Origin of the sequence: Thioalkalivibrio sp. K90mix (assembly GCF_000025545.1) — a bacterium.
In the GTDB taxonomy this organism is placed as follows: domain Bacteria; phylum Pseudomonadota; class Gammaproteobacteria; order Ectothiorhodospirales; family Ectothiorhodospiraceae; genus Thioalkalivibrio.
The window spans coordinates 52215-107152 of record NC_013930.1 but is presented as its reverse complement, the minus strand read 5'-3'; the positions used below and the strand labels follow the sequence as shown (position 1 = coordinate 107152).

64 protein-coding genes, 1 pseudogene and 1 CRISPR repeat array (2 of these 66 cut by a window edge) are annotated in these 54938 nt (G+C 63.4%); of the genes and pseudogenes, 53 read left to right on the top strand and 12 right to left on the bottom strand.

The features are described 5' to 3' along the window. From TK90_RS13825 to TK90_RS13775, 11 genes are all read left to right on the top strand, one after another. On the top strand, window positions 1–375 hold the 3' end of the coding sequence (locus tag TK90_RS13825; protein ID WP_013006603.1) for a S8 family serine peptidase. Its footprint begins 1908 nt before the window's first position; only the last 375 of its 2283 coding nucleotides appear in the window; its start codon lies off the left edge, out of view; it ends in the stop codon at window positions 373–375. 154 nt (window positions 376–529) lie between these two features. Continuing rightward, window positions 530–739: a hypothetical protein gene (locus tag TK90_RS13820; protein ID WP_013006602.1), complete on the top strand. Its 210-nt coding sequence runs from the start codon at window positions 530–532 to the stop codon at window positions 737–739. Between the two features lie 135 nt (window positions 740–874). Beyond that, window positions 875–1252 carry a hypothetical protein gene (locus TK90_RS13815; RefSeq protein WP_013006601.1) on the top strand — a complete coding sequence of 126 codons (378 nt, stop codon included), beginning with the start codon at window positions 875–877 and terminating at the stop codon, window positions 1250–1252. Next, window positions 1245–1697, top strand: a complete 453-nt coding sequence (locus tag TK90_RS13810; RefSeq protein ID WP_013006600.1) for a CFI-box-CTERM domain-containing protein — start codon at window positions 1245–1247, stop codon at window positions 1695–1697. The genes TK90_RS13815 and TK90_RS13810 overlap by 8 nt, the downstream gene beginning before the upstream one ends. Continuing rightward, window positions 1697–1975, top strand: a complete 279-nt coding sequence (locus TK90_RS13805; protein ID WP_013006599.1) for a DUF4326 domain-containing protein — start codon at window positions 1697–1699, stop codon at window positions 1973–1975. The genes TK90_RS13810 and TK90_RS13805 overlap by 1 nt, the downstream gene beginning before the upstream one ends. Continuing rightward, complete coding sequence (locus TK90_RS13800; protein WP_013006598.1) at window positions 1968–2495, top strand: PD-(D/E)XK nuclease family protein; 528 nt, start codon at window positions 1968–1970, stop codon at window positions 2493–2495. Before TK90_RS13805 ends, TK90_RS13800 begins: the two co-directional genes overlap by 8 nt. Before the next feature lie 87 nt (window positions 2496–2582). Continuing rightward, the gene (locus TK90_RS13795) at window positions 2583–3494 is read left to right on the top strand and encodes a DNA adenine methylase (protein ID WP_013006597.1); all 912 of its coding nucleotides are present in this window, start codon (window positions 2583–2585) and stop codon (window positions 3492–3494) included. A 110-nt stretch (window positions 3495–3604) separates the two neighbouring features. After that, on the top strand, window positions 3605–4996 hold the full coding sequence (locus TK90_RS13790; RefSeq protein ID WP_013006596.1) for a DNA cytosine methyltransferase: 1392 nt from the start codon (window positions 3605–3607) through the stop codon (window positions 4994–4996). A gap of 66 nt (window positions 4997–5062) precedes the next feature. Beyond that, the gene (locus tag TK90_RS13785) at window positions 5063–5479 is read left to right on the top strand and encodes a helix-turn-helix transcriptional regulator (RefSeq protein WP_018940614.1); all 417 of its coding nucleotides are present in this window, start codon (window positions 5063–5065) and stop codon (window positions 5477–5479) included. A gap of 148 nt (window positions 5480–5627) precedes the next feature. After that, window positions 5628–5945, top strand: coding sequence for a type II toxin-antitoxin system PrlF family antitoxin (locus TK90_RS13780; protein WP_013006594.1), 318 nt, complete (start codon window positions 5628–5630; stop codon window positions 5943–5945). Next, window positions 5945–6409, top strand: coding sequence for a type II toxin-antitoxin system YhaV family toxin (locus tag TK90_RS13775; RefSeq protein WP_013006593.1), 465 nt, complete (start codon window positions 5945–5947; stop codon window positions 6407–6409). Before TK90_RS13780 ends, TK90_RS13775 begins: the two co-directional genes overlap by 1 nt. A 67-nt stretch (window positions 6410–6476) precedes the next feature. Here the strand turns inward: TK90_RS13775 and TK90_RS13770 are convergent, their stop codons facing one another. Next, window positions 6477–7076 carry a helix-turn-helix domain-containing protein gene (locus TK90_RS13770; protein ID WP_013006592.1) on the bottom strand — a complete coding sequence of 200 codons (600 nt, stop codon included), beginning with the start codon at window positions 7074–7076 and terminating at the stop codon, window positions 6477–6479. A gap of 129 nt (window positions 7077–7205) precedes the next feature. On the opposite strand from TK90_RS13770, the gene TK90_RS13765 reads away from it, so the two are divergent. The 4 genes from TK90_RS13765 (at window position 7206) to TK90_RS15420 (ending at window position 9206) form a co-directional block, all read left to right on the top strand. After that, window positions 7206–7637, top strand: a complete 432-nt coding sequence (locus TK90_RS13765) for a GIY-YIG nuclease family protein (RefSeq protein WP_018940615.1) — start codon at window positions 7206–7208, stop codon at window positions 7635–7637. A 36-nt stretch (window positions 7638–7673) separates the two neighbouring features. Beyond that, the gene (locus tag TK90_RS13760) at window positions 7674–8111 is read left to right on the top strand and encodes a hypothetical protein (RefSeq protein WP_013006591.1); all 438 of its coding nucleotides are present in this window, start codon (window positions 7674–7676) and stop codon (window positions 8109–8111) included. Then, a complete protein-coding gene (locus TK90_RS13755) occupies window positions 8108–8539 on the top strand; it encodes a hypothetical protein (protein WP_013006590.1) in 432 nt (143 codons plus the stop codon). Before TK90_RS13760 ends, TK90_RS13755 begins: the two co-directional genes overlap by 4 nt. 169 nt (window positions 8540–8708) lie before the next feature. Next, window positions 8709–9206, top strand: coding sequence for a hypothetical protein (locus TK90_RS15420; protein WP_018940616.1), 498 nt, complete (start codon window positions 8709–8711; stop codon window positions 9204–9206). A 734-nt stretch (window positions 9207–9940) separates the two neighbouring features. Here the strand turns inward: TK90_RS15420 and TK90_RS13740 are convergent. Continuing rightward, entirely contained in the window at window positions 9941–11116 is a 1176-nt protein-coding gene (locus TK90_RS13740) for an RNA-guided endonuclease TnpB family protein (RefSeq protein WP_013006587.1), read from the bottom strand. Between the two features lie 56 nt (window positions 11117–11172). After that, window positions 11173–11496 carry a hypothetical protein gene (locus tag TK90_RS13735; RefSeq protein WP_013006586.1) on the bottom strand — a complete coding sequence of 108 codons (324 nt, stop codon included), beginning with the start codon at window positions 11494–11496 and terminating at the stop codon, window positions 11173–11175. A gap of 187 nt (window positions 11497–11683) precedes the next feature. Between TK90_RS13735 and TK90_RS13730 the strand changes: the two genes are divergently transcribed. The 19 genes from TK90_RS13730 to TK90_RS13640 all read left to right on the top strand — a co-directional run bounded on the left by TK90_RS13730 (window position 11684) and on the right by TK90_RS13640 (window position 29059). Further along, on the top strand, window positions 11684–12046 hold the full coding sequence (locus tag TK90_RS13730) for a hypothetical protein (protein WP_013006585.1): 363 nt from the start codon (window positions 11684–11686) through the stop codon (window positions 12044–12046). 75 nt (window positions 12047–12121) lie between these two features. Continuing rightward, complete coding sequence (locus tag TK90_RS13725; RefSeq protein ID WP_244406404.1) at window positions 12122–12529, top strand: hypothetical protein; 408 nt, start codon at window positions 12122–12124, stop codon at window positions 12527–12529. Between the two features lie 118 nt (window positions 12530–12647). Further along, the gene (locus TK90_RS13720) at window positions 12648–12947 is read left to right on the top strand and encodes a hypothetical protein (RefSeq protein WP_013006583.1); all 300 of its coding nucleotides are present in this window, start codon (window positions 12648–12650) and stop codon (window positions 12945–12947) included. Window positions 12948–13127: 180 nt separating this feature from the next. Beyond that, window positions 13128–13391, top strand: coding sequence for a hypothetical protein (locus TK90_RS13715; protein ID WP_013006582.1), 264 nt, complete (start codon window positions 13128–13130; stop codon window positions 13389–13391). Window positions 13392–13528: 137 nt separating this feature from the next. After that, the gene (locus tag TK90_RS15465) at window positions 13529–18658 is read left to right on the top strand and encodes a DEAD/DEAH box helicase family protein (RefSeq protein WP_018940617.1); all 5130 of its coding nucleotides are present in this window, start codon (window positions 13529–13531) and stop codon (window positions 18656–18658) included. Between the two features lie 113 nt (window positions 18659–18771). Beyond that, a complete protein-coding gene (locus TK90_RS13705; RefSeq protein WP_013006580.1) occupies window positions 18772–19164 on the top strand; it encodes a hypothetical protein in 393 nt (130 codons plus the stop codon). Between the two features lie 238 nt (window positions 19165–19402). Continuing rightward, window positions 19403–20557, top strand: a complete 1155-nt coding sequence (locus TK90_RS13700) for a WD40 repeat domain-containing protein (protein ID WP_013006579.1) — start codon at window positions 19403–19405, stop codon at window positions 20555–20557. Between the two features lie 168 nt (window positions 20558–20725). After that, a complete protein-coding gene (locus TK90_RS13695) occupies window positions 20726–21058 on the top strand; it encodes a hypothetical protein (protein WP_013006578.1) in 333 nt (110 codons plus the stop codon). A 4-nt stretch (window positions 21059–21062) separates the two neighbouring features. Then, on the top strand, window positions 21063–21764 hold the full coding sequence (locus tag TK90_RS13690; RefSeq protein ID WP_013006577.1) for a hypothetical protein: 702 nt from the start codon (window positions 21063–21065) through the stop codon (window positions 21762–21764). Window positions 21765–21800: 36 nt separating this feature from the next. Beyond that, a complete protein-coding gene (locus tag TK90_RS13685) occupies window positions 21801–22511 on the top strand; it encodes a hypothetical protein (protein WP_013006576.1) in 711 nt (236 codons plus the stop codon). Between the two features lie 88 nt (window positions 22512–22599). After that, window positions 22600–23700, top strand: coding sequence for a phosphoadenosine phosphosulfate reductase family protein (locus tag TK90_RS13680; protein WP_026288201.1), 1101 nt, complete (start codon window positions 22600–22602; stop codon window positions 23698–23700). 123 nt (window positions 23701–23823) lie between these two features. Then, window positions 23824–24186 (top strand): hypothetical protein, encoded by a 363-nt coding sequence (locus TK90_RS13675; RefSeq protein ID WP_013006574.1) that lies wholly within the window; start codon window positions 23824–23826, stop codon window positions 24184–24186. Window positions 24187–24294: 108 nt separating this feature from the next. Then, window positions 24295–24837, top strand: coding sequence for a hypothetical protein (locus TK90_RS13670; protein ID WP_013006573.1), 543 nt, complete (start codon window positions 24295–24297; stop codon window positions 24835–24837). 4 nt (window positions 24838–24841) lie between these two features. After that, on the top strand, window positions 24842–25069 hold the full coding sequence (locus tag TK90_RS13665) for a hypothetical protein (RefSeq protein ID WP_018940619.1): 228 nt from the start codon (window positions 24842–24844) through the stop codon (window positions 25067–25069). A 104-nt stretch (window positions 25070–25173) separates the two neighbouring features. After that, window positions 25174–25974 (top strand): hypothetical protein, encoded by an 801-nt coding sequence (locus TK90_RS13660; RefSeq protein WP_013006571.1) that lies wholly within the window; start codon window positions 25174–25176, stop codon window positions 25972–25974. Between the two features lie 544 nt (window positions 25975–26518). Continuing rightward, window positions 26519–27421 (top strand): hypothetical protein, encoded by a 903-nt coding sequence (locus TK90_RS13650; protein WP_013006569.1) that lies wholly within the window; start codon window positions 26519–26521, stop codon window positions 27419–27421. Between the two features lie 79 nt (window positions 27422–27500). Next, on the top strand, window positions 27501–27953 hold the full coding sequence (dut, locus tag TK90_RS13645) for a dUTP diphosphatase (RefSeq protein WP_013006568.1): 453 nt from the start codon (window positions 27501–27503) through the stop codon (window positions 27951–27953). 20 nt (window positions 27954–27973) lie between these two features. Then, the gene (locus tag TK90_RS15190) at window positions 27974–28237 is read left to right on the top strand and encodes a hypothetical protein (protein WP_018940621.1); all 264 of its coding nucleotides are present in this window, start codon (window positions 27974–27976) and stop codon (window positions 28235–28237) included. Window positions 28238–28420: 183 nt separating this feature from the next. After that, window positions 28421–29059, top strand: a complete 639-nt coding sequence (locus TK90_RS13640) for a hypothetical protein (RefSeq protein WP_013006567.1) — start codon at window positions 28421–28423, stop codon at window positions 29057–29059. A gap of 551 nt (window positions 29060–29610) precedes the next feature. On the opposite strand, the gene TK90_RS13635 is transcribed toward TK90_RS13640, so the two are convergent. Further along, window positions 29611–30327 (bottom strand): RES family NAD+ phosphorylase, encoded by a 717-nt coding sequence (locus tag TK90_RS13635; protein WP_013006566.1) that lies wholly within the window; start codon window positions 30325–30327, stop codon window positions 29611–29613. Continuing rightward, entirely contained in the window at window positions 30327–30716 is a 390-nt protein-coding gene (locus TK90_RS13630) for an MbcA/ParS/Xre antitoxin family protein (RefSeq protein ID WP_013006565.1), read from the bottom strand. The genes TK90_RS13635 and TK90_RS13630 overlap by 1 nt, the downstream gene beginning before the upstream one ends. A 224-nt stretch (window positions 30717–30940) precedes the next feature. On the opposite strand from TK90_RS13630, the gene TK90_RS13625 reads away from it, so the two are divergent. The 10 genes from TK90_RS13625 to TK90_RS13585 all read left to right on the top strand — a co-directional run bounded on the left by TK90_RS13625 (window position 30941) and on the right by TK90_RS13585 (window position 39260). Further along, a complete protein-coding gene (locus tag TK90_RS13625) occupies window positions 30941–33352 on the top strand; it encodes a phosphoadenosine phosphosulfate reductase family protein (protein WP_013006564.1) in 2412 nt (803 codons plus the stop codon). A gap of 87 nt (window positions 33353–33439) precedes the next feature. Further along, window positions 33440–33925, top strand: a complete 486-nt coding sequence (locus tag TK90_RS13620; protein ID WP_013006563.1) for a hypothetical protein — start codon at window positions 33440–33442, stop codon at window positions 33923–33925. Between the two features lie 135 nt (window positions 33926–34060). Beyond that, complete coding sequence (locus TK90_RS13615) at window positions 34061–34372, top strand: hypothetical protein (RefSeq protein WP_013006562.1); 312 nt, start codon at window positions 34061–34063, stop codon at window positions 34370–34372. Window positions 34373–34385: 13 nt separating this feature from the next. Continuing rightward, window positions 34386–34880, top strand: coding sequence for a hypothetical protein (locus tag TK90_RS13610; protein WP_013006561.1), 495 nt, complete (start codon window positions 34386–34388; stop codon window positions 34878–34880). 85 nt (window positions 34881–34965) lie between these two features. After that, window positions 34966–35697 (top strand): hypothetical protein, encoded by a 732-nt coding sequence (locus TK90_RS13605; RefSeq protein WP_013006560.1) that lies wholly within the window; start codon window positions 34966–34968, stop codon window positions 35695–35697. Beyond that, window positions 35684–35938, top strand: coding sequence for a hypothetical protein (locus TK90_RS13600; protein WP_013006559.1), 255 nt, complete (start codon window positions 35684–35686; stop codon window positions 35936–35938). The genes TK90_RS13605 and TK90_RS13600 overlap by 14 nt, the downstream gene beginning before the upstream one ends. Window positions 35939–36028: 90 nt before the next feature. Further along, on the top strand, window positions 36029–36511 hold the full coding sequence (locus tag TK90_RS13595) for a hypothetical protein (RefSeq protein ID WP_013006558.1): 483 nt from the start codon (window positions 36029–36031) through the stop codon (window positions 36509–36511). 84 nt (window positions 36512–36595) lie between these two features. Beyond that, the gene (locus tag TK90_RS13590; protein WP_013006557.1) at window positions 36596–38710 is read left to right on the top strand and encodes an ATP-dependent helicase; all 2115 of its coding nucleotides are present in this window, start codon (window positions 36596–36598) and stop codon (window positions 38708–38710) included. Between the two features lie 88 nt (window positions 38711–38798). After that, the gene (locus TK90_RS15295) at window positions 38799–38951 is read left to right on the top strand and encodes a hypothetical protein (RefSeq protein WP_156820945.1); all 153 of its coding nucleotides are present in this window, start codon (window positions 38799–38801) and stop codon (window positions 38949–38951) included. A 63-nt stretch (window positions 38952–39014) separates the two neighbouring features. Beyond that, window positions 39015–39260, top strand: coding sequence for a hypothetical protein (locus tag TK90_RS13585; protein ID WP_013006556.1), 246 nt, complete (start codon window positions 39015–39017; stop codon window positions 39258–39260). Window positions 39261–39705: 445 nt separating this feature from the next. Further along, window positions 39706–40250: a CRISPR direct-repeat array (repeat unit 36 nt; unit sequence GTTCCAACCACGCCCCCACAGGGACGTGCTTTCCAC). A gap of 190 nt (window positions 40251–40440) precedes the next feature. Here the strand turns inward: TK90_RS13585 and csf3 are convergent. Genes csf3 through TK90_RS13565 form a run of 4 tightly spaced genes read right to left on the bottom strand, consistent with a single transcriptional unit; the run spans window position 40441 to window position 43627 of the window. Further along, on the bottom strand, window positions 40441–41097 hold the full coding sequence (gene csf3 / locus TK90_RS13580; protein ID WP_013006554.1) for a type IV CRISPR-associated protein Csf3: 657 nt from the start codon (window positions 41095–41097) through the stop codon (window positions 40441–40443). Then, the gene (gene csf2, locus TK90_RS13575; protein WP_013006553.1) at window positions 41097–42146 is read right to left on the bottom strand and encodes a type IV CRISPR-associated protein Csf2; all 1050 of its coding nucleotides are present in this window, start codon (window positions 42144–42146) and stop codon (window positions 41097–41099) included. The genes csf3 and csf2 overlap by 1 nt, the downstream gene beginning before the upstream one ends. Window positions 42147–42170: 24 nt before the next feature. Next, complete coding sequence (csf1, locus tag TK90_RS13570; RefSeq protein ID WP_013006552.1) at window positions 42171–42929, bottom strand: type IV CRISPR-associated protein Csf1; 759 nt, start codon at window positions 42927–42929, stop codon at window positions 42171–42173. Next, entirely contained in the window at window positions 42926–43627 is a 702-nt protein-coding gene (locus TK90_RS13565; RefSeq protein ID WP_013006551.1) for a hypothetical protein, read from the bottom strand. Before TK90_RS13565 ends, csf1 begins: the two co-directional genes overlap by 4 nt. A 90-nt stretch (window positions 43628–43717) precedes the next feature. Here TK90_RS13565 and TK90_RS13560 point away from each other — a divergent pair, with 90 nt between their 5' ends. After that, complete coding sequence (locus TK90_RS13560; protein ID WP_013006550.1) at window positions 43718–46018, top strand: helicase C-terminal domain-containing protein; 2301 nt, start codon at window positions 43718–43720, stop codon at window positions 46016–46018. A 34-nt stretch (window positions 46019–46052) separates the two neighbouring features. On the opposite strand, the pseudogene TK90_RS15515 reads toward TK90_RS13560, so the two are convergent. Then, window positions 46053–46196, bottom strand: a pseudogene (locus TK90_RS15515) (RNA-guided endonuclease TnpB family protein); the annotation flags it as partial. Between the two features lie 210 nt (window positions 46197–46406). Between TK90_RS15515 and TK90_RS13555 the strand changes: the two are divergent. Genes TK90_RS13555 through TK90_RS13540 form a run of 4 tightly spaced genes read left to right on the top strand, consistent with a single transcriptional unit; the run spans window position 46407 to window position 49366 of the window. Next, entirely contained in the window at window positions 46407–46712 is a 306-nt protein-coding gene (locus tag TK90_RS13555; RefSeq protein ID WP_018940625.1) for a hypothetical protein, read from the top strand. Window positions 46713–46714: 2 nt separating this feature from the next. Beyond that, complete coding sequence (locus tag TK90_RS13550; protein ID WP_013006547.1) at window positions 46715–46924, top strand: hypothetical protein; 210 nt, start codon at window positions 46715–46717, stop codon at window positions 46922–46924. A gap of 56 nt (window positions 46925–46980) precedes the next feature. Continuing rightward, the gene (locus TK90_RS13545) at window positions 46981–48939 is read left to right on the top strand and encodes a BRCT domain-containing protein (protein ID WP_013006546.1); all 1959 of its coding nucleotides are present in this window, start codon (window positions 46981–46983) and stop codon (window positions 48937–48939) included. A gap of 7 nt (window positions 48940–48946) precedes the next feature. After that, window positions 48947–49366 (top strand): hypothetical protein, encoded by a 420-nt coding sequence (locus TK90_RS13540; RefSeq protein WP_244406403.1) that lies wholly within the window; start codon window positions 48947–48949, stop codon window positions 49364–49366. A gap of 32 nt (window positions 49367–49398) precedes the next feature. Here TK90_RS13540 and TK90_RS13535 read toward each other — a convergent pair whose 3' ends face one another. Then, on the bottom strand, window positions 49399–49710 hold the full coding sequence (locus TK90_RS13535) for a hypothetical protein (protein WP_013006544.1): 312 nt from the start codon (window positions 49708–49710) through the stop codon (window positions 49399–49401). Window positions 49711–49741: 31 nt separating this feature from the next. Next, window positions 49742–49972, bottom strand: coding sequence for a hypothetical protein (locus TK90_RS13530; protein WP_013006543.1), 231 nt, complete (start codon window positions 49970–49972; stop codon window positions 49742–49744). 868 nt (window positions 49973–50840) lie between these two features. On the opposite strand from TK90_RS13530, the gene TK90_RS13525 reads away from it, so the two are divergent. The 4 genes from TK90_RS13525 to TK90_RS13510 form a co-directional block, all read left to right on the top strand. After that, window positions 50841–51143, top strand: a complete 303-nt coding sequence (locus TK90_RS13525) for a hypothetical protein (protein WP_013006542.1) — start codon at window positions 50841–50843, stop codon at window positions 51141–51143. 299 nt (window positions 51144–51442) lie between these two features. Further along, window positions 51443–52564: an RNA-guided endonuclease TnpB family protein gene (locus TK90_RS13520; protein ID WP_013006540.1), complete on the top strand. Its 1122-nt coding sequence runs from the start codon at window positions 51443–51445 to the stop codon at window positions 52562–52564. Window positions 52565–52679: 115 nt separating this feature from the next. After that, complete coding sequence (locus TK90_RS13515) at window positions 52680–53024, top strand: hypothetical protein (RefSeq protein WP_013006539.1); 345 nt, start codon at window positions 52680–52682, stop codon at window positions 53022–53024. Between the two features lie 244 nt (window positions 53025–53268). Then, window positions 53269–54938 carry the 5' portion of an EAL domain-containing protein gene (locus tag TK90_RS13510; protein WP_371190826.1) on the top strand. It continues 601 nt past the right edge of the window, so 1670 of the gene's 2271 nt are visible here — the first part of the coding sequence; it begins with the start codon at window positions 53269–53271; the stop codon falls past the right edge of the window.

The window sequence follows — 54938 nt, the reverse complement described above, 5'->3', positions numbered from 1 at the left end:
ATCCGCAACTCGAACAGCCTGGTCAGCCAGGTGGACGGACTGCAAACCTCTTCTGGCTCGGCGGGTTTCGTGGCCCGAGCGACGGATCAGGTTCGCGTCGGTGGCGTGATGGCGCAGCCGCTGCGGGTCGAGTCGGGCACGGCGGAACTATCGATCCCGGTGGGACGTGATCTGGGAGGCAACGTGGCGTTGGCCGAGGAATCGGTGGACCTGTCCCCGAGTGGCCGTCAGACTGACTACGAGTTGTTCTTCGATATTGAAGGGCAGGGCGATCACTCGACCCGCTTCAACGTCATGTATAGCACCGAGCCGGGGCATGTGGCCTCGAACCCCTCGGAGTGGGGCGCGATGGTCACGCACCAGCGCCAGTTCTGACACGGCCTACGGACATACCCTCCACGCCCGCCCGGTTCGCCGGGCGGGTTTTTTCCGGGGCACCGTGCATGAATGGACAGATCGGCTGTCTGCGCTAGGCTTTAGTTGAACCCGCATTGGATCCGCCACCTACGGCGGGCCGGAAAGGATTTCCATGGCAGACCAGCCGATCCCCAAGCCCCGCGACGGCCGCATGATGATCGGCGCTGCCCTGCTGGCGGGCGGTCTGTATGCGATCTGCGACGGGGCGACCCTGGCCGCCATTCTCGATTCTCTGGGCGATAATTGGACCGAGGAGCGGCTTCAGGAGATCACCGAGGAGATGGCGGCGGGGCTGTTGGAGGCGGGGTATAAGGCCGCTTAGAGGGCAGAGCGCCGCGCCCTAACCAAGAATTCGACAGGCCCGACCTTTACGATATTCTGACCCTGCAACACGACGATCCGCCCGCGTCTTTTCGGGCGGCGGATGCCCGGCCCGGAGCCGGAGGAGAGTCACCACATGCACAATCGCACGCTGAATTTTGCCCGCCAGGAGGGCTTCTCAACCACCACTTTAGGCGTCCTTAACCTTTCCGTATCGGACGAAAAACTGGGGGATGACGATATTCTCCGTCGCCTGATTGTCGCTATCACGGCCTGGGTGTCGGGTACGCCCGAAGGACGGGCTCTTTGGGAGTCTTCTTGTGAAGATCTCAATGTTGGCGACCTGGTACACCTCTCCGGATCCGAGATCGAAAGCCTCCAGCCTTTTCTCGCTCAGCAGGGCGTGTCATTTATCGATGCAGACGTCTACGATTCCGATGGCTCTTTCGGCTTCGATACGGTTTTGGTCGACATTGATGCGATCGTTGAAAGGAAGGGAATTCCTCGTGAGTAACCCCCAAATCAAGCGCCCCCGCGACGGTCGCATCGTCACCGCCAGCGAGATCCATTCGGTGACCTTCTGCCCCGAGTCCTATCGCCTCAAGCGCGCTGGGGCTCGCCTGGCGTCCCATGCAAAACACGATGCTCACCGCGGGACCGTCAAGCACGAAACCGTCAACCGCAAGGTGGCGGTGGCTCATTCGCGCGGCACCGGGAGCCGCTGTTACGTGGCAACCCATCTCTATGGGCTTCACGACCATCGCACCGAAGCGCTGCGGCAGTGGCGTGACCGTGTTCTTCTGACGCGGCTTTCCGGGCGTGTTTTCGTCCGCCTGTACTACGCCTTCTCGCCCGTCTTTGTCGCGCTGGCCCGCCGCATTCCAGCGCTCGACCGCTTCGCGCGGCGAGTCGTAGATCGCGTGGTCTCCCGCGTTCAGTGCAAACAAGGGGGTGCGTGATGCCGCGTGTACTCAACAAACACCGCGACTCCCGTTCGCCGGGGTCGGTGTATATCGGTCGTCCGAGCCGCTGGGGCAACCCGTTCGTGGTCGGTCGGGACGGCACCCGCGAGGAAGTGGTCGCGCGGTACCGCGAATGGCTTCTGGCACGGCCGGAAAAGATGGAGGCCGCCCGCCGCGAGCTTCGCGGGCGGGACCTGGTGTGCTTCTGCGCGCCCAAGGCCTGTCACGGGGACGTGCTGATCGAGATCGCCAACCCGGAGGTGCCGGATGAATGAAGGGATGATGGATCTGCTGGGGGTCGGCGTCGGCCTGGCCGTGGCGCTGTGGCTGCTGCGCGCCCTGTGGCGATGGCTGCGCGCGCCCCGGAACCTGCCCGTGATCGGCGGCGAGGCGTTGCTGTATCAGGACGAGGAGGGCGCTCCGTTCCTTTTGAACGAGGCGTGGGGTGTGGGCGCGCGCCCGGACCACATCGTCCGCGAGGGCCGCGACGTGATCGTGGTGGAGAACAAGGGGCGTGACAAGGGTCCATACGCGAGTGACTGGGCACAGGCCCGCTTCGGCGCCCTGGCCGCACGCGGGGCCGGGTTCCCGGTCAACAAGGTGCGTTGGGTCAACGGCAAGCGGCGCGTCACCCGGACGATCCCGAAGGATGACGCTGCCCTGTTCGAGACGATCCGCCCGCAGTATGAGCAGGTGGTGGCGCTGCGCAATGGTGAGCCGGTTCACTTCCGGCCCGAGGCGCGCAAGTGCCGATCCTGCTACCTGCGGGACTCCTGCAATCGCCGCGCCGCCTGAGCGGCCCCGAAAAACGGGGCGTGCCCTGCGCCCCGTAATCCCCTAGAATACGCCCGTTATTTCTGGATGCTTCCAAGGATGGAGTTGATGGCATCAAATCCCGCCTGTTTTCTCGAAACCGCCAGCCCTGCCGCGTGCCGGGCAAGCGACCCGCCCTCGAACCCACTGATGCGCTACTACGGCGCGAAGTGGCGTCTGGCGCCCTGGGTGCTCGAGCATTTCCCCCCGCACCGGATATACGTCGAGCCATTCGGCGGAGCGGCCGGGGTTTTACTCCAGAAGTCGCAGGCCGAGCTGGATGTCTATAACGACCTCGACGATGAGGTGGTGAACGTCTTTCGCGTGCTTCGGGATCCGGAGGAGGGTGATGCGTTGCGCCGGGCGTGCCACCTGACGCCGTACTCGCGCGCCGAGTTCGAGTGTTCATTCGAGACCGTGGACGATCCGGTGGAGCGGGCGCGTCGGACGCTGTTTCGGGCGTGGTCGTCGCATGGGTCCACCGGAGCCACCCGCACTGGGCGCTCCGGGTTTCGAGGCGACTCGGGTCATCCAGGGACCAACCCGGCGCACCAGTGGGCGCGGCTGGCCGAGGTGCTCCCGGCGTTCATCGAGCGCATGAAGGGCGTGCTGGTGGAGAACCGGGACGGGCTGGATGTGATGCGCCTGTACGACGCCCCGGACACGCTGCACTACCTCGACCCGCCATACCTTCCCGGCACCCTGCATTACGACGGGGGCCGCTACTACCGGCACAACCTGTCCGAGCCCGACCACGAGCGCCTGCTGGAGGTCGCCCGGTCCATGGAGGGTCGAGTGGTCATCAGCGGGTATCCGAACCCCCTGTATGACGCGCTTCTGAGTGACTGGACCCGTGTCACGCGCTCCGTCGCCGCCGCCGGGGCCTCGGGCTCTGATGCCCGTACCGAGTGCCTGTGGCTCAACCCGGCGGTCATCCGCTCCGGCCGCCAGCCCTCTCTCTTTGGCGCCAACCATCCGTGAAGAAATCGACAGATCGACGGGGTTCGGTAGCCTGTAGTGGATCGAAGGCGAACCGCTCGCGCCCACCCCGAGCGGCGGACCCGCGGCCCGAAGCTGCGAGGAGAAGCATCATGGCGAACACCACTGTGATCTACACCAAACTCAGCGAACAGCGCGGCCAGAAGCGGCTCTGGCTGGAAGGCCAGCGGTTGGCCCGCATGGGTATCGCTCCCGGCCAGAAGTACGCGCTGTCGGAGATGGACGGGGACTCGAAGGGGGTGACTCTCACCTTTACTGACGAAGGGCCCCGCAAGGTTTCCCGGCGCAAGCGCGGTGAGCGTGAGTACCCGGTCATCGACGTTGCCAACGACGACATCGCCCGTATCCTCGGCGACTCCGAGCGTGTCCGAGTCGTGGTTCGGGAAGGCCGTATCGATGTCACCCTGCATCACCACGAGGCGGCGACCCGACAGCGCCTGCGCACGCTGGGCGCGCGTATGGAGCAGGGGCTTCCGATCCGGATCGGCTCGCTGGCCCATGGTGGCGGCGTGCTCGATCACGCGATCCATGAAGGCCTCGAGGATGCCGGTGTCCCGGCGCACCTGACCTTCGCCAACGAGTACGACGGCGGCTACCTCGATGCCTCCCTCTCGAACAACCCGATCTGGTCGGCGGACAGCATTGCCATCGAGGGCCCGATGCAGGACATCGAGTGGCGCAAGCTGCCCGCGATCGATCTGCTGGTGGCGGGGCTCCCGTGCACCGGCGCCTCGAAGTCTGGGCGCTCCAAGAACCACCTGAGCGCCGCCGAGGAGCACGAAACCGCCGGGGCGCTGTTCGTGGCCTTCCTCGCCGCCATCCAGACTCTCACGCCTTCCATGATCGTGCTGGAGAACGTGCCCGAGTACGGGAAGACGGTGAGCATGACCGTCATCCGCTCGGTGCTCGCCAGCCTCGATTACGCACTCCATGAAACCGTCATCGATGGCTGGGAAATGGGGTCGCTGGAGAAGCGCAAGCGGTTCTGTCTGGTCGCCACCAACGAGGACCTGCCGTTCGACTTTGCCGGGCTGCGCCCGATCCGCCAGCGGGAAGCGCAGGTCGCAGACATTCTGGATCCGATCGCGCTGGATGATCCGATGTGGAAATCCTACGACTATCTGGCGGCCAAGGAGGTGAAGGACAAGGCGGCCGGAAAGGGCTTCCGGACGCAGGTTCAGGATGGCTCGCAGGATGGCTATGGGACGCTCGGCCGCGGTTACGCGAAGGTTCGATCCACTGAACTGCGGATCCAGCACCCGACCGATCCGGCCCTGAGTCGCATCCTCACGCCGGCCGAACACGCCCGGGGCAAGACCATCCCGGAATCGCTGGTCGCCGGCCTGAGTGCCACCCGCGCTCACGAGATCCTCGGGCAGTCCGTGGTTCACACTGCCTTCGCGGCCGTGGGCCGGCATCTGGGGCAGGCGCTGCGGTCGATGGCCCGCCAGCCTGAGCGTCCGGTTCTGGCGCAGGCGGCGTAACGATATCCTCCGGGTGGGCCTTGGGTGGCACACCCGGCAATTTTTCACGTGAGCAAGGGGCTCCGTATGAACAGCACCGACGATTTCTTTGAGCAGGGCGACCGCGATTCAGGGTCGAGCCAATCGATTCCGCTTCCGGAGCGACTTCGGAACGAGCTTGCAAAGCGGAATTGGCGACAATCCGATCTGGCGAGGGCCTGCGGGATGGGCCGGGATGCCATCTCGACCTACATGAAGGGGCGGTCTCATCCCTCCCCCGAAAACGCAAAGAAAATGGCGCGGGTGCTCGGCTGTTCGGTATCGGATCTGCTCCCCGGGTTCGTGGGTGGTGTGAACGATACTGGTAGGGATGGGGCCGCACCTGCCCTTGAGATCCGCCAGTCGAGTTCGGACCCGAGCCGGATGTGGGTGCAGGTCAACCAAGCGGTCACCCCCGCGCAGGCCATGGCAATCATGGAGATTCTCCAGAACAAGGGCGGGTGAGCGGCCTCGGCACGGCGGCGCCAGGGGCTCCCCGCGCCACTATGTGTGAAGGGTCGCACGACAGCAGGACGTCGGGATTGACGCGCATTGACGCGGTAAGGAATTTTCCTTACGATGAAGGTGCAGGTATCGACAACAGGAGCCGGCCATGACCAGTATCCACGAGGAAGCGACACTCACCTCCAAGGGGCAGATCACCTTGCCCAAGTCTATCCGGCAAGTTCTGGGCGTTGCGGCTCAAGGCAAAGTCGCCTTTGATCTACGGGGTGGCGAAGTGATCGTCACCCGTGCTGAGGGCGAGCACCATGACCCGGCGATTGGCGCTTTCCTGGATCTTCTGGAGGCGGACATCCGCAAAGGCCGAAACGTCGGCTCTCTTCCGGCGGGGCTCGCCGATGCCATGCTCGCTCACGCGAATCATGCCGAAGATGTTGATGAGGGCATCGAGGGAGAAGTGTCGCTTTGATGCAGCGCCACGGATGGGCGTTGCTGTTCCATGAGTGCATGGTAGGGCAGCTTCAAAAGCTGTACGAGGCGGTTCAACGGGCGGAGCGTAATGACCCGGAGGGCTTCGATCGCAACGCCAACGTCAAGCTGTTTCGGGCGCTCAGCCAGTTGATTCTTGAGACGATACCGGCCAACCCCGCACGAGACGAATATCGCCAGGGAAACACCCTGGGTACTGCTTATCGTCACTGGCGCCGCGCCAAGGTCGGACGCCGATTCCGCCTATTCTTTCGCTACGACTCCAGATCAAGAACCATCGTGTTCGCGTGGCTCAATGACGAGAAGACGCTCCGATCCGCAGGGAGCAAATCCGACCCCTACGCCATGTTCGGGAAGATGCTCGAACGGGGGAATCCGCCAGATGACTGGGGGCAGCTCGTTGCCACGAGCCAGCCTGATTGGCGCGTGCGTAGCGAGGATTGATTGGCATATCCATCCACGCTCACCAACGAGGCACGAGAAGCCGTTGGCTTTAGCCGTGGGGCGAGCGTCAAACCATTCTGGCGTGGTACACACCCACAATCTTGGCCATTGACCACTGAGGCGTCCGGGGCTCCCAGAGCCATCCACCGCCACAGACGTGGGCTGTGCAAACCGCATCCGATGTATCGGCCACGAGCGCGCGCACCCGGGCCTCACCGGACTCCTTGGAGTAGAGCAGCACATCCGTGCCCGGTACCGGCGGCTTGATTCGGTCCAGCAGAAGTACCTCTCCATCGCGATACCTTGGATCGAGTTCCACCCCCGCCACCTTCAGTGCCCAGTATTCGGGCGCGATGGGGCCACCCGTGTCCAGGTGCCCCGTCGGTTCGGTCGCGACGCCTGCGGTGCTCCCGTAGACCGCGGCTTGGCCGTGGGCCTGAGTGTGCTCCCCTGAAACGGAAATCCCCATAAGCCATTGGGTGGATACACCAAGTGCGCCTGCGACACGACACAGGTTCTCGATGGTGATATGCCCGTCCTGAACCCACCCAGTCACAGAGGCGGGGGATACCCCGACGGCCTGGGCGAGCCATCGCTTGCTTCGGCCGACCTGCGCGAGTCTCTGCTGTATCTGTACCCCGAGTGCCTTCTTGATTTCGGTTTCCACGCGTTTTCTCGATCTGGAATGGAGGTGGATCTTACGGTACGCGGCGGCTTGGGCTTGTCAAAAAATATTCCGCGCGCTGCTCTTTGGGATAAAGGACCCTCCTGTCGCCATCGTTGCGCGAGATGGGGGTTGCTGTTTCCATTCGGCCGCGCGAGTGATTGGAAGAACTCGACAACTGATCCAGCCCTGCGGGAGTATCGGGATCTGGTCAAGATTGGATACACGGAGGGCGAGGTGGCGGATCGCATTGCCAACGCCGAGAACGACCCGGCCTTCCTGGAAGGGCCGGTTGAAGTCGTGGAGTCCTTTGCCTGCTACAACCTCGACCCCCGGAAGTTCGAAGGGCTGGTGCACGGCTTTCTTGCGGATCGGCGCCTGGCGATCGCCTTGCAGAGCCGAAAGGGCAAAGTCTTTCACCCGCGCGAATGGTTCGCGGTAGCCCCTGAATCCGCCATCCAGGTCGTCGAGGCGATCGTGAATGGCACCATCACGAAATACCGCCTCGACAAGATTTCGGGGCGGGTGGTACTGAAATCAGGCGAAGGGCCCGACACACAATAGATCCCTCTATCCCAACTCCAAGGATCCGGTTAATCTATGCAATACGATAGGCAAGGCATTGACACGATCAAGTCGATCTTGTGGTCATTCGTTCGTCTGGCCGACAGAGGCTATCACCTCACAGCTATTGGCGAAGTCATGGACTTTTTTGAGTATTCGGACCCCGACGATTCCGAGATTGACATAGAGGCTCAGATTAACATTTCCGGTCGCATCTCTCGCTCCATCAGAATCGAGGCCGAGATTTATATTAACCCGGAAGACGGGATCGTCTTCTTAGCGCGCTCCGCTAAGGATACCGGCGACGAAATTCGACATGAGGAATCCCAATTCTTCACGATTGCGGACTTGTATGAATTGGTTGATTTAACCCCTTCCGATATTGAGGAATGGGTAATTATCGTCAACCGAATCCTTGGTTTAGGAAATCCCAGGTTGGATACTTCGGAAGAGGTCTGTCACAGAAACTCATGATCACCATCCAAAACCAAGGCCAGGCCCTCGTTTCCACCAACTATTGGGACAGCGAGCCCGCCCAGTCGGGTTTCTGCTACCTGTCCTGGAACGCCGGTGCCGGGCGCCTGCTGGTCCCCGACAGCCAGAAGCCGATCATCCGCGAGATGAAGGGCGCCAAGATGGTGATCGTTTCCCGCGGCCCATGGGAGCCGTTCGAGGGCGGCGAGGCGAAGGATGCGCTTGAGTTGTTATGGGAGGACGACTCGGAGGCGCCGTTCTCTTTGCACATCGCCATCGAGCAGTCCGACCGCCAGCTCCCGGAGAATAACCAGGGTGGCGGTTTCGTCATCACCGCCTGGACGCGTGGCGGGCTGAAGGGGCGGTGGCCCGGTCGGTATCGGGAGGTGGAGGCCATCCCGCATCTCCAGCCCTGGAAGGCCCACTAATTCGATCAAGGAGGCGGGTATCAAGATCACTGACAAGAAAACCCCGTTTCTGGGCGTCAGCCGCGTCGATAACGGCTATGTCGTGTTTTCGTGGGACGGCGAAGGGGGGCGCCACCTCAACGGTCGGATCAATGGGGTGGGGCCCGAGTCGTTGCGCCAGGCGCTTCGTATGCGAAACGATCTCTATGCGGCGCACCCCTTCGCATCAAAAGCGATGGTTATTATGCAGCCCAACATGGACGATGCACGCGCTCGAACGAACACGGGGCATGCGCGCATTTCAGAGATCCATCACCGGGGGCGCTGGCTGTTCCGTGTTCAACACCTGGATGTTGGTACCGGGCGTCGAATGGCGCGGGCGTTCTCCTATAACACGACAGCCCGCCCGGTCAGTCGGGAAGAGGCCTTGCGGGAGGCGCTACGGTTTCGCGAGGACAATGCGGAGGCCGTCGCTCCGATCATTTTGGAGTACAACGCCCGGGTCCAGGAGGCCTTCGAGGAGTTGGCCGAATTGGAGGTCGCCGACCTCACGCCCCGATTGCACACCCTTCAGGGATTCTCTTTGAAGCGCTGGATGGAGTCTCGGGAAGCCGCCTGGGCGGTATCAGGAGGCGGATGCGTTCCCGTTTTCTCAACCGTGCATGAACCCGTTCCCCCCACGTTGTGAGCCTTCGATACCACGATCCGCGCGCCTTCCTCGGGCTCCCTCGATCGCGTAGCGACGGACTGGAGGGCTTTCTTCCCGGTGACCCGATTGCACTGTATTCCGACGGGACCGTTTCCCCGGACCTTACCCAGGTCGCCGCGGCGCTTATTGTCGCGGAGGGGCGTGTCCGCCAGTCCTTCTATTCGACCCGTACGATCCAAGTCGGCGCGCTAGCCGGTTCCGAAGAGGGGTCCGCGCCCAGCGGAGCGCTCCTCAGTTCGCTTGAGGCCGAGTTGCTTGGTATCTGGATGGCGACCGAGTTCGCGGTCCGTGCAAAAGGGGGCGTCGTGATTCACGGGGATCACCGGCCCCTCTTGAGCGCTCTCTCGGGTCTCAGTGGACTATCCGGTGTTCGCGGCACGGGGCGGGGCGCTAAGATTCCGAAACGCTTGAAGGGGGATCCGATGCTGTCGCAGGTTGTGGTCAACCTGCGCGAGCTTTCCGGGCGAGTCGGCCTTCAGCATGGCAACGACCGGCACGAGCCGGATATTCGGATCGCTCACGACCACTCCCGTGCGGCGATTCGAGGGCGGCCTCAAGGGAGTCCATTTGAGGCGGTCGTTCTCAATCGCCGGTAACGGACTTCGCCCTACGCTCGTCAACGGTCGTGATGCGAAGGGCTGCTATCCATGAACGAGTCGGTGACTGCTCCCCGCCCTAAGCGCTGACGCGCCACGGGCGAGGCTTCCCACTTCTTAGGCGGCAACCGGCGGCATGCCGGATTTACGCGAGCCTCCATGGGCAGAGACGGACAGCCCTTCCGCCTTCAAATGGATCAAGCCCTGGTGCTTGATGTTCAGTGCCGCATTGATGTCCCGGTCGTGCTGTGTGTGGCAGGCGGGGCATTCCCACGACCGGACGCTCAACGGCATGGCGTCCATCTTGTGATGACAGACATGGCAGGTCTTGGAGCTGGCAAACCACGGGTCGATCCGGACCAGACGTTTACCCTGCTCCCTGGCCTTGTAGTCCAATTTGGTGGTCAAGGCATGCCAGGACGCATCGCCGATGTGCTTGGCGAGGCGGGTGTTCTTCATCATGTTGCGGACCTTCAGCGTCTCGACGATCACCGCTTGGTTGTCGTCAACGATCTGTCGAGAGAGCTTGTGCTGGAAGTCGTTGCGGGCGTTGGCCAGCCGTTCGTGAGCCTTGGCCACGAGCAGCCGGGCTTTCGCCCGATTGGCGCTGCCCTTCTGGCAGCGAGAGAGCGCCTTCTGCTTACGCCGCAGATTGGCTGCGGCCTGGGTGAGAAAGCGCGGGTTGGAGGTCTTATGGCCGGTGGAGTCAATGGCCAGATGCGACAACCCCATGTCGAGGCCGATGACACCGGCGGCGTCGACATCCTTCAGCGGTTCCGGGGCGACCTGTTCGGTTTCGAAGAGCAGCGAGGCGTAGTGCTTCCCGGTGACCGTCCGGGTCAGGGTGATGCTTTTCAGCTTGCCTTCCACCTTGCGATGCACCCGGGCCTTGATCGGACCGAGCTTGGGTACCCTGATCCAGTTCTCGCCAGCCTGGATACCCACACAGTGGTAACTCGACTGCTTGCCACGCTTGCTCTTGAAGCGCGGATAGCCGGCTTTTTGCTTGGGGTCGAAAAAGCGCTGGAAGGCTTGGTCGAGATTGATGCACGACTGCTGGAGAGCCATGGAATCCGCTTCTTTCAGCCAGCCATACTTGCGTGACTTCTTGGCCACCGGAAGCAGCTTTTTGATGTCGTGCTTTGCACTCAACGACTGGCCGTGGCGCTGGTAGCGATGGGACATGATGCGAAGGCCGGTGTTGTAGCAAAAACGCACCGCGCCGAACTGGCGGTTCAGAAACGCCGCCTGCTCGGTCGTGGGATAAATGCGTATCTTGGTGGCCTTCAGCATGGGAAGTCATTGTCGCATGGATGTATGTACAGCCTATGCTGCCAGGCCCAATACCGCTAACCCAGCAGTGCTATCGCACTGCCCGCTTGTATCCCCGCCCGAGTGGGCGAGGGTTTACGCGGACTTTTGCTAAACGCGTCGCTTCCGCCCCGCAGCATTCCGCTGTCCGAAGTGCCGTTGTAGGGCCGAATCTCGTGCTCGTACTCGCTCAGGCTGTCTTTTTCTTCATCCAGCATGCTATGGGGTTTCTTTTTCATCGAGAGGCCACCCGGTCCATCGATGACACCGAAAAGCACCAGCACCCAATAAATCACGGGGGCCAAAAACATCAGGCCGAATCCACCCACCACGATCACTTGTTGTAGTTTCTCAAGCTCCATCCGCTTCTCCTTCGTTTTTCTGCTTGGCCTACAGTGTACCCGTACCCCTTGAGCGGTCGAGTTGATGCCCCGACCCGAGAACTCGACAGCATGGCGCATTCCGATAGTCTTGTGGTGAATCAAGACGAACCGCCCGCGTCACTTCGGGCGGCGGATGCCCGGCCCGGAGCCGGATTAGAGGTGAGACATGGAACAGCGCATTTTGTATTTCGCTCGACAGGAAGGTATGGAGATAACCACGACCGCCGAATTGGCTATAGAGACCAGGCATTCGGATGAATCCGATGAGGCTTTGCTTCAGCGCCTTATCCGTGGATTGACCCGGTGGGCCATCGAGACCGATGAGGGGCGCAAAGAGTGGGCGATGTCGGTGGAAGATTTTAATGTGGGTGATCTTGCCAATGCTGCCGGGTCCGAGCAGGTCGAGCGGTTTTTGTCGCAAGAGGGTATTTCGATCGTCCGTGTCGATACCGCGGATTGTTCCTCTCGGTTCGACTTCGACACGGTGCTGGTCGATGCTGATGCCATGTCTGAAGAAAACGCGGCGTAACTCGGGATCAAAGAACCCATAGACTGCAAGGCGGCCCTTTTGAACCATCTCACCCAGTACCAGATCCCGGTTCCGGTGGAACGCTTGACGCGCGAAAGCCTGGTGGATTTGCTGACGCGCACCGAGAAGCGGATCAACACGGATGCCGTGATGGCGATTGAGCGCCTTTTCCACCTCATCCCGGAAGGCGAACTCCCCGGGTACGGTCTTTTTCTGGGTCCGCTGGTGGGTTCACTCGTGGATTTCGACTGGATCGCCCCCGGTGCAAGGGTTCTGATTCCACGGGGCGCGTCGATTCGGTCTACCAACGGGCGGCCTTCAAAGGCGCGGCGCAACCACATTGTCACGGTCCATCGCGCCTATGCGGGCTTCATCCATGAGCCCGACATTCGGCCGGCGCATATCGTCTGGGCCGGGGGTGGTGGGTATTGGCGTGAGGCGGATCTGGACGACATTTTTGCGTTGGGTGGCGGGCCGGAGTGAATCGCCCAGCGCATGATTCCCCGGCAACTCGCGCTAACCGATAGCGAAAACTCGACAGGCCTCGTGTCCTCGTTACTCTCCACTTCGAGGGCCTTTCTTAATCGGTAGGAGTGTTGCGATGTACGACTGGAAACCATTTGGGAGCGATCCGCTTTGCGGGGTCTATTGGGTCTGCGGCACGTATCCGGAGGCTGATGGTGATGTGGATCGTTACGGACAGCCGATTGAGTGGCTAACGGGCGAGTCCAAGCCTTACGTGGCGCTGGTGGAGATCGATTTCGATCCGGCCCCGGGTGGCTGCTTTGATGTGGCCCCGGTCAATGAGTATGCCTGTGGGCGTTGGGACGAGTCCTATGGGATTACCCACTACATGGCGTTCGAACCCCCGGCGGCGCACGGCATCAATAGCGAGGCTTGATCCTCGAATAGTCGCCTGCCCCTCGGGCGTCATCGCATGACGCCCGGACTTCAAATCCACCCGGCAAGAAATCGACAGGGCGGGCTTTTTCGTTAGTCTGGCCTTGTTGAATCACAGCGAACCGCCCGCGCATTTCCGGGCGGCGGATACCCGGCCCGAAGCCGGTTTGGAGGTTGAATCATGCCGAGCATTCCCGGTGAGTACAGTTCTGCCGAGGCGAAAAAGATCGTCGCTTCGGTGCTTTTCGATCATGGACTGGCGTATGACCGCCTTCGCGCTCGGACCGTGAGCTTCGAGGGGTTGGGGTATGGCCGTGCAGTGTTCGTGAAACCGGTTGGCCTTCGTCTACCCAATCCGGCACTCAAGGCCGCCAAGAATGATCTCCCCAAGGGGGTATGCCTGGATACCCCGCAGATCGTTCCGCCCTCGGGCGTCATCGACTGACGCCCCGCCGCAAAACCCGCCCTTCAAGAAATCGACAGGGCGGGTTTTTCCCGTAGATTGGTCCGTGTTCAAGCAGCGATCCACCCGCGCTTTTCCGGGTGGCGGATGCCCGGCCCGCAGCCGGTTTGGAGAACGCCATGCAAGGCAAGATTCAGGAAAATCTCGATGCCCTCGAACTGCTCGCGGACCTGCAAGCGGCCCCGCGGGATCTGACCGACGCCGAGCGCGGCACGCTCAAGGCCTACCACGGCTGGGGTGCGTTGGCGGCGGTGTTCGACGACGAGAAGGGCGAGCATGCCGACACCCGGCAAAAACTGCTGGGGCTGGTCACGCCCGACGAGTACGCTTCCATGCGTGCTTCGGTGCTGGATGCCTACTTCACCCCCGAATCGCTGGTCCGGCTCATGTGGTCCGGTCTCGCCCGCCTGGGCTTTGCCGGCGGGCGTGTCCTCGAGCCCACGGTGGGGTCGGGTGCGTTCATCGAGCACGTACCGGATGCCCTGCGCGATCACATCACGGTCACCGGTATCGAGATTGATGCGGTCTCCGCGCGCCTGGCGAAGGCGCTGTATCCGGGGCATTACATCGTGGAGAAGCCGTTCGAGGCCGTGTCCCTTCAGGACGAGGCGTTTGATGCCGCCATCGGCAATCCGCCCTACGACGCGCGCACGGTGTTCGACCGCACGGCGAAAAAGCTCAAGGGTTCCATCCACACCTTCACCATGGCGAAGGCCATGAAAAAGGTCCGGGCCGGCGGCGTCGGGGCGTTCGTGGTGTCCCGCTACGCCCTGGATGGCTTCGATGATGCGCGCGATTGGCTGCTGGACCACACCCGCCTGCTGGCCGCCTACCGCCTGCCGGTGGAGGTCTTCAAGGACGCCGGGGCCGAGGTGATCACCGATGTGGTGTTCCTCCAGCGCGTGGACGAGGCCAACGGCATTCACGCCAACATGGATGATTGGCTGCATCGTGAAGACTTCATGGCCGATGGCGAGCGCGTGTCCATCAACCGGCACTTCGACACCTTCCCGGATCATATTCTGGGGGCGGCCAGCATCGAGCGGGATCGCTTCTACAAGCCAGCCCTGAATGTGACCGATACCGCGCCCGGTTGGGCGGATGCGCTGGATGTCGCGATGGCGCGGGATCTGGGGCCGGTCGTGACCGATGCCCTGGTGCTCGACGCGCATGATCCGGCCATCGAGCCGGAGTCGAAGTGGTACGCCCAGGTGTTCGGTTTTGCCCTGGATCGCAATACCGGCGAGGCCGTGCAGCGCCTTCCGGATCATGGCGATACCGAACGCTGGTGCTGGGCCCCGCGCCTGAAGGGCGCCAAGCTCGATCGCCTGAAAGGCATGCTCGATCTGCGCGACCGGCTCCGTGACCTGCTGGATGCCGAGGGGCGCGATGCGCCGGTGTCGGAACTGAACGATCAGCGGGCCGGGCTGCGCGATGCCTACCGGGCCTTCTCCCAGCGCTACAAGGCGATCCACGACCGCACCAATGCCGGTGTCATGGGCGAGGATCCGGATTACGCGCTGCTGCAAGGGCTGGAGCTGGATTACGACCCCGGCATGACCCCGGCGGCGGCCGCCAAGGCGGATGATGAGCCGCGCGAGCCCTCCTGGTCGGAATCGGATGTACTGCACCGGCGCACGGTGTTTCCGGAACCGGCGAACGCGCGCCCGAAGACCCCCGAGGCGGCCTTGCTGGACTCCCTGAAGGCGACCGGCGGGGTGGACATGGAGCGCATGATTCGCCGCAGCGGACTCGACAGCAAGACGCTGGTGGACGCGCTCACCGGGCAGATCTTCCCGACCCATCCGCTGGTCGGCCTCTGGGTTTCGCGCAAGCAATACCTTTCCGGGAACGTGCGCGAAAAGCTGGAGACCGCGCGCCAGTATGCCGAGCAGCATCCGCAATTCCAGGCGAACGTGGATGCGCTGGAGTCCGTGCTGCCGGAACCGGTGGCCGCGGCCGATATCGTGGTGCCGGTGGGCGCGGCCTGGCTGCCGGGCGATGTGCTGGCGGATTTCGCGCGCTCCCTGGTGGAGGTCGAGTACCGCAGCCTGCCCGAATACGTGGCCGGTCTGTGGCATTTCGCGGATCCCTCCCGGATCAACCGGGCGAAGAACCAGAAGGAGTGGGGCGCGTCGGACGACTGGCCCTTTACCCGCATCTTCGAGCGCATCTGCAACAACCGTTCCCTGACCGTGTACACCACACTGATCGACGGGTCGCGGGTGCAGGACATGGATGCGACCCGCCAGGTCGAGGAACGGGCGCGCGCGATCCGGGAGGCCTGGGAGGACTGGTTGATGGCGGATGCCGACCGCCGGGAACGCCTGGAAGGGATCTACAACGAGCGCTTCAACTGCTACGTTACCCCGCAGTATGACGGCGGTTTTCTGCTGAACGAGGACGGCACGCTGCCGGGGTCCTCCGGGGCGTTCGTTTACGACCGCCACCAGATCGACGCGGCCTGGCGAATCGCGCAGGACGGCACCGCCCTGATCGATCATGTGGTGGGGGCGGGCAAGACCCTGACCGCCATTACCGGGGCCATGCTGGCGAAGCGCATGGGGCGCGTGAACAAGCCGTGTTTCGTGGTGCCATCGCACCTGGTTGGGCAGTGGGCCGACGAGTTCCGCAAGGCGTTCCCGGATGCCCGCGTGCTCGCGGCCTCCGAGGATGAGTTCGCCGGGTCCAAGCGCTCCCGGCTGTTTGCCCGGATCGCAATGAACGAATGGGATGCCGTGATTGTTCCGCACTCGTCGTTCCAGTTTATCGACATGCCCCCGCATACCAAATCGACGATCCTGGACGAGATTCAGGAAAGCCTCGAGGACGGCATCCGGAAGGCGAAAGAATCCAACGACTGCCGGCAGACCGTGCGTTCGATGGAGCGCGCGAAAAAGCGCATCGAGAACAAGATCGAAAAGCTGGTCGAGCGTCGCCCGAAGGATCGCACGGTGACCCTGGATGACATGGGCATCGATTCGGTCCTGGTGGATGAGTACCACAAGGCCTTCAAGAACCTGTTCTACATGACCGAGCATCATGGCGTGGGCGGCCTCGGAAAGCCGGATGGCTCCATGGCGGCGTTCGATCTGCTGCTGAAGGCGCGCTGGATTCAGGAAAAGCCGGGCCCGGGCGGTCTCGTACTGCTGACCGGGACCCCGATCTCGAACTCTGTGGCCGAGATGTGCACGGTCCTGCGCTTCCTGGCGCTGGATGTGTTGCAGGAAATGGGCATCGAGCATTTCGACGCCTGGGCCTCGCTGTTCGCCACCCCGACCGCTTCCTACGAGCTGACGTCCACCGGTGGTTATCAGCTCAAGACCCGGTTCCGTGCGTTCAACAATCTGCCGGAGTTGATGCGGCTGTATTCCCAGTTTGCGGATGTGGTGCACAAGCCGGACCTTCAGGCGATCTATGCCGAAAAGGGGCTGGAATGGCCGACCCCGCCGCAGCGCGAGGGTGGTCCGATCATGGTGCACGCCGAGCGCAGCCCGACCCAGGCGGCGTTGATGGCGGAGATTGTGAAGCGTGCGGATACCATGTCCTCCGTCGATCCGAAAGTGGATAACGCGCTGAAGATCTTCAGCGATGCGGGCAAGATCGCGCTGGATGCCCGGATGTTCACCCCCGACGCGCCCGACTTTGCCGGGTCGAAGGTCAACGAGTGCTGCCGCAACGTCTGCCGGGAATACCTGCGCTGGAACGCGTACCGGGGCACCCAGTTGATCTTTGCCGACTCGGGGACCCCGAAGGGTTCGGGGGATGAAGGCCACGACCTTTACAACGACCTCAAGGCCAAGCTGATTGACCTCGGGATGCCCGCGCGGGAGATCGCCTTCATCCATGATGCGCCGACGCCGCGCAAAAAGAAGGAGCTGTTTCGCAAGGTTCGCCGCGGCGATGTCCGTGTGCTGATCGGGTCCACGTTCCGCATGGGCGAGGGCATGAACGTACAAGAACGCCTGGTCGCCAAGCATGACCTGGATGCGCCGTTCCGGCCCTCCGACGTGGAGCAGCGTGACGGCCGCATTGATCGGCGCGGGAACCACCTGCTGGAGACCGTACCCGGCTTCGAGGTGGCGCTGTACCGCTATGGCACGATGCTGACTCTGGACGCGATGCGTTGGGCGATCCTCGAGCAGAAGGCGCACTTCATCAACCAGATCCGCAAGGGTACGGTCAACGACCGCACGGTGACGGATGCCGATTCCGATGCGGTGGAGAGCGGTTTTGCGGCGATGAAGGCCGAGTTGTCGGGTAACCCCCGCGTCCTGGAGCATTTCGAGCTTCAGGAGGAATACAAGCGCATGGAAAGCCTGCTGCGCGGCGACCGCCGGGCGCGGTTCGAGGCCGAGGGCGTACTGTCGCGCAAGGATGCCCGCGAACGGGATATCCAGCGCTGGGCGGCCGACTGCGATGCGGACCTGGCGGATCTTTCCGGGTATGCGGAGCTGACGCTGTCGGTTCGGGGGGAATCCCAGTCCGTGCAGGATCGTGAGGCCTTCGCGGATCTGTTGACGCGGGCGATCAACCAGGCGATGAAGGCCCCCAAGCATGCGCTCCGCAAGGGGGCGGCTGTCGGGGCGCTCAATGGACTGGAACTCAAGCTGACGATGGGGAGCGGCGTTCGCACCCGTCTGGATCTCGTCGGGCGTTTTCTCGGGGCGGAGACCACCTACGGCCAAGGCGAGAAAATCAACATCAATGGCCTGAGCCGTCGTCTGTCCGGGATGGTCGAAAAACTCCAGGACGAGGGCCGCGGGCGGATCGACCGGATGTGGTCGCAGTTCCATCAGGACATCGAGGGCGCGCAGCAGGTATTGGACCGGGAGCCGCCGGTCACCCGCGAGGCGCTTTCGGATCTGGGGGCTCGGATTCTGGAGATCGAACAAGAGCTGGCCGAGAAGAAGACCGAGGACGAGACGTCCGAAGACGCAGCGGAGGTCGAGGCCCCGCCGGAGCCGACCTTTTCCGAATGGCTGGCCGAGCACGGGCCGATCATTACCCCGGCGGCCCTGGCCGAAAGCGGGGGCGCCGGGTCGGTACCGGAGACCCCCGAGGTCGAGGCGGAGGATATGCCCCCGGTCGAGGATGAACCGGCCATGGCGTTTGCGCTGGCGGAGGATGACGCCCCGCTGCCGGAGGCGGCCGACGCTGAAGGGGCGGTGGACCCGGTGACCGGCTTTGCCCGCCCGATGACCGGGGAAACCTTGGATCTGTTTTCGGATCTGGAACACGCTGCGTAAGAGGCGCACCCGGAGGGCGGTATTCGTTCTCCGGGCGGCGCCGGTCGCGCCTGCCAACAGACAAGGTCGGGCGACTTGCTATCGTTTCCCTGTCCAACCGCCAAGGAGGCCCGATGTACGTTTGCAGCACCGACCAATACCCCGACCATCCACCCGCACCGTTTCGCCTCTCGTACACGCCTGCGTTCGACCTGATCCCGGCGGGGTCGGTCTGGCTGTTCCGCCCGGCCGAGGGCGAGGGCGGTGAGGCTTCCATCCAGTTCGAAGATTTCGGCGATGACGTAGTGAACGCCCTCTCCGAGTCCGATTACATCTATCTGGTGCGGCTGTTCTCGGATCTGTGCGTGTCGATCGATTTCTCCCAGGGGGTTTTTGCCTGGCCGGGTTCGGAATCCAATGCGATCGCCCGGCAGGCGAGGATGTTCTTCACCGACGCGGGTTTCTGCCGGGACACGCTGGTGCCATGTTGCGGGAGAACCGGGTGGAGCGGGGCGCGGTTGGGTTGACCCTGGAGGAGGTCCCCGAGGCTTCGTGTGCTGACTGGGCTTGACGGTGAAAAACGGTATTTGACGGAACCCCCCCCTGCTGCCGGATCATACGAACAGGACTGTCAGTGGATTGATGGCCTGTTGCGTGCGCACGGAGGCGACCCGAGCCCCTTCACCAAGGGGGGGCGGAACACAACACCCCGAAGTGCCCGGCAATCGGCCTTTCTGATCCCCACGCACGGAAAGGATTGCCGCCATGAACACCCTACCGCTCGCCCTCACCACCGCCCTCGGTCTGATGAACCGGCCCGGTTCGACAACTACCGCCGCCTTGGACAAGGAGCGTCCTATGAAGCTCGATTACCGAATCCCCCTGAAAGCCCTGGCAGTCGCCAGCCTGGCGCTGTCCCTGGGCGGGGCCGCCTTCGCCGAAAGTGCCAACTACCGCGTCATCCTTCCCGACACCGCGAGTTTCGTGGCGACCGGTGGGGGTGATGGGGGTGATCTCTGCGATGGGGATGAAATAGCAGAAGTCGACATCATCAAGAAGAGTAGCGGAAATTTGGTCAGGTCCATCATCATGGGGGTGGATGGCAACATCTTCCACACCCATGGATCAGATCTCGTCAAACGCTCGGGCGACGACTACAGCATCCTTTGGGAATACACCGATCACTCCGGGATCATTGAGGACCTCGCTCTCGGGCCTGATGGGCATATCGTTTTGGCTGGTGGCGCCGGAGAGAACGTTCGAAAAATTAACAGCGGGAGCGGGGGTGAAATCTGGGAGCATACCCACCCCCAGAACCGGGTTCTTTCCGTTGCTGTATCCCCTGATGGGGCTGTTTATGCGGGGGGACGGGATAACCGGCTCTACAAGGCGAGCGCCACAGGGGATCATGAGTGGATCGCATATACGCATGACGGAAATGTCGTCGCGGCTGTCACGGATCAGACGGGCAATGTCTATTCCGCTTCGCTTTCATCCAGCGGACTTATCGCCAAACACAACCTGGACGGAAGCCTCGTATGGGAGAATTCCGACTCTCACTGGAGAGGAATCTCGGTCTTGCACATGGATCCGTCTTCCGGCGATCTGGTTTCAGGCGGTCACGACGGCAGCCGCCTGATCAAGAGTAAACCAAGCACAGGCGGAAAAGAGTGGCAATACAATGGTCACTCCGATTCCATTCGAGCGATCGGAACCGATAGTGCCGGGAATATCTACTCCGGAAGTTACGACAATACGATCCGAAAGATTTCACCTTCGGGTGATGAGATATGGGTTCATAATGTCGACGAAAACGTTGAGGTCATTATGGTCCATCCCACGGGAACCCTCTACGTCGCATTCGGGGATCGATCGATTCGCAAGTTCGCTCAGTCCAGCGACACCTGCACCTCGGACTGACGCGCGTTCGGAATGAACTGGGGCAACTTCTACCCCTACCCCACCCGTGTCGCCTCGGCGGCGCGGGTTTTTCTTTTGGGGCTGACGAAAGAAATCGACAGATCCGGCGGGTTCGATACGCTGGCATCTCAATCAACGGAACCGGCCCGGAGCCGGATGTAGAACATCATGCAAGTTCACAACGAATACGTCCGCCAGCTCGAACGCCTTTGGGATCTTGTCTCGGATGCCATTGAGGCGGGCCAGATTGCCGCCCCCGAAGACCCGGATGACCGTAACGATCACGCCGCTCTGGTGGCACAGATCGAACGCTGTCAGGCTGCGAAGGCGGGGCTTGAGCATCCCACCCTCTACGTTGTCGCTAGCGGAAACCCGTTTGATGGCCTGACCTTCGTTGGGCCGTTCGACGATCCCAATGCCGCTGAGGACTACGCGGGCGAATCGAACCTTTCTCGGGATACCTGGCAGGTCGTTTCCTTGACGGCCCCGGGCCAGGGGTAACCGCATGGGACACTGGGAGCGAGAAGTCGGCGAGATCCAGATCCCGTCGAAGGAATGGCCCGCGCTGAAGCGAGCGGTGGTCGAGGCCCACACCCTGTTCCGCGAGCGCGTGCTAACCGAGGCCAAGAAGCTCCACGAGCGCCTGAAGAGCGAGCGGCCGGGCGATCGGGGTTCGTACCCCGATTATCACGGCCGCGCACTGGAGCTGGCGGGGCGCAACCCCTCGAACGTTGAGCGCGCCGTGGCCGAGGCCGCGGTGAGCGTTCTTGGTTGGTATGAGAACGAGCGGGGCGGGTGTGATTTCTCGCGGATGCCCCGCGTACCCACGCGCAAGCGACTGGACGCGGCCGCGTTGACGCGTGTGGTCCGGATCAATGATGCGCAGATTGCGATCGATCTCGCCTTCGAGTCCACGATTCGGCTGGATACCCCGAAACGGACGGTCTTCTGGAACGTGGAGGAAGGCCGGCACGTCATCGAGGCGGCGCGTTCGCACCCGGTCGCGGTGGCACTGTTCGATGCGCTGGAGCGTGTGCGCTGGACGCGGGAGAGCGGCGGGGTGTTCTACGGCAACAACGAGCTGAGCAGCGAAGCCGGAGGCGGGGACTATCTAACGCAGGGGTTCGGCCCAGAGGGCGAGCGTGAAGGAGCGCCGATGCGTCGTGGGGCCGGTCGGAAAACTCGACACGCCTTCGCGTTTCGATAGCCTGGTCGAGAACTCAACAATCCAAGGACGAGAACCATGAGCACATTCGAGTACCGGGAAGAAAGCGGCCACTCCGAGACCATCCCCAACGTGCAGACGATGGTCGAGGCCCGTGAGGTCGCGGAGGAATGGCTGAAGGACGGCGACTGGGGCGTTGAGCGCAAGACGCTGTATGCCGAGGCCACGGTGTTCGAGAAGGAAGAGGACGAGGATGGTGAGGAAACCATCCTCGATCAGGCGACGGTGCATGCCCGAATCGACCCCGACGAGCCGGATTGCCGGGAGGGTGAGCACGACTGGTGCAGCCCCTACGAGCTACTGGGTGGTCTCAAGGAGAACCCAGGTGTGCAGGGGCACGGAGGCGGCATCATCAGCACCGAGGTTTGCGCTCACTGCGGGATGTACCGGGTCACCAACACCTGGGATCAGTCGCAGGGTCCGGAGCCGGTGGATACCGTCGAATATCGGGATGCGGATGACGCCTCGCTGGAGTGGGCCGCCGAGCGGGCCATCCGCAATGCGTCCGACCTGGATGTGCTGGTGGAGGCGCTGGCTGAGCGTTACGACGACACTTCCGAGCGGTTTCAAGAGCGCGGCCTTGTGGATCTGCCGAACTTTGGCGGGGACGAGACGGAGGACACCCGAGGGATCTGGAGCTGGGACGAAACCCGCCTACTGATTGGCGAGGGTGATCCCGACGAGTGGCAGGTCGTGACGCGTGAGGACTGGGAGCGCGGCGAGATCTGACTGCCCAGAGGGTTTCGTTGTAACGGTGAACCGCTCGCGCCACCCCCGAGCGGCGGATACCGGCCCGGAGCCGGTGGAATCGCAGATGATGTCACACGCGTTTGATGACCAGATGATCCTTCCCGGCCTGGGTGACTCCCTGGGCCTGAACCTCCGGGAGCCGCCGCGCTCCACCCACGAACACGGCGTCTTCTTCTCCGCCCCAAGCATCGATCTCGATGGCTACGACCGGATCGTGGTCTGTTTTTCGGGCGGAAAAGATTCCATCGCCAGCCTGCTGCACCTGCTGGACGAAGGCGTCGATCCCGCGGCGATCGAGCTGTGGCATCACGATGTCGATGGCCGGGAGGGCAGTACCCTGATGGACTGGCCGTTCATGGCCGACTACAACCGTAAGCTGGCCCAGTCCTTCGATCTCCCGCTGTACTTCTCCTGGCTCGAAGGGGGCTTCGAGGGGGAGATGTGCAAGGAGAATGCGCATGGTCGGCCGCACAAGGTCGAGACCCCCGAGGGCCTGATTACACTGGAGCGCGACACCCGCCGCTCCAAGCCGGGCACGCGGCTGAAATTCCCCCAGGTGTCCGCCAGCCTGCAAACGCGCTGGTGCAGTTCCGCTCTCAAGATCGACGTGGGCCGCCGCGCCCTGAACAACCAGTCGCGTTTCGACGGGAAGCGGGTGCTGTTCGTGACCGGGGAGCGCCGCGAGGAAAGCTCCAACCGGGCGAAGTACAACCAGATGGAGCCGCATGCCTGTGACCGCCGAGCGGGGCGCAAGGCTCGCCATGTGGATGCGTGGCGGCCGGTGCTGCACTGGCCCGAGGAACAGGTGTGGGATGCCCTGGAGCGTTATGGCGTCACCGCCCCGGTTCCCTATCGACTGGGGTGGGGCCGGTCTTCGTGCATGAAGTGCATCTTCAACGACCCGACGATCTGGGCCACGCTGCGCCACCATTTCCCCGGCAGTCTCGACGCCATCGCGGCGTACGAGCAGCGTTTCGGCACCACGATCCATCGCAAGAAGATTCCGATCAAGGACCTGTCCCGCCAGGCCGAGCCGATGGAGATCCAGGATGCCGAGGCGCTGGAGCAGGCCATGCGGACGGAGTACACCCTCCCGGTTCGTTCGAAACCCGGTGCGTGGGGCCTGCCGAAAGGGGCGTATTCGCGGTCGGGGTGCGGGCCGAGCTGAGGGGCGGACCTCGAAGAATTCGACAGGCTGAGCTTTTTCGATAGCCTGGGAACGAATCAAGACGATCCGCCCGCGTCACTTCGGGCGGCGGATACCGGCCCGCAGCCGGTGGAGAAATAATCCATGACCGATAACGATACCCCGAATACCACCCGTCCGGCGGCCTCCGCGGTCGGACGGATGGTTCAGATCCGCGTGGACTGGTTCGATTCCGAATGGCATCCCCAGTTTGCCGAATGGGTGAAGCACGGGGCCAGCGGTTCTTTGGCGACGTGGCTACGTCCAGACGCGAGCTTGATCGGCGAGGAGTACCCCGATGTCTTTGTTGGCGTTGATCCCAGCTTTTCCGGCGAGGGGACCGACTCCGACATGCCCGACCCCTATTGGGACGAGGTCGTGAAGGCCGCCCAGCAGGCCGGTGGGGGTGCCAATGGTCTGCATGTAGTGGTCTGGATCACCCCGGACCCTGATCTTTTGTATTTCTGAAAAATCGACAGATGTGCCAGTTTCGTTACTCTGGAAGCGAATCAAGACGAACCGCCCGCGTCACCTCGGGCGGCGGATACCGGCCCGGAGTCGGTGGAGAAGTAACCCATGACCGATATTTCGAACAGCCTGAACCCCGAGCCGATGAAGATCACTGTCCCGGTAGATGACCTGGGGCATGTACTTCAGCTTGCCGAGTGCGGCTCGGATGACCGCGCCGAGTACCTGTTTGGCCCCCATGCCGAGGAAGACCTTGGCGATGATCTAAGCGAAGAACGCGCCGCATTGGAGGTCCAGCAGCGCGCGATGGCGGCACTCAATGAAGCGATTGCGACGATCCGTGATCGAGCGGGCACCGAACGCTCTTGCCAGGGCAGCGGTCTGCCTCTGCCCGAGGAGCAGGAGTACACCGTTACGTTGCAACTGCCCGACTATCTGCCGGGTGCGGGTGGTGGCGATACGCTGCTCTGGTTTGGGTGTGCGTCGGGGCGCAACTGGGCGGAGGCGGCTGCCCGCGTTCAGAACGAAGCCTGTGAAAAGCTGGGCGGCATCGATCATGCGGATGACCTCAAGATCCTGTCGGCCTTCCCGGGCCGCCACGAAGACGTCATCGAGCAAAACACCTCCAAAGCGGGTTCGAGCCATGAGTGAGTGTTTGAAAATCTGGGTGCGCGAGAACGACCTGACGGGCACGTTCATCGATAACGGTGACGGCCAGGTTCTCCCCGCACGCGGTGGGTTCACGCCGCGCATGGACCGGGATCTGGCCGAGGAAGCCGCCGAGTACCTCGGGATGGATCTTGAGGACATTCGGACGATGGCGCGAGACGATCTGGTGGATCTCCTGAAAGATCGTCTCTGGCCGCCGTTTCGGGGCGAATAGAACTCGACAGCCCCGCGTTTTTCGATAGCCTGGAAACGAATCAAGACGAACCGCCCGCGTCACCTCGGGCGGCGGATACCGGCCCGGGGCCGGTGGAGTCCACCATGTTTTATTGCGACGAATGCGGCGGGCATTACACCATCGACGAGAGTGGGGTTTCCATGCACGTCGGCACGGATGGGGCCGTTGATCACGAAGCCGATGCGGATCACGTTGCCACCGGAGAAACCTCGGTTGGCGGAGCCGATCGTCCTTCTACCGAAGGTCACAAGCTCACCCTGGCGCTGGCCCTCACCGTTGAGTACGACCTGAATGGCGAAGACCCCCAGTTCGCCAAGGATCGCCTTGAGGATATGGTTCGTTCGGCAGTTGGAAATGGCCTCTTGACGGGCGACTCGCCGATGGAGGTGGATGAGTGGCGGGTTCGTATTCGAGAGGTTGAAGCGATTTCGGATGCGGATTCCGGCAGTACCGGTGGCGACGATCGTGAGGCACCGACCGGCCTGGACTCGGCCGATGGCGAGACGGGGGCGAACACTCGCTATGAGATCAGTTTTCTCCGTGACTCGGAAGGCGGTGCCTTGATCCTTCACCTTGTAGCCACCGAGCCGGGGCTGCACGAAGATGACCTTTTCAGGCGACTCTACAAGGCGGTGAGCCGCTGGTTGGTTGACACCGAGAGAGGCCGCGACCTTCTCGAACAATCCGGTTTCCATTTGAACATCCTTGATCTCGCGTTCGACGAGGCCATTAAGGATGGTGCCCTCGATCCTTTTCTCAAACAGCAAGGGATCGTTTCCGGTCGATTGGAAGATGTCTTTTCCGACTACTCCAAAACAGAACGCGCCCAGGCCCTGAGCAATCTCGACCGCTTCGGCGGCATTCTGGAGTGGGAGAATTCGTAGTGCGTCCCGTCGTTTAGGCGCGGCCTTCGACTGGAACTCGACAAGCCGGGTGTTTCTGACATCCTGGCCCCTGCAACACGACGAACCGCCCGCGTCACCTCGGGCGGCGGACAACCGGCCCGAAAAGCCGGTGGAGAATCGACATGCCCTATATGCGCGTTGAGCCGATCCAGGAGCCCAGTGACTACACCGTGGTCCTGAGCTTTCCGAAGTCTTTTCGTGACGCACACGACGACGTTCCCTGCTGGGTTGGGTTTGCGTCGGGCACGAGTGCCCTGGAGGCCGCAGGCCGGGTGCAAAAGGCCGCTGCGGCAGCTTACCCCGATGTTAGCGGCCCCAACTCGTTCCCGGTGATGTTGATCTTCAAGGGGCGACATTACGACCAACTCCCCTGCAATCCGGTTGCGTGCCAGGATGGGCCGAGTGGGGCGGGTTTCGCACCCTGCTGAATCCTCCCGAGAAATCGACAAGGCGGGGTGTTCTGGCATCCTTGGTTCATCCGTCTCATAAAAACTGTAGAATGATCGATAACCAAGGAGGGTTTATGTCAGCGATGGATTCGCGGCCCGACACCGGGCATTTCTTCATCCTCGGGGCACCCGACCCCGAAATGGTCCGTATCGAACGTGTTCTGGCGATCGGTTCCCGTCTGGGGCTGGTCGCCGGGTATGGCCGTGCGTTGTGCCAGGGCGATCCGGTGCATCCGAAAACCGCGTACAGCGCCACGGACGTTGCCGGGGGCGTGCCACCGGGTGCCCCGATGGTGCTGGTGGAGTGCGGGTTCGACTCCGAGCCCCCCGGCGCGTTTACGCACCGCATCGACCATCATTCCCCCGGCGATCCTGGCTTTGACCGGGGGCCGGTGGAGTTCTGGCACGGCTCATCCATCGGTCAGGTCGTGGAGTACCTCTACCGCATGAACGATCCCGAGTCCGAAGTGAACAAGGACTTGGCGGAGGCCCTATTGCCGTTCGCGGAGGATCTGTTCTATGCGGCGGCGGCGGATCACTGCCTGCGGGATGCCTACCTCGGCGCGTGCCCCGGTATCGACCCGGTTCGCCTGGAACATTGGCGAGCCGAAACGCGGGCGTTCCACCAGAACGTACCGGCGCAGCAGATTCTTTCCTCGTTCTCCCAGGCGCGCGCCGCCGTTCGTTCGGCCCAGCAAGACCCGGCTCGCTGCCTGCGCCTGGCGGGCAAGCCGATGGTTCGCGTTGAGGGTTCGGTTTCGGACCTGCCGGACGCCGCCTGCCAGTTGGGCGTCCCCGTGGAATACGCCCACGAGCATCACCGGGACACGGGCCGCCGCAAGGTTGGGATCCTTGGGGCCGACCCCGACATGATCGACGCCTGGATGGCCGAGCGAGCGCCCGAACTGGGTCTCGAGGATATCTATGGGTCGCCGGTGCGGGGATATGCCGGCGGGTATCGCGCCCTGGATGCCTGAGCGGATTACCCCCGCTTCATGCGAGCGGGGGCGTACATGGATGCACGCCGGGTTCCCCCGAACAGCAGAAGGAGCAAACGTGAACATTGATCTGAAAATCCTGGACCCGCGCATCGGGTCCGAATTCCCCCTCCCCGAACCGGCCACGGACGGGTCGGCAGGTGTCGACCTGCGTGCGATGGACAAGGGCACGGTTCACCTGATGCCCGACCAATGCCGACTGATCCCGACCGGGGTCTCGATCCATGTCGAGGATCCGGGCTATGCCGGGATGATCCTCCCTCGGTCCGGCCTGGGCCACAAGCACGGGATTGTGCTGGGCAATCTGGTCGGGCTGATCGACAGCGATTACCAGGGGCCGCTCATGGTGTCCTGCTGGAACCGGGGGTCTGAGGTTTTCACGATCGAGCCCGGCGAACGCATTGCCCAACTGGTAATCGTACCCATCGTGCAGCCGCAGTTCCGCGTGGTCGAGGCATTCGATTCCAGCGAGCGAGGGTCCGGTGGCTTCGGGTCTTCCGGGCGCTCCTAATTCAAGAGAAGGGACCTCAAATGTCATACGCACCGCTTGTTTACCGGCTGTTAATTGCTCTCGGCCTTTTGGCGTTTTCAGCGGCGATCTGGCTTTGGATGCTGGGCTATCTTCCCCCAATCATTCCAGAAGTCCCGAGGGTTCTGCCGCTGATATGTGGTCCGATCCTGGGAATTCTAGGGCTCCCGGCAGCTATCATCATCATTGCAGGATTGGTTGGTGTTGGTCTTATTTTGATCTTTTCGATCCTCCCAGATGGCGATCTCTCAGATGGCGATCTCTGATGAGAGGTCCAGCGCTGAGGTATCCCGGTCCTCTGCTTTGAGGCTCCCGAGCACGCTCCTTTTTGGCGGACTCGACTCTCCAGCACAGCCTGGATCCGATTTTCTTTCGATGCCGCGAATAAATCGACAGACCGCCAGCCTTCGGTAGCCTGATCTCGAACTCAATAACAGGACCGTTCGATTATGACCGATCTCAACCCGAATACGCCGCCCTGGACGCCCACCGCCGGCCGCCCGCCGATGATTTCGGCACAAGGGGGCCGCATCACTCTGCGGCAGGTCGATTTCAAGAGCATTGCGTGGTGCATGGATGCCTGCCAGGGCCTCGGGGGGCCGGTGGATTCAGGTGCGCTCAAGGCCGTCACGGAGGCACTGGAAGATGCTCGGCGCGAGCTGGAGTCCATCAACCAGGTGCGCAATGGCTCGTTCTACCGAAACCCCCGGATGGACGCCGCGATCGCCATGGTGCGGGGCGACGACCCGGCGCGGGGCGGCGTGGAGCCCGAGCCGGACTGGGTGGCGGAATACGAGGCGCTGCTGCATCAGTGTCGTTCGGCGCTGGATGTGGTGCTGGAGCGTGAGCCCGATCTGGCTGCCGTCACGTTTGGCGACAGTCAGGACACGGTGGGGAACCTGCGTGCTTCCCTGGGAGACTTCTCGGCTCAGGGTTCAACGCCTTTCCGCGCCATTCCGGAGCTTCCGGATTCGGTGACCGAGGCCGACTACGGCTGGCTTCAGATCGCGCGCGGCGAGGTCGCCTTGGAGGATCGTGGCTGGGTCCTGCGGGCGATCGCGCGGGATGTGCTGGAGGGCAAGGCATGAGTCTCGAGTCGATGACGCACATTCTGTTGTTGGCGTGTCCCTGTCGATTTCGAACACAGAGGGTCTAGCCCTGTATCGGACTGCCGATCATGGCGCGTCGTGTGTTGAGAGGCCGGGATCCCACGGAGTCTTGTTGCACCGTTTCCACGATTTCAGGTGGCTCTCCGCCGCAGACATCAGCGAGTGGCTGACGTACTTCTATCGCGTGCAAAACGGTCGAAACCTTAGGATGCGCTCTATTTGTTAGAGTCACCCCTATAAAATTCACGCCCCTTCGGGATGCGTGGTTGGAACAGCGGGCGGTTCGCGCGCTCTCGAATGCGGACGAGCAGGCTGGAAAGCACGATCCTGTGTGGTCGTGGTTGGAACGACGCGATCGCGCTGATGCACGTGGGAATCCAGGCGGCGTGGAAAGCACGCCCTCCGGGCCGTGGCCGGACGGTAGCCAGGACAAGGCTAATCGATGCGCTTAGGCCAAGGTGGAACGCACGACCCTTCGGGGTGCGTGGTTGAAATTAGCTGAAAGAGGAGCGACTGAACTCGTCCCGAGTCTAGTGGCGTCCTAGCGGATCGCGCAGCACCATCCACTCGGCCTCCTCGCCGCGTCGAACCCGAACGCACTCTCCATCCCAGTCGTAACTCAATCCGAATCGGAAGCTCGGTTTGGAGAGAACATCGGGGGTCAGTACCGCCGCGATGTCACCGTCGCACCGGGCCGAGCGCGAGAGCAGTCCGGGCGGCCCCTGCGCATGTAGCCGGTGGCCGATCTGCTGGGTGAACTGGTAGTCATCCGGGTGTACCAGTTCGGGGTGCTTGCCCACCAGGGGACGCAGGTCGATCAGCAGGGCGCGGCAGTGAACCTCGTAGACCTTGCGCTCGATGGTCGCGGGCGGACGGTCATAACCCTCGGCGTCGGCCAGGAAGCGCATCCAGTGATAGACCGTTTCGTAGACCGTCGTGGATGCATTCGGCGCTCCGTACCAGACACCGAAGGCGCCATCCGAGTAGCGCGTGCGGGCCCAATGGTGGAACGGGTAGTCGATACTCGCGAACCACTCCGACTCCTCGAATGGCCGGTGGATGATAGCCGGCCGGTCGGAGTAGAACGGGGGCTTGATCGCCATCTCGTGTGCGATCGCCGCTTCCTGGTCCGCCGGGTCGCCGGAGAGATCGTCAAACAGATCCTCGGAGACCTCCAGCGACACGATGTTGCGCATGAGCGCCTGGTCCCAATCGACCAGGCATGCGCCCTCCAGGATGGAGTTCATCAGTGCCCGCGCGCTCGATCCAGGTAGGCCCTCACCATCAACAGTCCCTGGAACCCGTACTGCGAAACGACTTCAGCCGGCGTCAGGTTGTTGAAGGCGCGGTTGCGGGTCCGCATCCACTGGTAGGCCCGCTCCCGGTCGTGTGGGAACATCAGGCGCAGGTTCTTGTGGATGGCCAGGATGTGACCGGCCCGCTCCATCATGTCGCGGTTCTGGTTCAGGGGTTCGCCATTGCGATAGCGCGAGAGCGACCCGCGGCTGCCTTCGGACAGCCCCAGCATGGCCAGAGACTCTTCGTTCTCAAGGTCCCAGTTCTTGAACGCCTGCGTGACCATCTTAGCCAGGGCCTTGCGGTCTTCCTGCGGACGTTCGTAGCTGCGTGCGTGCATCGCTTTATCCCTCCAGTTGCTACCCATAGTGTAGCGTTCTGCGTTACATCTAACAACCACTGCGTTACAGATGAAACCCGCAAGGGTCAGTTGGCTTTGATAGTGCTGAACGGATAAATCGACGCTCGGTGGCGATTCGGTAGTCTTGAGTCCAGCATGAAGGCGGCCCACTCGCGCTTGTACGAGTGGCGGATACCGGCCCGAAGCCGGCAAGAAGCTTCATTATGTCGATTCCCATGGATACTTCCGCCCTGCGTGCGCACGCTCTGGACCAGTTCCGCGACCTGTTCGCGAAGAACGAGGTCTTGGCGTTCGCCACGTCGTTTGGCAAGGACTCGACCGCCAGCCTGAACCTCGGGCTCGAGGCGGCCATTGCGCATCGTCAGGCGGGCGGGGACGTACCGCCGATCCTCGTTCTGCACACGGATACCACCGTCGAGAATCCGGCCGTGCGCGTGTATGCCGACCGGATGATCGAGCATGTCGAGACGTTCGCAGCGGCCCACGGCCTCGATGTCCGTGTGAAGGTATCCAAGCCCTCGCTGCTGTCGCAATGGCCCGTGCATGTCGTCTCCGGGCGTCGTCTGCCCACGTTCGCGAACCGTGCTCACCGGCGCTGCTCGGTCGAGTACAAGCGCAGTCCGGCGGAACGCACCCTGAAGGTCGCCCAAGGGGTGCTGGAGGCCGAAGGCCATGACCGGATGCCGGTGGTGGTGCTGGGGACGCGCATGGACGAATCGGCTGGACGCGCGATCCGCATGACCCGGCGCGGGGAAGGTGCCCACGTCAACGAGACCCGCGACCCGGATACCGGCACGGTGACGGCCCGCAGCTTCGCGCCGCTGGCCGACTGGTCCACCGACGACGTGTGGGCCTACCTGGCGGATGCCGGGCGCGATCACGCGTATCCGGGGTTCGCCCCGGACTTCACGGATACCATCGAGCTGTACCGGGACTCGGCCGGGGAGTGTGTGATCGTGAACGCCGTCGCCAGCTCGACCCCGGCGGCGGCCTGTGGCGCCCGTCACGGCTGCTGGGCCTGCACCGTGTCCGGATCCTCGGACAAGAGCATGGAAACCCTGCTGGCGCAGCCTCAGTACGCCTACATGCAAGGCTTGAACGACCTGCGCAACTGGCTGGTCGCCACCCAGCACGATTTCTCGAAGCGCCGCTGGATCGGGCGCAAGGCCGACCCGGTGACCGGGCACATCCCGATCATCCCCGGCGACTACTCGGCCGATACCGCCCGCTGGCTGCTGGCCGTGCTGATCTCGCTGGACTGCGCGGAAGCCGAGCGCGCCGCGGCGTTCCGGCGTTCCGTTGAAACAGGGGAGGTAGAGAACGACCCCGGCGTGCGCAGTCTGCGCGCCGAGGCCGCCGACCCCGAGCGGGTCGAACGGAAGGTGCAGCGGTATATCGAGACGATGCAGCGGCCGCAGTTCCGCATCATCACCCCCGAGGTTCTGCTGGCAATCGATTTCCTCTGGTCGGTCGACGCCCTGCACGCGCCCCACGAGGCACTGCGCGTGTGGCAGGAGGTAGTCGAGGAAGGGCATCGGGTGTTCGCGCCTGGCTACACCCCGGAGACGCCCCAGCAGCCCGCTCCGGCTAAGGCCTGGCACCCGCCACTCCCGGCCCCTGCAATTACCGGCATCCACGGGGCCGTCGCGGAGGCGGCTGATGAGTCCGGTTGCGCCCTGTACTCCATCCGTCCGGTGCGGGGCGAGGATGTGCGACCGGATGGCCGGGTCGTGACCCGCGAGCACAGGGAGGCGACCGAAGCTGTCGCGTCGATCAATGAGGGGGAGGCCTTCGGCTTCGATGCGGAGGGCATGACGCTGTTCCTCGAGCACGAATGGGACGCCTGCCTGCGCCTGAACCGCGACTGGCATACGGGCGCGGCCCGAACCAGTCGCACGGAGGCGGCGCTTCGCTACCTGCGTCTGGGCGTGGTGAACGTCGCCTCCGGGCGGGCGGCCCAGGTCGCCTCCATGGTGGAGCGAGGCCAACGCTGGGAGCGTGCGGGTCTGCATGGACAGGCCGCGCCGGACGCGATCCTCGGTCGTTGCCTCGACGACGCGGCGCATACGGCGCTGCGGGATCGGCAGATGGAAGATGCGGATCAGCAGGCCGATGTGGAGCGGGCGATCGAGGCACGGATGGATGCTCGCTATGCCCGCCGCAGTGGTCTCGGGGAATCCGCCGGGCGCATTCGCCTGGCCCGCCAGCGCATGAAGCGCGAGCTGCCCCGGCTGCGGGCACGGATGCTGGCACTGGAATCGGCCGTGGACGAGGGCCTGACCCATGTGGACGGAGAGGCGGTCTTCTCGGCCCTGTCCCGGTTCTCTCGCGACTGGAAGGAATGGCGTCGGTTGGCGCTGGATGGGGATAATGCCGCGCATCTGGCCCCGCTGTTCCTGCGCATCGAGGCCTCTGTTCAGGCGGATCTGGCGCGGGTTCTGGCGGAGCCGGAGGCCAACGCGCTGCGGTTCCTGCTGGGGTTCGGAATGGCGCTGTCGTACCGCAACGCTGAGGCTCGGGCGGCTCAGGCTCGGCAGGCGTCCGAGCGGGCTCGTCAGGAGCGGGAAGGCTGGCGGCTGGGGGATGCGCAGTTTGCGCTCCCGGGGTTTGGCTGATCGGGCTGGAAAATCGATAGATGCCCCGGCCTCGGTAGACTGGAATTCCAGTCAACGGAGCCGGCCCGAAGCCGGAGGAGAAATACAATGCTGCTCAATCAACCTTCCAATGAAACCGACACCCTGTACGCTGTTCCGATGCGCAAGGGGGGCTGCCTCCAAGGCACTGTTCATGTGTTCGCGGCCAGCGCGGATGAGGCGAATGCCCTCGTGCTGCGCCCTGAATATGCCGATGCCGTCGATGCCGCCGTGCGGGAGCCATTCTCCGATACCTCTACCGTCGTTGCGGCGCAGGCATGGGAAGTCACCGACCGCTATGAGGTTGCCGAGGTGATGGCTACGACGGGGCAGGACATCCGCGCGAAGGCGCTGGAAGAGCGCCTCGAAGACGAAGTGAATTCGCTGCGTGACATGCTGCTTCAGGATGACGACAGTTTTGCTCGGGACCTGGTGCGTGGCTACCTTGAACGCCTTACCACCGGAGAGTTGTTAGCGACGACACAGGTTGAGGAAGACCTCGAGGATAAGGTGCAGGGCTGGCTGGATGAAAATGACCCCGAGGGTACTTCCTGAGCCTTCGGGGCGCCGGGGTAATCCAAAACTTCGACTGGGCCGCGCTTTTCGATAACCTGGCCCTGCAACAAGACGAACCGCCCGCGTCTTCCACGGGCGGCGGATGCCCGGCCCGAAGCCGGAGGAGAAAGACCGATGAACAACACATCCCCCACCGCCGCGTCCGACACCATGTGGTTCGTGAACTATTCGGACACAAGCCCCGGTCGCACGACCAACGTGAAGCTCTTTCCCTCACTGGAGGACGCCCGTGCCTTCGCGCACGCCGTTCCGGGGCGGGCCGGCTACATCCTGATGATCGAGGGGGATAGCTCGGTATTCTCGGTCGCGGAATCCTGCGAGTTCGTGGAGTTCTTCGGGAACTTTGAGCCGAGTGCCCAGGAGGGGGCGCGGATTGAGGCGCTGGTAGGGAGTTCGCCCCAGAGCTTCCAGACGGTGGCGGCGTAACCCGGTGGCCGGCATGACTCGTGCGCGCTATTACGCCGGGATCGGATCGCGCGCAACGCCGACCGAGGTTCTGTCCGTGATGCGGGAGGCGGCCCAGGCGCTGGCGGGGCGTGGGTACATCCTGCGCTCTGGCGGCGCGGTGGGTGCGGACAGCGCCTTTGAAGGCGGAGCGGATCTGGACGGTGGCCGGAAGGAGATCTTCTACGCAGAGAGTTCGATCCCGACATGGGCCTTTGATTCCGTAGAGCGCTACCACCCGGCGCCGAATCGCCTGACCGCCCGTGCCCGGCGGCTGATGGCGCGCAATGCCATGCAGGTCCTGGGCATGGGCGGCGGGGAGCCGGTGGCGTTCGTGCTGTGCTGGACGCCCGGCGGGACCGGGAAGGGTGGTACCGGCCAGGCGCTGCGGATTGCCACAGACTACGGCATCCCGATTTTCGATCTGGCCCGGCCGGAGGTGATGGCCCGAGTGAACCGTTTTCTGGCGAGGGCGCGGCGCTCGGCTTGAGGGTGTGAAACTCGACGAATGCGCGGATCGCGCTACGATGGGCACTCCCTACGGAACCGGCCCGAAGCCGAACAGGAGCCCTGTCATGGACCTCAAATCGTACGATTTCCCGTCGCTGCCGCAACTGGCTGACTACCTGAGCGAGTCGCCGCTTTCGCACCGAAACTTGCGCCTCTCTGATCGCAGCACCTACATCGGCGATGGCCGCCTCGTGGGCAGCTATGGCTTTGACTCCAGCCTGTATGCGATCACGCACGAGATCGCCCACGTCATCGATTTCTATCGTCGGGGTGAAATGGATCGGTGCGGGGTCTTCGCCTTCGGTATGCGGTTCCCGGAAGTGGAGATTATGGGGCGCCCCATCGCACAGCCCAAAACCACGCGCGGCCTTCGCCGCGAGTTGCGCGTCAGCGCGATTCAGGCCCACCTCCTGTTTGGGGTGCTGGAATGGCCCACGGACTTTCTCGACTTCATGCTTGATGCGGCGGATACCCTCGCGGTCGGGGCAATGGCACAGGAAGACGCCATGCTGATCCCCGCCCGCCGGGGTATCACGCGGTTCTGGCGGTCCGAGAGCGATCGGCATTGGCGCCTACGTTCACGCACGCGACCGCATTGGTGCAGCGAGGAAGAGTCGCACGCGCTGCACCAGTCGGTGGCCACCTACCGCCAGGATCGCCTCGAGTATGCGCTGAAGTTCATGGTCCGCGACTACCTGAATGATGCACCGGAGCGCGTGCTTGCGGACTATCGAGCCGCCATGGAAGACCCGCTTTTCAAGCAGGCCGGTCAGGAGGTCTCGCATGCCGCGGCCTGAGTCCTTCGAGAACTGGCTGGTGGAGGAGGCCGGGTACCTGCGGGTGCGGGCGCTCCCGGATGGCAGCTATGCGGGGCTGGTCCCTCTGCTGTACACGGTGGGGTTGTGCGTTGGGGTTCAGGAGGGCGGGTACACCCATCGCTACTGCTATGAGGACCCGGCACTGGCGCAGCAAGCCTTGGACACGCTGGAGTCGTCCGATGCCGAGCCACTGGATGGATGGGTCGCCCGGCGGGGGTGATCTTGCCCCCGAAAATCGACAGATCCGCCCGATCCGCTACGCTGTACCCTCAATCAACGGAACCGGCCCGAAGCCGGAAGGAACAACACCATGAGCGCAAACATGATCGGATACATCCTCGTCGGCCCGCAGCGCCTACGTGAGGTGGCCTCGTTTAATACCTACGAACTGGAAGCCATGCGTCAGGCGGTCGAGCGTGTCCGCACCAATGTGCTGGAGTTTGAGCAGAACCCGGAGTCGGAGCTGACGGAGGATGATTTCCCTGACGAGTGGCACAACCTGGTGGAGGACGCCTCCGAGTGTGAGGGTTCTTTCGCTGGCCTGATCCCGGATCTGTTCCGGCAGGCGTCCGAGCCAACCGACCAGGACATCCGTGACGAGCTGGATCGGGTTGCCGATCTTTGGCACAGCGCCCGGATGGCCCCGGATACCATGACGCGTTCTTTCAATGACGGCACCGACATCCTCGCGGCTGGGGATATGTCCTACGGCGATGAACCGATCGGCCCGGGGTACGAGGCCATGCGATCACTGGACCAACACCCGCTGATGTCCTTCCTGGGCATCCGGTAGTGCCCGAGTTTCGGCAAGACGGCGGGCAGGCGCGTATCCTGTCCGTCGTTCATCACTGCCCGAAGGACCGGGAGGCAACCAATCATGGATGATGTCGTACTCGACCCCCAGCAGGAGACCGCCGCGCAGATCGTGGAGGGGCCTGCACTGATTTTGGCCGGGGCAGGGGCGGGCAAGACCGCGACTCTGACCGAGCGCACCGCGCGCATGCTGGAAAGCGGCCACCACCCCGAAAACCTCCTGATGCTGACTTTCTCGCGCAAGGCGGCGCGGGAGATGTACGCCCGCCTGCGGGACCGGCTGGACACCCAGGACCGCAAGGCCCTACCTACCATCGAGAATTTCCACTCCTTCGGTTGGAAGCTGCTTCAGTCGAACCCCACGCGCTGCCAGCGCAAGTCGGGCGTAAGTCTGATGGACGCCAACGACCAGAAAAAGGAACTGCGGCGTCTGCATAAGGATCTGGCGGACGACGCGTTCCGCGAGGACGTGCCGGTCAAGAAGCTGATGACGGTCCATGATGTGCTGTCGAATGAGGGCATCATCCTCGGCGACCAGTACGCCCGAACCGGGGACGAGAACCCCGAGCGCCGCCAGCGGATCATGGCCCTGTTGACCGCGCAGGGCATTCGTCGCGCTCACTGGGGGCGACTCAACGACATCCTGCGCCGGTACGAAGAAAACAAGCGCATGGCGAACACCGTGGACTTCGGGGATCTGGTGGCGTTGCCAGCGGCAGGCCTTTCCGCCTATCCGGAGTGGGCCGCCAAGCTGGAAGAGCGCTTCACGCACATCGCCGTGGACGAGGCCCAGGACACCAACCGCATCCAGTACGCGATGCTTCGGCTGTTCTCCTCGCACAACAACGTAATTATGGTCGGTGATGATGACCAGTGTATCTACGAGTGGCGCGGGGCGGCTCCGAGCAACCTTCGCACTTTCCGTGACGAGACGGAGGCCGCGATCGTCCGTCTGGAGCGCAACTACCGCTCCACACCCAGCATCGTCTCGGCCGCGGCGCGGCACATTGCCTGCAACCAGACCCGGATCGAGAAAAGCCCCTACGCCGAAGGTCGGGCGGATGGCGACCCCCCGGACGGGCAGCAGCACCCGGACGGCGTTGCGATGGCGAATGCGATCGCGCAGGACATCCGTGAGGCCATCGATTCCGGAATCTCGCCCAAGCGCATCGCGATCCTGTACCGGGTGAACAAGATCGCTCGGGTGCTGGAACCGGCCTTGATCGCGCGCGGCATCCCGTATCACATCGCCCAGGGGATCGATGTTTTCCAGACCCCGGAGGCGCAGCTTCTGATGGGCGCGGTACGGTTGGTGCAGAACCCGCAGGATTCGATGGCGGCGACCAAGCTCGCGCAACTGGTCAAGGGCCTCGGGGAGCGTTCTCTGAACGACATGATCGGGTACTCGGTGATCCATGACCTCCCGATCCTTGAGTGCCGCCAACACGTCAAACTGAGCAAGCCGGCCTTTGCCGCGGCCGAGCGTCTGTCCCAGATGATCGACGGACTCGCCCAGTGGCCGCCGCTGTATCTGGCGGAGTGGGCGCTGGACCCGGAGATGGGCGGCTTTCAGGACACGCTCAAGGAACTGTCGAAGACGGCCGACAAGCCTAAGACAATGTACGAGCGCCGCCTGACTACGATCATGTCGATCGAGGAGGCCATCCAGGGACGGTTCGGCACGAGCGACCAGGGGAAGGCGGACGCCGAGTACAGCCGGTCCGAGCAGTGGGAAATCGTGCAGGAGTTGGCCCTGGCCGCGCCGGATGAGGAAGCCGAGCAGGACGCAGTGACGGTCGCGACGGTCTTCCGGGTGAAGGGCCTCGAGTACCACACGGTGCATATCGCCGGCATGTCGGACGGGCTGATGCCGATGCGGCGCAGCAGCGACAAGCCTCCCATGTTCGACGAAGACGAGGACGAAGCGGCGCAGAACGTCGAGGAAGAACGGCGGCTGTCCTACGTCGCCGCGACCCGGGCGCGGGAGCGGCTGGTGGTGCATCATGCCGATCGGATCCACTGGGGCTACGACGAGGACTTCTTTACCCCTTCTGGCTTCGCGGACGAGATGGGGCTGACCTGGCGCGAGGTCGAGCCGGTCGGGGATGCCGGGGCCGGGGTGTCCGGCAGCCGGGAGATCGTCATGGAGGCGCTTCAGGAGGCTGCCGAGTCGGAATAGGGCCGGGCGCTGGAGTCCGTGCTCGAGAAATCGACGGGATGCGGTGTCCGGGCTAGGCTTTCCTTGAACCGTCAAATGGAGATCGAGATTGAACCAGCAAAGTGACCCGCTTATGCGTCCCCGAGAGGGCTGGCAAACACGCCACCGGGGCGATCAGCGCGAAGAATACGAGATCTATCGTGCCTCTGCGGAGCAGCTTGGCTGGCCGGTCAAATCGTTTGACGAGTGGCTGGGCTCCTGATGGATTTCGCCTCAATGCTTGAATAGCAGAAGGGACTCTAATGGCAGTCAACAAGCCAAGATCATGGGCGGTCTCGAAGAGGCCGTTACCGGGCCGGATGAGGCGTTCATTTATCACTTCCCCGAACTCTACGGCTTCCCAAAGTCGACCCTGACGCAACTGGGCAGCGGCACCGGCCGAATCGTTCACCCCCGGGAGCGGTTCGATGTTGCCCCCGAGGACGCCATTCGGGTGGCCGAGGCTATCGTCGACGGCACGATCGCGAAGTATCGTCTGGGTCCGATTTCAGGCCGGGTCCTTACCCGTTAAGTCGCCTTCGGGCCCATCTTTCCCGTCCGGGTTCCCTCGAGACATCGATTCGAGCTTCCGTTAGGCTGTTTCTAGGTCGGGGTCTTCATCCTCCCGCCCAATCCTCTGCATCTGCTTTGCCATCAGGGAAGCGGCCGGATCGCCCTTCGATTCGTTTTCCTTTCGCTGCTTCTCTCGCGTTTCCTCGCTCGACATAACCGCCTCCCTTCTTTACTTTTCGGCATCCTTGCCACGCCCACATTCAGGCGTGAATTCCAATGGTCGGAGGGTCAGCACTGATAATGATGGCGGTCCCTTGTTCGCTGCAACCATACCCTCTCGAGCGTGATTACCATCCTAACTGTCTTCCACGACCTCGTTCAGCCCGCTGCGTTACAGACACCAACTTCTGAGAGCCGGTGATTTCCAGGGTCTTGCCTGTTCCATCGGACCCAGGCCGTGCATATTGCAACCACACCCCCCTCTGGGGCGTGCTTTCCACGAGTCCCGGATCGGGGCTCGCCAATACACAATCACACGGTTCCAACCACGTCCCCCACAGGGGCGTGCTTTCCACGAGGCCTGACCGGGCGCGGCCCGGCGATCTATCCGGTGGTTCCAACCACGCCCCCACAGGGACGTGCTTCCCACCGCCGGGTCCGTGGCTCGTTCATCGCCGCCCTCCAGGTTCCAACCACGCCCCCACAGGGACGTGCTTTCCACGTCGAGCGCGGTGTCCAGAATCGGGTGTAGGCGCTGTTCCAACCACGCCCCCACAGGGACGTGCTTTCCACGACAAGACGGAGATGAGTGATCTCCCGTCCGATTTGGTTCCAACCACGCCCCCACAGGGACGTGCTTTCCACCGGCCCTACTGCTCGAACCTCCTCCAGGACGGCTTGCGTTCCAACCACGCCCCCACAGGGACGTGCTTTCCACCATCTCCGAAGCTCGGCGGTCGCGGCCGCATCCCCGGTTCCAACCACGCCCCCACAGGGACGTGCTTTCCACAGACCGCTCCACAAGCCCGCCCCGACAAGGCCTGAAGGCCCGTTTTGCGAGTGGTCCGCTCCCTGTTGCCCAGGAGTTCCATCGATTTTCCCTCGATGCCCCGGAAACCCGCACGGCAACGCCCGCGAGCGCTCCCCGGGGTTAAGACCACCACCGGAGCGCTCGCAAGGCATCGGCGGACTTACCTACTTCAGAGCTGATCCGTCATTGGTGTCCAGATGGGTTGAACCCGATCCTGTCGCCAGTAGGGCGGAGACAGGGCCCCGGTCGAACGCAGGAACCCGCCGGGGTTGTTCGGCAGGGCACGCTGGCTCCACTGGTTTTCAGCTTCTGGATCAGACTCCACGGCCCACCCCGAGATTCGCCCGAAGCCCTGCCGCCGCAGAGATCCCAGGCCATTAACCATCCCCAGAAGCTCCTCGATACGCTCGCGGTTCCCGATGCACCAGGCCGAAACCTCACTGATCTGCCGGTAGGTCCGGTCCAGGACGGCCCCCTTGTACATGCCGGTACCCGTGGCAATCGCATCCACACGCCCTTCCCAGTGTCCGGCGTTGCGCCCGTCGAGCAGGGCAGGCACGTCGGTTTTCTTCGTCTGCTGGCGGGTCTGGAGTGGGCTTTCGTAGCGCCGGAAGATCCAACTGGCCTTCCAGACGCTCCGGTCCGCATCGAACGCCAGCGGCAACGACTCCTGCGCCTCCAGCGGATCCTCCGCTCCCTCCATGCGGGCGCGCTCGACTATGGCCCAGGCCAGAATCCCGTCGAGTGCGATCGGTCGCTCGGGCTCGATCATCAGCCCGTGCATCCGCCCGGTAATGCGCAGGGGCTCCATCGTTTCCGACGCCATCACGCGGCCTTCGCCCATTCCTGGATCTCAGCCGCCGTCAGTGCATCCGAGTTCGCGTAGGACGCCCAGGCGTCCAGACGCTCGGCCACTGCCGGGTTGTCGCGGTTGAGTCGGAGCTGCCCGCCGTCGCGGGTGAACACCAGGCCCGCGTCCTCACCGTCACAGGACATGCGGATCGAGGACAGGTCGTAACGACCGAACCCCTTCACCTTCCAGCCGCCCAGGTTCGGGAAGCGCTCGACGAAGCGTTCCAGCGCCGCCAGCAAAAGCCCATCCTGCACTTCGCTGCTGCTGGTGGTGGTCCCGATCCGAAAAGAGAACGGCATGCCCGCCAGCACGATCTCCGTGGCATTCCATCCCTGCACGCGATCCCCGCGCTCCTCATCGCCGTTGCTACGGGTGCGCTGATTATCGAGCCATTCCTGAGCGGCCGTCTCGTAGTCCTCGATCCGCTCGGCGGCTTTCGGATCGGAGAACTGGAGGATGTCGTCCATACGGCGGAAGTAGATCACCTGCGTCAGTGGCAGGCGCTTTTCCCGCCCCATCGGATCCACCACGGCATCCTCGCAGGCGGCCGGCACATCGATGCTTGCGACCGTCTCGGGCACCAGGGCCCAGGCGGTATCGGTGAGAAAGCGGGACTCGACCATTTCGGGGCCGCCCCCGAACAGGCCGATGAACGGGTGCTCCCGGCGCTGGTGCAGCGCGCTCAGACTGACGGAGCTGCCCTTGTCCGGCCGCCCGTCGGCGGTCCCGGCGCAGACCGTGTGATAGGCTGGCAGAGTCAGATTCTCGCCCTTGGCCTTCAGCGCTTCCATCAGGACATCCGCGCCGGCGCGGCGGATACGCCCCCGGATCGAGTTGCTCGGGATGACCGGGACCCGGCGGGTATGGGTCTCCCCGGAATCCGGGTCGCGGCTCACGACCGTCAGTGTTTGCGTGCCGGTGACTGGCATCGTGGAATTCCCGCTCTCGATGCGCCGATCCTGACTGGCATCGGTGATGTGCAGCGGGCTGGTTGTGTACAGCGTTCCTTCGAGTCGAATCATCTCAAGTTCCTTCTTCAGTGGCTTTCAGTCTTTCGGTGGGTTCAGGCGGTCGAACTTGAACCGGGGCGGTTCGTCCAGCGCCTGGGTCAGGACGTATTGGGCGAACCACAGCTCGCCGGGGCCCAGGGCCTCATAGGCGCGCACCAGGTCCTCGGGAAGATCGGCGTACCACGCGCGCGGGCCATCGAATCCGCCCATCGATGCCTGTTCGAGCTGCTGCCCCAGTCGGTAGAGCCGCTTGTCCGCGGCCGTTCTCGGAAACAGTGATTCCAGGCGCTCATCCGTGGCCGCCTCGCGGTAGCGATCCAGCACCGGGCGTCGGACCAGGAGGGTGTCGCGACCAACACGCAGTTGCAGGACATCCGGTGACAGGCTGACCGGTGCCTGCCAGATCAGATGTTCCCGTTTCCGGGTAGCGAGCGCGATGACCAGCGGCCCCTCAAAGTTCTGTTCGAACGCCCAGCGGATGTGCGCCTTACGAGTCACCCGCCAGGCCTGGCCGCGTTCGCCCTCCGCTTGATGCACCAATACCCCCTGCATCTGCGTCATCTGGGCGGCTTCAAGAAAGGGCCCGCACCAGCCGCAGATCCAGTTGCCGACCCGGTCCAGGGTCGCGGGGCCATCGTTGAATGTCGCGCCGAACTTCTGCTCGAAGCGCGGTTCTCCGGCGGCCACGGCTCCGCCACACAGACGACAGGTACAGGCCTCGGGCGCCGGGCCCCCGATAGGCTCGAGCCCGGTGGCCTCGGCCAGCATCCGTGAGGGGCTGGGTACGGCCCTCATGCCGCCACCTTCCGGTCCTGTGCCCGGCGCGGTTGCAGGATGCGCCCGAAGCCGCGGGCGGCGAGGGACCCAACATGCCACGGCCCCTTGATCTCGAGGGCGGCATCCATCTCGATCTCGTGCGGTCCTACCCCGACCATGCCGCCCGCGATCGGGGTCGCGAAGGTCTTTTCGCTGGGGCGGATGTCGTAAATCGCCTCCTCGACGCCCTCCGGCAGCGGGCGGCCGAGCAGGGCGCATTGCGCTTCGAGTCCCGCTAGGATCTTGCGTCGAATTACCTCGGGGTCCGACGACGCGCCGCGCTCGCGCTGGTGGCGCTCGGCGATCATGTGGTTTACCAAAAATGTCTCCGGTCGCGGAGCGACGCGCAGTTCGCAGTAGCCCGTGTGGGTGCGATCCGCCAGCGGGTGCCCCTTCGATTCACTGAGCAGGTGAGTGATCTTCCAGGTCTCGCGGCGCAGCATTGCAACCGCCTGCGGCCCGATGGCTGAGAGCACCAGTTGGGTCTGGTCGCCGTCACCGGATTTCGACGAAAACCGAAATGGCGAGAGCCCCTGAAGCGGCTTGCCATCGGGGCCGTAGTGGAAGATCTCCGGCGGGATCTGGAATTCGCCTTCATCGGGTACGAGTGAGGCGAGGATCCGGCGATAGGCGGCGGGCGGTTTGCCCGGCCAGAGCACGGTGTGTGCGAAGTACATTGGAACCTCCTTGTTGTCAGCGTTTCCTACCGTAGTCCAGAGCCTGTATGCTGTAAAGTAAACATGGTTTGGTTTATACAGGATGCAAGGATGCAGATTCGACTCAAGTACAGCCCCGAACGCCTCACCGACATCCCCGCCACCGGGCAGAGCCGCTTCTTTCGGGAGCGCCTTCACGCCGCGGCGCATACCGCCCGCCGCCGGCGGTTGCCGGCTGTGGGCCTTGACTCGATTTCCATCAATCTCGGGGCACGGGATCTCGCCGTGCTGTCCGGTCTGCGCCAGGGGGATGAGCCGTGGTCCGAGGTACTGAGCGAACTCCTGCACGGCCACCTGAATCAGCCGGGTGGGGAACCACGTTCGAAGCGAACAGAGGCCGCGGATCGGAGGGCGGAAGGCCCGGACTGGATGCGCCCGGAGCAGGGACGTTTCTATGCTCCGCTGGCCGAGGGGTTGGCGGCCAATGCGATCTTGCTGGCGGAGGCAGCCACCGGTACCGGCAAGGGCCGCGCGGTGGCACAAGCGGTGGAGGATGCCCTGGCCGCCGGGCGCGAGCGGGTGGTGGTGTGCGGGCCCACGCTGGGCGTGCTGGCGGCACTGGCGCGGGAGTTCGGATCCTGCCCAGGGCTGAATCGACCCATGCAGTTCTTTCTCGGCGCGGCACAATTCTTCCATGCCGGCCGCGCCCGCCAGCTCGCCTCCTTGATGCAGTCGGGTTCCGACCCGGAGACCCAGGCCTCGGGTTCAGCCCTGCTGCAATGGCTGGATGCAGGTGCGCCGGCGGGGCGAACCGACTCGACCGCAGCCTTCGCGTCGGTTGAAGGACAACCGGTCTCCCACCTGACCGATGATCTCGCCACGCTGCTGCCGGATGGGTACGGGGTGGAGGAATTGGAGCTGTCGGCGGAGGAGATCGGAGGCGACGCAGAAAGCGAAACCGATCCGGGGATTCGGGCGGCAATGGCGGCACGGGATCTGGAAGGGGATGCGCCGATCGTGTTCTGCACGCACGCGATGTACGCGCTCCACGCCCGAATGATCGGCCTCGAGCGCTACCTGTTGCCGCCTCACGAGGTCCTTGTGCTTGACGAGGCCCACCAGTTCGAGGAAAACGCCAACGCCGTCCTGTCCCCGACGGCCTCGCTGGATCAGCTCCCGCGCCTTTTGCGCTCACTGCCCGCGGCGTTGTTGCTGAAGACGGGTAAGCGGGACCTCGAGGCGGTCGAAGAGGTCCTGAAGGATTTGCACAACCGGTTCCCCGAGCGGGGCGGGGAGATCCTGCTGTTTCCGGGCGATGATCGCTATGCGGCGGTTCAGGTTCAGGCGGGTCGGCTGCACCAGGCCGTTGACGCCCTCATCGGGCGCGCGGAAAGGGCCCGCCAGCACACGGCCGATCCCGGCCTTCTCGCGCTGCTGAAGCGGACACGCTCGATTCTCCGGGCGTCCCAGCGCGAACGGGCCCTGCTGCAACTGTCCTCATCACCGGTGCGCGGCTACCTGTCGCTGGCGGTGGGTGGTCAGGGGCTGCGGCGCCTGTTCGAGCGCATGTGGTCGCAGGTCGACGCGGCGGTGCTGATGTCGGCCACGCTTTATGTCCCGACACGGGATTCGCGGCGAGCCGACGTATCGGATACGCAGGGCTGGTATTCGGCGCGTCATCTCACTCAGGTTTTGGCGCTCCCGCGCGAGCGTCTGCGTACCCTCAAGCCCGTACGCCCGGACTGGGTGCGGGGCAATGTGATCGCCCATATCGAGCGCAACCCCGAGCGTCGACCGCCCAGCACGTCGGAAACTGACCCGGCAATCTACGCCGCACTGGTTCAGCAATGGCTGGACGATACGGCACGGGATCTTGCGCGGATCACGGAGGGGGCGGAGCAGGGGACATTGGTCCTGCTGACGGCCTACCGGGACATCGAGGGCCTGTCCGAACGTCTGGCCGATACGCTGGGCGAGCGTCTGATCGCCCAGGGCCCCGGCGCGCGGCTGTCCGCCCTTCGCGAGGCCTTCGTCGCGTCGAGCCGAAACGGGGAGCGTCCGGTGTGGCTCGCCACCGGTGCCGCATGGACCGGGATCAACCTGACGTCGGAGGGTTTGAGTCAGGTGTCGGATCTGGTCATCGCCCGTTTGCCGGTGGGGCTCAACCGCTCCATTTCCCAGGCGGCGCGCAACCGGGGGCGGGCGAACTTCGAGTCCAAGGCGGCCGAGACCTACTGGCAGACCGCGCAGGGGATCGGGCGCATGGTCCGTTCAGAACAGGATACGGATCGGCACTTGTGGGTACTGGACCCGCGCGCCGTCATCGAGCCGCTCTATACCCCCGTTCGCTTGCTTCTGGAGTCGTACCGGGTGTCGGACGGACCCCGAGATAGTGACTGCTCCCCGCCCTAAGCGCTGACGCGCCACGGGCGAGGCTTCCCACTTCTTAGGCAGCAACCGGCGACATGCCGGATTTACGCGAGCCTCCATGGGCAGAGACGGACAGCCCTTCCGCCTTCAAATGGATCAAGCCCTGGTGCTTGATGTTCAGTGCCGCATTGATGTCCCGGTCGTGCTGTGTGTGACAGGCGGAGCCACCATCGAGACGCTCAAGGCTTATGTGCAGGGGCAGAAGACACCCGAATAGGGCCGCTTGCGCGGCCCCCGCTTACCTCCCCGCCCGAGTGGGCGAAGGTTCACGCGGATCTTTGCTGAAAGAAATCGACAAGCGGGTGCACCTCGATAGACTGGTCATCCATTCATTCGGAACCGGCCATGGTTTTCAACGAACGATGGGAGGATGCGTAAGGATGCGACCAAGGAGGACGGCATGACCATGCCCCAGACGATTTACCTGCAAGGCGACCCGGAGGCGTGCCCGGAGGTGACGTGGTGCGTGGACCGGATCCACGACACGGATGCGGCGTACATCCACGAAGATCGGCACCGGGCGCTGCTGGAGGCCCTGCAAAACGTGATGGGCCACCTCGACACCCCGATTGGACGACGCCGGTTGGGGCTCGATCCCAATGAACCCTGGCTGCGCGGCGCGCGGGATCGGGTCGAGTCCGAACTGCGGGCTCAGGAAACCCTTGAGGGTCGCTGAATATGCTCTCCCCTGAATTAACCTGGATTTTGGTTGGCTTTATCGGCCTGCTGGTCTTTCTGGTGGTCGGCGGCATGGTGCTCAAGCATTTCGTTCGAAAGGGTTCCATCAGCGCTAGGAGCATCACCCGCGATGACCGGAGCGCTCCGCTTTTCGACGAAACGGACAAGAACGAGGACGAGTACCTGTACTACTACCGGGATGACGACTGATCCGGTTGACCGCCGCGGGCGGCGGATGTCCGGCCCGAAGCCGGTGGAGATCGACCATGAATCACGAACTGGCACTGGAGAGCACCGTCATGGATGACACCGTGGAGCTGCCCACAGGCTTCAAGCACCCCCGCGACTGCACTGTGGATGAACTGGCGACCGCCTGTGAGCGCCTGAACGCCTCCTACCGCGCCGGGCAGCCCCTGGTGCCGGATGCGGTCTACGATCACCTGTTCATCGCCACCCTGTCGGAGAAAGACCCGGAGCATCCGTTCCTCAAGGCGGTGGAACCTGAGGGGGAAGCCTTCGAGGGTGATACGGTCAAGCATGACACCCCGATGCTCTCGACCGACAAGGCCTACACCGAGGACGAGCTTCGCCGCTTCCTTGGGCGGGTCGAGGTCGCTGCCGAGGCGCTGGGCATCCGCTCCGAAACCCTGACGTTTCGGATGACCCCGAAGCTGGATGGCATTGCCGGAATGCAGCGCCCGGATGGCCGCCTGGTCACACGCGGCAACGGTTTTGCCGGAGCCGACATCTCCCACGCCTTTGAGCGCGGTCTGCGCACGCCGGATGGCTCGATGGAGCCGGGCCCGGGCGAGCTGGTGCTGGAGGAGATGTTCTTTCAGGACGAGATTCGGGTGGCCTTCGGCATGCCGCATCCGCGCAATTTCGTCGCGGGGTTTGTCGGGGCCGATACGGTCAAGCCGCATCATCAGAAGGCGGCGGATGCTCAAGCCATCATCTTCTTCCCCTATCGCCAGCTTCCCGCGTGGCAGGCGTCGGCCGCCGTCGTGATGGCAAGCTGGCAGGAACGCATGGAGGCGCTGCGTCAGGCCGTGCCGTACCGCACGGACGGGGTTGTGCTGGAGGTCACGGATGAGACGGTGAAAGCCCACATGGGCTCCACATCCCACCATCATCGATGGCGAGTCGCGCTCAAGACCAAGGGCGAGGTCGCTCATGTCCGTGTGCGCGACATTCGCATCCAGACCGGGCGCACTGGGCGCATTACCCCGGTGCTTGAGTTCGATCCTGTGCTTCTGACCGGGGCGCGCATCTCGAACGTGACCGCCCACACTGCGGCTAATCTGGCCCAGCAGGGGCTCGGGGTCGGGGCCGAAATCGAGATCAGTCGCGCGGGCGACGTGATCCCGAAGCTGGAGCGGGTTCTGGAACCGGCGTCTGAACCGATGACCGTGACCCATTGCCCGTCCTGCGGACACGAGGCTGAGGTCGAGGGCGAGTACGCGGTATGCCCGAATACCGTGGGCTGCCTGGCCCAGGCCGAAGCGCGGCTACGCCACTTCTTTCACGTCATGGGCAATGCCGATCTGTTCGGGCCGAAGACCGTTGAGGTCTTGGTCGAGAACGGGCATACGGATCTGCGCGGTTTGTTCGATCTGAACGCTGTGGCCTTTGTGAGCATGGGGTTCGGCCCCGGTCAGGCCTCCAACCTCGTGCGGGAACTGGCGCGATGCCTCCGAGAGGCTGTGCCGGACTGGCGATTCCTGGCCGCACTGGGTCTGCGTCACCTCGGGCGCGGCGACTCGCGCAAGCTGCTGGCGGTCTACCCGCTGGAGTCGATCACGAACCTGACGGCCGAGGACATCGCGGCGGTGGAGGGGTTTGGCCCCATCACCTCCGCATCGATCGCCGAACAGTTGCAGGAGCAGCGCGAGCGCATCGAGGCCATGATTCGTCTGGGCTTCAATCTGGAGCGCACGCCGCTGGCGGGCGAGGGCGCCGCGGCCGAAGGCCCGCTGGCGGGGCAGTCCATCGTGTTCACCGGCACCCTGACCCTCGGGAGCCGGGGCGAGCTGGAGGAGCAGGCGCGCGGACTAGGCGCGACGATCCAATCCGGCGTGAACTCCAAGACGACGATCCTGGTATGTGGTGAAAAAGCGGGCTCAAAGCGCAAGAAGGCCGAAGCCATCAACGAAAAAGCGGGCAAGGAGCAGGTTCGGATTCTGGATGAAGCGGCCTGGGCCGCCCAAATGGAAGGGGGCAAGTAAAATGTCGATGTACAACGATGAGAACGAAATCCGGTTCGACTTGGGTGCGGAGCCCGTTCGACAGGAATCCATTGACGGAGTGGTCGCCTCGCTTGAGGTCAGGTACAAGGCTCTGAAGAAGCGTTGCACCCTCATTCTGTGGCTCATGTTGGCGCTGGCCTCGGCACCAGGATCGATTCCCAAGGGCAAGCTGAAGGCCGCTGTTCTTTCGATGAAGATCCGGCTCGAGAATGCGCCGCAGAACGTGTCGCATGTCCACAGCCAGTTCGTCGAGGCCATGGAGGCCGCCAAGGAATCCGCGAAGACCGAGGTGGAGGGCTACATCCACGGTCTGAGTCTGCAAACCGGTCTTGAGTCCCTTCGGGAGCATGGGCCGCGGCTGCTGGAAAAACCGGACCGCGGGCCGGAAGACGAGCAAGGTTCCTAAACCCGGCCACTGGTCGAGGCCGGGGCTGCGATTCAGAACCCCATGGGGTCGTGGGCGTCGGTCCAGCTTTGCGGTCCTGGCATCTTCCCCGAAGGCACCCATCCGAGCCGCCTGAGCAGGTCGATGGCCTGCTGTTCCGGATCCGCCGGAAGCTCCTGCGCCGCCGCTGCATCGAGCACGACCGCGCCGCCAGGTGCCGGCGTCAGGCTGTCCGCCCAGACCGCCTGAGCGCGGAGGTGGCCTCCCTCCAGCTCCAGTCGTTCGATGCGAAGCAGGACGGCGGGCTGACCGTCGCGCGCGCACTGAATCGAGCGTCCGGTAATGGTTCGGTTCTGGATCTGCATACACCCTCCCTAGTGTTCAAGCATTCTAGTGTCAGGCGCTATCCGGGTCCGGCCAGGACGTGGTCTTCCCCCGAGCGGCGTGCTCGTGCGCCCGTCTTTCAATGAGCTCGAGCATCGCGGCCTCGCCGCCGTCTTCATCGGCCGCCTCCAGTTCATTCATCGTGACGATCCTGCGGACCTCGACGGGCGCGGCATCTGAAGTGGCCTTGTAGACCCCCAGTAGCATCTGACGGGGTGTAATGGTCCCCGTATGTGCGGTCATAACGTTCCTTGTCCTTTTGCAACTCGCTCTTTAGACCCTGCCACGCGTTCTTCAAAAAGTCGACGGCTCGGATTTCCGGTTTTTTCGCGGTCGTCCTTCAAGAAATCGACAACCGGTTTTCTTCGGGCAATCTGGAGTCATCTCAGGAACGGAACAGCCGGGATGAGCAGCTGGAAGGATCCAGCGCCAAAACAGGAAAAGCGCGCAGGGAGCGCAGGCCCAGGACGAGGCAAGGGAGACTAGGGCAGGAGCCCGGCACGGATGCACGGATCGCAGGGACGCGGTTCAACCCCAGGTGCGAAGGAGCGAAAAAATCGACAGCCGCACGGCATCGATCAACCTGGGGCCTTACAACACACCGGTCGCCTGTGGCGGCTGAGGCGAAACACCGGCGGCCCCGGCCAACTGGAACAGGGGTGGGATTGGCAGGCGAGTGCCCGAGGGATATGGCCCCGAAAACCCCTGCACCAAGGACTGCCGCCGGGCCATCGCGCCCATCTCCTCGGCAGGGCCAAGGGGAAACGCCACCTCACGGCGCCGCGCGTTGCAGGTGACAACGCACAATGCAGCGGTTGCTCATGGACATCAGCGACCCCGTACCGACGCCGGCACCGATCAGGACGATCAGGCCGGCGTTTTTTATGGGGCAGTTGTGAGCGCGCCATCCGCTTGCGCTACTTGAAGGTCCGGTCACGCCGCACTACAGTGCGCGCCACAGAGGGCCAGAGGCTGCCACCCTTAGCAATGGATTGCTGATCGATCGAAGTCCTGATTCCCCCATTCACGAAACTCGACACCCAACGTGTCGTGAGTAGTATTTGCGAGCGATCCAGAACCCCAATCAACCAATCGTCCTCAAGGAGGAGAGATGACTGCACAGGCGCTGGCTTACCACCCGACCTTTAATGCCGCTGAGGAATGCGAGCACCTTGCATCCCGATTTGGCGCCCCCCTGGTGCAGCCGTTGGTACGCTCGATCGTCGATGCCATCGGCCCCGAGGCCCTTGGCGCGCTGGAGGCCCCGAGTCCGCATACCAGCCCCCGGCACCAGGCGCGCTTTCTGGTGAAAGTGCTTGGCGAAGACAACGCACTGCGCGCGATCGAAGGAAGTATTCGCGAGCAGGAACACATTCGCCCGAAGCGCCACCTCTCGCTCTGCAAGTCCGCCTGATTTGCCCTCCCAGCAGGATATTACGATGACATCAGAGCGCTTGTTCTGCCTGGGCTGCCAGATCGACTTCCTGGTCGGCGATCCCCTGGAAGCTCGATGCCCCGGCTGCGGGCGTCACTACAGTGCGTACAGTGGACCCCTGGTGCGCGAGCGCTCTCTAGCTTTAGCCCTATGGCGTGAGCAGAACCCGCATGCCGCCTTTTCATCACCCCCCCCGCGCGGAGACCTCGGCGTTCAGGCCGAGGAGGAAGCGCGCCCTTGTGGTTGAGTGTTACAGAACGCTTGGTAAGCTGTAAGACATGGTGAAGCGCGCCTACAAATACCGTTTCTATCCGACGCCGGAGCAGGAAGTGCTTCTGGCGCGGACGTTCGGTTGCGTGCGCCTGGTGTACAACACCGTGCTGCGCTACCGCACGGATGCGTTCTTTGAGCGCCAGGAGAAGATCGCCTATACCGAGGCCAGCGCCTACCTGACCGCGATGAAAAAGGCCGAGGAAACGGCCTTCCTCAACGAGGTCAGCTCGGTGCCGCTTCAGCAGTGTCTTCGCCATCAGCAGACCGCGTTCAAGAATTTCTTCGCGGGCCGCGCCCGGTACCCGAACTTCAAGAAGAAACGTGCCCGCCAGTCGGCGGAGTTCACCCGTTCGGCGTTCCAGTACCGGGAAGGGCAACTGTTCCTGGCCAAGTGCCGGGAGCCCTTGAACATCCGGTGGAGTCGGACGCTTCCCTCCGAACCCACCAGTATCAACATCTCCATGGACTCGGCCGGCCGCTACTTCGTGAGCTGCCTGTGCGAGTTCAACCCCGAGAAGCGGCCCGTCACCCCGAAGATGGTGGGTATCGATCTCGGACTGAAGGACATGTTCGTCACCAGCGACGGGCATCGAACCGGCAATCCCCGCCATACGGCAAAATACGCCGCCCGACTGGCCTTGGCGCAACGACGACTGAGCCGCAAGAAACTCGGCTCGAAGAACCGTGCCAAGGCCCGACAGAAGGTGGCGCGACTTCACGCCAAAATCGCCGATTGCCGGATGGACCGCTTGCACAAGCAGTCCCGCCAGATCGTCAACGAGAACCAAGTGATCTGCGTCGAATCCCTGAAGGTGAAGAACATGCTGCGCAACCCGCATCTGGCAAAAGCCATCAGTGATGCGGGCTGGGGCGAGTTTGTCCGGCAACTGGCGTACAAAGCCGAATGGGCCGGGCGGCAACTGGTCGCCATCGACCCGTGGTACCCGTCGAGCAAACGGTGTTCGCACTGCGGCCATGTGGTCGACGCACTGCCGTTGTCCGTTCGCACCTGGACCTGCCCCGAATGCTGCACCGAACACGACCGCGACGTGAACGCCGCGGTCAACATCAAAGCCGCCGGGCTGGCGGTGCGCGCCCTTGGAGAGAATGTCAGTCCTGCGCCGTGATTGTGGCATGGGCAGTTCTCGATGAATTGGGAATCTCCGTCCTTTAGGGCGGAGAGCAGTCAACGCTTGTCCTCGTGAATGGAGCGTCAGACCCGACCGCACTTGAGGATCGACCATGACCCGGCACACACCACCTTCCGACGGCATCCCCACCACGATCCCCTCGGCCTTGCGTCAGGTGTTTTCGTATAGACCCCAGTTTGCGCTCGAAAAGATTCTACTGGGCGTCATTGTGCTGATTTCGATCCTGGTGGCTTTGATGGAGGAGCACGGCGCCGTCCTGGGGCTGGTCTTCGTCTGGTCTTTCTGGGTGTCGGCCGCCATGAATCCACAGGCCCGATGGACCTCATCCATCTCGCCCTGGAGGCACTTCGGTCGCCTGTTGTTCTATGTCGTCTGGCTCGGTGGCGTTACTGCGCTGCTGGCCTTGTATCGCCTTGTTGGACTGGTGTCCGCCTGACAGGCAAAACCCGTGAGGTGTGCCCGGAATTGACCGAGCCCCCTTGAACGGTATAGGGTTCAAGCCGCTTGGATGGCGGCTTTCTTGTTGTCGCACCCCATGAGCTTCCCTCCCCCTCGAACAAAGGAGTGTTTGGGTGGAATCGCAAACGGACATTGCGTCATCGCGGACAGGCTCAACGTCCGCCATCATTCTCGGTTTTGGCTTCGTTCTCTTTCTGCTCCTGATCCTGATTTGGATCGGGATGGATCGCTTGGCGCATGCGCAATCGCAGAAGCAGCAGCTGGTTACTTCTAATACGACGCTTCAGCTCCTTTACGAGGCACGCCACGCGGCATTAAACCGGACTTCCTACCTCATTCAGGCGTCACTCTCTCGGGAAGACGCCGACGCGTTCGAAGGCTTTGCGCAGGCGGATCATCGTATTGACGTATTGCACGACGCGTATCGTCAGTTGGTCGACTCCGAAACAGCCGCATCCGATGAGTATCAGGCCTGGCAATTGGCCCTGGCGGACACGGGATTCTCCCAGGGCCTCGCGCTTGAGCGGGCTGCACTGGGCGCGCTTCCGATCGAGGAACTGGATGCGTTCCTCCCACGTCACGCCGAGCTCGATGCGTTTTTTGGGGAGCTGATGCGGCGCCACGCCGAAGCGGCGGACTCGCTCCGGGATTCGTCCTCGTCGGACTATGCGAAGGCCATAGTGGCATTACCCCTTTTGGGCGGGCTGTCTCTGATCGTTGGGCTGCTGGCGGGGTGGCTCGTGTATCGCCGCACCGCCCGCTCGGAATCCGAACTCTTCCACGAGAAGGAGCGCGCCCAGGTGACGCTCCACGCGATCGGGGATGCGGTGATCACGACGGATCTGCGCGGGCATGTCGAATACCTCAACCCTGTCGCCGAGCATTTGACGGGGTGGACGCATGACGAGGCGGTCAACCACCGCCTGGACGACGTGTTTATGCTGATCGACGCATCCAGTGGCACCCGCATTTATCACCCCTTGACCGAGTGCGTCTACGACGGCATGGCCTCGGGCCTGCGGCATGACCAGATGCTGGTGTCGCGCACCGGCCAGCAGTACGAGATCGAAGAGGTCGCCTCGCCGATCCGTAACCGATCCGGTGCCATCATAGGCGCGGCCCTGGTCTTCCGCGATGTGACGCGCTCACGCTCATTGGAACGGGATCTGATCTGGGCGGCCCGCCACGATGAGCTGACCGGCCTTCCCAACCGAGCTGAGTTCGAGCGGCGCCTGCGCAAAATGGTCATCCATGCGCGTCGTAATGGGATCGATCACAGCTTGATCTATCTCGATCTCGATCAGTTCAAGGTAGTCAACGATACCTGCGGACACCCGGCGGGTGATGAGCTGCTCCGCCAGCTTGCGACGCAGTTCCAGGAGCGCTTGCGCAGCAGCGACGTGCTTGCCCGACTGGGGGGAGATGAGTTCGGGATTTTGCTGGAACGCTGCACACTTGGAGAGGCGGAGGCGATCGCGGAAAAGATCCGCGCATCCGTGGCCGAGGGCCGCTTCGAGTGGCAGGGCAAGGTCTTTACGGTAGGGGTCTCGATCGGTGTAGCCCCCATTGACCCCGACACTGGGGATGCCGAGCAGTTTATGAGCAAGGCGGACGCCGCGTGCTACCTCGCCAAGGAGGCGGGGCGCAACCGGATCCACGTTACCCATTCGGGGGACGAAAACGTGGCGTACTGCGAGGATCACATGCACTGTGTGCAGGCAATCAGCGAGGCCATCGAGGCCGATCGTCTGTGGCTCCACGGGCAGAACATCTGCCCGGTGTCGGGGAAGGGGAAGGGGTACACCGAGGTCCTGGTGCGCGTTCTGGACCAGAAAGGCGAGCTTCTCTCCCCAGGCACGTTTATCCCGGCCGCCGAACGCTTCGGGATCAT

What these genes read in the sequence shown, in the direction of transcription:
- TK90_RS13820 (WP_013006602.1), top strand. Translation starts at nt 530, where the DNA reads ATGGCAGACCAGCCGATCCCCAAGCCCCGCGACGGCCGCATGATGATC.
- TK90_RS13815 (WP_013006601.1), top strand. Translation starts at nt 875, where the DNA reads ATGCACAATCGCACGCTGAATTTTGCCCGCCAGGAGGGCTTCTCAACC.
- TK90_RS13805 (WP_013006599.1), top strand. Translation starts at nt 1,697, where the DNA reads ATGCCGCGTGTACTCAACAAACACCGCGACTCCCGTTCGCCGGGGTCG.
- TK90_RS13800 (WP_013006598.1), top strand. Translation starts at nt 1,968, where the DNA reads ATGAATGAAGGGATGATGGATCTGCTGGGGGTCGGCGTCGGCCTGGCC.
- TK90_RS13795 (WP_013006597.1), top strand. Translation starts at nt 2,583, where the DNA reads ATGGCATCAAATCCCGCCTGTTTTCTCGAAACCGCCAGCCCTGCCGCG.
- TK90_RS13790 (WP_013006596.1), top strand. Translation starts at nt 3,605, where the DNA reads ATGGCGAACACCACTGTGATCTACACCAAACTCAGCGAACAGCGCGGC.
- TK90_RS13785 (WP_018940614.1), top strand. Translation starts at nt 5,063, where the DNA reads ATGAACAGCACCGACGATTTCTTTGAGCAGGGCGACCGCGATTCAGGG.
- TK90_RS13780 (WP_013006594.1), top strand. Translation starts at nt 5,628, where the DNA reads ATGACCAGTATCCACGAGGAAGCGACACTCACCTCCAAGGGGCAGATC.
- TK90_RS13775 (WP_013006593.1), top strand. Translation starts at nt 5,945, where the DNA reads ATGCAGCGCCACGGATGGGCGTTGCTGTTCCATGAGTGCATGGTAGGG.
- TK90_RS13760 (WP_013006591.1), top strand. Translation starts at nt 7,674, where the DNA reads ATGCAATACGATAGGCAAGGCATTGACACGATCAAGTCGATCTTGTGG.
- TK90_RS13755 (WP_013006590.1), top strand. Translation starts at nt 8,108, where the DNA reads ATGATCACCATCCAAAACCAAGGCCAGGCCCTCGTTTCCACCAACTAT.
- TK90_RS15420 (WP_018940616.1), top strand. Translation starts at nt 8,709, where the DNA reads ATGCGAAACGATCTCTATGCGGCGCACCCCTTCGCATCAAAAGCGATG.
- TK90_RS13740 (WP_013006587.1), bottom strand. Translation starts at nt 11,116, where the DNA reads ATGCTGAAGGCCACCAAGATACGCATTTATCCCACGACCGAGCAGGCG.
- TK90_RS13735 (WP_013006586.1), bottom strand. Translation starts at nt 11,496, where the DNA reads ATGGAGCTTGAGAAACTACAACAAGTGATCGTGGTGGGTGGATTCGGC.
- TK90_RS13730 (WP_013006585.1), top strand. Translation starts at nt 11,684, where the DNA reads ATGGAACAGCGCATTTTGTATTTCGCTCGACAGGAAGGTATGGAGATA.
- TK90_RS13720 (WP_013006583.1), top strand. Translation starts at nt 12,648, where the DNA reads ATGTACGACTGGAAACCATTTGGGAGCGATCCGCTTTGCGGGGTCTAT.
- TK90_RS13715 (WP_013006582.1), top strand. Translation starts at nt 13,128, where the DNA reads ATGCCGAGCATTCCCGGTGAGTACAGTTCTGCCGAGGCGAAAAAGATC.
- TK90_RS15465 (WP_018940617.1), top strand. Translation starts at nt 13,529, where the DNA reads ATGCAAGGCAAGATTCAGGAAAATCTCGATGCCCTCGAACTGCTCGCG.
- TK90_RS13705 (WP_013006580.1), top strand. Translation starts at nt 18,772, where the DNA reads ATGTACGTTTGCAGCACCGACCAATACCCCGACCATCCACCCGCACCG.
- TK90_RS13700 (WP_013006579.1), top strand. Translation starts at nt 19,403, where the DNA reads ATGAACACCCTACCGCTCGCCCTCACCACCGCCCTCGGTCTGATGAAC.
- TK90_RS13695 (WP_013006578.1), top strand. Translation starts at nt 20,726, where the DNA reads ATGCAAGTTCACAACGAATACGTCCGCCAGCTCGAACGCCTTTGGGAT.
- TK90_RS13690 (WP_013006577.1), top strand. Translation starts at nt 21,063, where the DNA reads ATGGGACACTGGGAGCGAGAAGTCGGCGAGATCCAGATCCCGTCGAAG.
- TK90_RS13685 (WP_013006576.1), top strand. Translation starts at nt 21,801, where the DNA reads ATGAGCACATTCGAGTACCGGGAAGAAAGCGGCCACTCCGAGACCATC.
- TK90_RS13680 (WP_026288201.1), top strand. Translation starts at nt 22,600, where the DNA reads ATGTCACACGCGTTTGATGACCAGATGATCCTTCCCGGCCTGGGTGAC.
- TK90_RS13675 (WP_013006574.1), top strand. Translation starts at nt 23,824, where the DNA reads ATGACCGATAACGATACCCCGAATACCACCCGTCCGGCGGCCTCCGCG.
- TK90_RS13670 (WP_013006573.1), top strand. Translation starts at nt 24,295, where the DNA reads ATGACCGATATTTCGAACAGCCTGAACCCCGAGCCGATGAAGATCACT.
- TK90_RS13660 (WP_013006571.1), top strand. Translation starts at nt 25,174, where the DNA reads ATGTTTTATTGCGACGAATGCGGCGGGCATTACACCATCGACGAGAGT.
- TK90_RS13650 (WP_013006569.1), top strand. Translation starts at nt 26,519, where the DNA reads ATGTCAGCGATGGATTCGCGGCCCGACACCGGGCATTTCTTCATCCTC.
- TK90_RS15190 (WP_018940621.1), top strand. Translation starts at nt 27,974, where the DNA reads ATGTCATACGCACCGCTTGTTTACCGGCTGTTAATTGCTCTCGGCCTT.
- TK90_RS13640 (WP_013006567.1), top strand. Translation starts at nt 28,421, where the DNA reads ATGACCGATCTCAACCCGAATACGCCGCCCTGGACGCCCACCGCCGGC.
- TK90_RS13635 (WP_013006566.1), bottom strand. Translation starts at nt 30,327, where the DNA reads ATGAACTCCATCCTGGAGGGCGCATGCCTGGTCGATTGGGACCAGGCG.
- TK90_RS13630 (WP_013006565.1), bottom strand. Translation starts at nt 30,716, where the DNA reads ATGCACGCACGCAGCTACGAACGTCCGCAGGAAGACCGCAAGGCCCTG.
- TK90_RS13625 (WP_013006564.1), top strand. Translation starts at nt 30,941, where the DNA reads ATGTCGATTCCCATGGATACTTCCGCCCTGCGTGCGCACGCTCTGGAC.
- TK90_RS13620 (WP_013006563.1), top strand. Translation starts at nt 33,440, where the DNA reads ATGCTGCTCAATCAACCTTCCAATGAAACCGACACCCTGTACGCTGTT.
- TK90_RS13615 (WP_013006562.1), top strand. Translation starts at nt 34,061, where the DNA reads ATGAACAACACATCCCCCACCGCCGCGTCCGACACCATGTGGTTCGTG.
- TK90_RS13610 (WP_013006561.1), top strand. Translation starts at nt 34,386, where the DNA reads ATGACTCGTGCGCGCTATTACGCCGGGATCGGATCGCGCGCAACGCCG.
- TK90_RS13605 (WP_013006560.1), top strand. Translation starts at nt 34,966, where the DNA reads ATGGACCTCAAATCGTACGATTTCCCGTCGCTGCCGCAACTGGCTGAC.
- TK90_RS13600 (WP_013006559.1), top strand. Translation starts at nt 35,684, where the DNA reads ATGCCGCGGCCTGAGTCCTTCGAGAACTGGCTGGTGGAGGAGGCCGGG.
- TK90_RS13595 (WP_013006558.1), top strand. Translation starts at nt 36,029, where the DNA reads ATGAGCGCAAACATGATCGGATACATCCTCGTCGGCCCGCAGCGCCTA.
- TK90_RS13590 (WP_013006557.1), top strand. Translation starts at nt 36,596, where the DNA reads ATGGATGATGTCGTACTCGACCCCCAGCAGGAGACCGCCGCGCAGATC.
- TK90_RS13585 (WP_013006556.1), top strand. Translation starts at nt 39,015, where the DNA reads ATGGGCGGTCTCGAAGAGGCCGTTACCGGGCCGGATGAGGCGTTCATT.
- csf3 (WP_013006554.1), bottom strand. Translation starts at nt 41,097, where the DNA reads ATGGCGTCGGAAACGATGGAGCCCCTGCGCATTACCGGGCGGATGCAC.
- csf2 (WP_013006553.1), bottom strand. Translation starts at nt 42,146, where the DNA reads ATGATTCGACTCGAAGGAACGCTGTACACAACCAGCCCGCTGCACATC.
- csf1 (WP_013006552.1), bottom strand. Translation starts at nt 42,929, where the DNA reads ATGAGGGCCGTACCCAGCCCCTCACGGATGCTGGCCGAGGCCACCGGG.
- TK90_RS13565 (WP_013006551.1), bottom strand. Translation starts at nt 43,627, where the DNA reads ATGTACTTCGCACACACCGTGCTCTGGCCGGGCAAACCGCCCGCCGCC.
- TK90_RS13560 (WP_013006550.1), top strand. Translation starts at nt 43,718, where the DNA reads ATGCAGATTCGACTCAAGTACAGCCCCGAACGCCTCACCGACATCCCC.
- TK90_RS13555 (WP_018940625.1), top strand. Translation starts at nt 46,407, where the DNA reads ATGCGTAAGGATGCGACCAAGGAGGACGGCATGACCATGCCCCAGACG.
- TK90_RS13550 (WP_013006547.1), top strand. Translation starts at nt 46,715, where the DNA reads ATGCTCTCCCCTGAATTAACCTGGATTTTGGTTGGCTTTATCGGCCTG.
- TK90_RS13545 (WP_013006546.1), top strand. Translation starts at nt 46,981, where the DNA reads ATGAATCACGAACTGGCACTGGAGAGCACCGTCATGGATGACACCGTG.
- TK90_RS13540 (WP_244406403.1), top strand. Translation starts at nt 48,947, where the DNA reads ATGTACAACGATGAGAACGAAATCCGGTTCGACTTGGGTGCGGAGCCC.
- TK90_RS13535 (WP_013006544.1), bottom strand. Translation starts at nt 49,710, where the DNA reads ATGCAGATCCAGAACCGAACCATTACCGGACGCTCGATTCAGTGCGCG.
- TK90_RS13530 (WP_013006543.1), bottom strand. Translation starts at nt 49,972, where the DNA reads ATGACCGCACATACGGGGACCATTACACCCCGTCAGATGCTACTGGGG.
- TK90_RS13525 (WP_013006542.1), top strand. Translation starts at nt 50,841, where the DNA reads ATGACTGCACAGGCGCTGGCTTACCACCCGACCTTTAATGCCGCTGAG.
- TK90_RS13520 (WP_013006540.1), top strand. Translation starts at nt 51,443, where the DNA reads ATGGTGAAGCGCGCCTACAAATACCGTTTCTATCCGACGCCGGAGCAG.
- TK90_RS13515 (WP_013006539.1), top strand. Translation starts at nt 52,680, where the DNA reads ATGACCCGGCACACACCACCTTCCGACGGCATCCCCACCACGATCCCC.